Raw genomic sequence first — 46323 nt, 5'->3', positions numbered from 1 at the left:
GGAACCGGCCCGCCCCTCACCGCGACCACGCGCCACCTGGCCGGCCCCACGCCCGACCTCGCCGCCACCACGCCCTACCTCGTCGGGTGTGCGTCCCGTCTCCGCGCCCGGCCCGCCCTCCGTGGCGCCGGGATCGATCTGGGCGGTCACCTCCACCACCTGGGCGTCCGACAGCCGTAGCGCGTTGCTGATCAGCTCGTCCAGGATGCTGCCCAGCCCGCCCGACGGCTCCAGCAGCCGCAGCCCCGGCGGCACATCGACCGTCAGCGTCTGTCCCGCCGTCTCCGTCAGTGCCCGCCACCGCTCCACCCGGGTCGCCAGCACGGCGTCGAGGTCCACCGGCGACGCCGTCCGTATGCTCTCCATCCGCGCGCTGGCCTGCAGCGCGTTCAGCATGCGCTGCATGGCTTTCAGCTCGTCGACGGCGACGTCGTACACCTGCCGCCCGCCGCCGTCCTCGCCGAGGTGCGGTTCCAGGCTCTCGACGGCGAGCCGGAGGCTGGTCAGCGGGTTGCGGAGCTGGTGCGAGGCGTCGGACACGAACGCCCGCTGCCGCTGCACGGCGTTCTCGACGGCGTCCATCATGGTGTTGAACGACTCCGCCAGCCGCCGCAGCTCGACCGGGCCCGCCTCGGCGTCCGCGCGGATGGTGAGGTCACCCTGGGAGATGCGGGAGCTGGCCGCGTCCAGTTCCCGCACCGGGCGCAGCACCCACGCCGACACCGGCCAGGCGACGGCCACCAGCGCGATCAGCGGCAGCAGCCCGAGCCCGGCGAGCCTGGCCCAGCGGGCGAGGATGCGGGAGCGGGTCTTCGACAGGTCGGAGATCGTGACGACGGCGCCGACGACCTCGCTGTCGCGGCCCACGGGTTCGGCGACGACGAGCGCGGAGTCGTCCCACGGCGCCCAATCCCCCGAGGGTTCCGGTCTGGCCCCGGCAAGCGCCGCGGTGACGATGCGGGGCAGCGCCGGCTCGTCGCGGGCCGCCGCCTCGTACGCGCCCGCGGGCCCGAGCAGCACCGTGCCGGACGTGTCGATCACGGCGACGGGGATGCCGTACAGCTCGTGGTAGCGGGCCAGCTCTTGCTGGAGCGCCTCGGTCCTGCCGGTGGACAGGGCGGTCTCGGCCAGCGACGAGAACCGCCCGACGTCGTTGAGCCGGTCGACGTAGGTCTCCTGGATCTCCCGCTCGGCCACGGTGACGCTGAGCGGCACCCCGAGCGCGGTGACGAGCAGCACCGCGAGAGGCACCAGGACGACGAGCAGGCGACGGTGCATGGCGCGTCAGCCGGTCGGCTCCGGCCGGTCGGCCAGGAGCCGGTAGCCGACCCCGTGGATGGTACGGATGATCTCGGCCGGGCCGAGCTTGTGCCGTAACGCCGCGATGTGGGTGTCGAGGGTGCGGCTGGAGGACTCCCAGGTCGCGCCCCAGATCTGGTCGAGGATGACGTCGCGGCTGACCACGTTGGGCGCGCGTCTGGCCAGCAGCAGGAGCAGCTCGAACTCCTTGCGGGTCAGCGTCACGGGTGTGCCGCCGACGGTGACCTCGCGGGTGCCGACGCAGATGCGCAGCGGGCCGAGGACGACGGGTTCGTCCGGGTGGCTGAGCGCGCGGGCCACCCGGGTGCGCCGCAGGACGGCGTCGATCCTGGCGAGGAGTTCGGGGATGCCGAACGGCTTGACGATGTAGTCGTCGGCGCCGGCGCGCAGGCCGCGTACGCGCTCGTGTTCCTCCGAACGCGCCGTCACGGCGATGACGGCGGTCTCGGGGCGGTCGCGCAGCTTGCGGATCACGTCGAGCCCGTCGCCGTCGGGCAGGCCCAGGTCGACGAGGACCACATCGGTCGGGGCGGCGCGCACCGCCTCGGCGGCGGTGGCGATGCGGTGGACCTCGAACCCGGCCTGAGCCAGGACGGTCATCAGACCCCGCGCGACGCGGTCGTCATCCTCGATGATGGTGATCCGCATACCGGATTGTACGGCCCGGCCGAACGCCGGCGTTAGCCCGTTCTTGGGATTTCTCTGACATCCTGCGCATTCCTTGGGATTCCTCTGACACCATCCGCGTCCCTGCCAGCCCAGACTGAGGCCGCGCACTCACCGAAAGAACGCGAATGCGCACGAGGAGGCCGCGACATGAGAACGTCCAGCAAGTACCGGGCCACCGCGCGGATGATCGCCACGATCGGCGTCGTTTCGCTCATCGCCGCATGTTCCGGCAACGGAGGAGGCGGCGACGCCGACGCCGGCGGCGCCACATATCCGGACGACAACATCACGTTCGTCGTGCCGTTCAGCGCGGGCGGACCGACCGACACCGTCACCCGCATGATCGCCGAGCCGATGGCCGCCAAGCTCGGCGGCAAGGTCGTCGTACAGAACGTCGAGGGCGCGGGCGGCACGGTCGGCGCCGGCGAGGTCGCGCGGGCCGAGCCCGACGGCTACACCGTGCTCATGCACCACATCGGCATGTCGACGGCGCCCGCCCTCTACAAGGACCTGGGCTACCAGCCGCTGGAGAGCTTCGAGACCGTCGGGCTCGTCACCGAGGTCCCGATGACGGTCGTCGCCCGCAAAGACTTCGCGCCCGCCACGCTCAAGGACCTCGTGACCCACGTGAAGGCGAACGCCGACAAGGTCACCCTGGCCAACGCCGGCATCGGCGCCGCGTCCCACCTGTGCGGCCTGCTGTTCCAGACGGCCGCCGGGGTCAAGCTCCAGGAGGTCCCGTACGAGGGCACCGGCCCCGCGCTGACCGACCTCGTCGGCGGCCAGGTCGACTTCATGTGCGACCAGACGACCAACACCAGCGGCCAGATCAGCGGGGGCGAGGTGAAGGCGTACGCGGTCACCACGCCCGAGCGGGTGAAGAGCCTGCCCGACCTGCCCACCACGGCCGAGGCCGGGCTGCCCGGCCTGGAGGTCAGCGTGTGGCACGGCCTCTACGTGCCGAAGGGCACCCCGCAGGACGTCGTGCAGAAGCTGTCCGAGGCGCTGAAGGTGGCGCTGGCCGACCAGAAGGTGATCGACCAGATGGCCAAGCTCGGCACCGCGCCGGTCCCCGCGGAGAGCGCGACCCCGCAGGCGCACAGGACCAAGCTGGAGGAGCAGCTCGGCACCTGGGGCAAGGTCATCGCGGACGCCGGCGTCGAGGCCTCCTGAGGTGGAGCGCCGCCGGTCCTTCCCCGACGTCCTCGCCGGGGGAATGTTCGTCCTGCTCGGTGGCGCGTTCGTGGTGGGGTCGCTCGGCTACGAGCTGGGCACCCCGCTGCGGATGGGCCCCGGAGCCTTCCCGCTGCTGGTCGGCGTGCTCGTGGCCGCGCTGGGCCTGGGGATCGTCGTCAAGGGGCTCGTCGCAGGCGAGATGATCGTGTTCGGGCGGATCCCCTGGCGCGCGATCGGCGTCATCACGCTGGCGCTCGTGTTCTTCGGCTTCACCGTACGAGGGCTCGGGTTCGTGCCGGCGTCGGCGGTGACCGCGCTGCTCACCACGCTGGCCGACTCGCGTGTACGGCCCCTCATGGCGGTGGCCGTGGCCGCCGGGCTGACGCTGGCCAGCACGCTCATCTTCGTCGTCGGGCTGCAACTGCGGCTCCCGCTCTGGGGCCCGTGGCTGGGGTTCTGACGCGACATCCGGATTGAGGCATGGAACTTCTCGACAACCTCGCCCTGGGCTTCTCGACGGCCCTCCTGATCCAGAACGTCCTCTACTGCTTCGTGGGAGTGCTGCTCGGTACGGCGGTCGGCGTGCTGCCGGGCATCGGGCCGACGGCGACGGTCGCGATGCTGCTGCCGATCACGTTCACGTTCGAGCCGGTGACGGCGCTGATCATGCTGGCCGGCATCTATTACGGCGCACAGTACGGCGGCTCGACGACCGCCATCCTGATCAACCTGCCCGGCGAGTCGTCGGCGGCGGTCACCGCGCTGGACGGCCACGAGATGGCCAGGCAGGGCAGGGCCGGTCCGGCGCTGGCCTCCGCCGCGATCGGATCGTTCATCGCGGGCACGATCGCCACGGTCGCCCTGGCCGTCGCGGCGCCGCCGCTGGCCCGTGTGGCGTTGCAGTTCGGCCCGGCGGAGTACTTCTCGCTGGTGCTGCTCGGCCTGATCGTCTCGATCGCGCTGGCGCGCGGCACGGCGCTCAAGGCCCTCGCGATGATCTTCCTCGGGGTCCTGCTCGGCACGGTCGGCCAGGACATCTACACCGGCACGCCGCGGTTCGTGTTCGGCCAGCGCGAACTGTACGGCGGCATCGACTTCGTCTCGGTCGCCGTCGGCATGTTCGGCGTCGCCGAGATCCTGCGCAACCTGGAGCACGAGCAGACCCGCACGGCGGTCGTCAGCAAGGTGAAGAACCTCTGGCCGACCCGCGAGGACCGGCGCAGGATCGTCGGCCCGATCCTGCGGGGCACCGGCCTCGGCGCCGCGCTCGGCGTGCTGCCCGGCGGTGGCCACGTGCTGGCCTCGTTCACCTCGTACGCGGTCGAGAAGCGCATCTCGAGACGGCCGCAGGAGTTCGGGCACGGCGCGATCGAGGGCGTCGCCGGGCCCGAGTCGGCCAACAACGCCGCCGCGCAGACGTCGTTCATCCCGCTGCTCACCCTGGGGCTGCCCGCGCACCCGGTCATGGCGTTGATGGTCGGCGCGTTCATCGTGCACGGCATCACCCCGGGCCCGAACGTCATCTCCGACGAGCCGGCGCTGTTCTGGGGCCTGATCGCGTCGATGTGGATCGGCAACGTGCTGCTCGTGCTGCTGAACCTGCCGCTGATCGGCATGTGGGTGCGCATGTTGCGTATTCCGTACCGGGTGCTGTTCCCGATGATCATCCTGTTCGCGTCGATCGGCACGTACTCGCTGGGGTTCAACGCCTTCGACGTGTACGCGATCGTGCTCTTCGGGCTCCTGGGGTACGTACTGATCAAGTGCGGCTGCGAGCCGGCGCCGCTGCTGCTCGGGTTCGTGCTCGGGCCGCTGCTGGAGGAGAACCTGCGGCGGGCGCTGATCATCTCCCGGGGCGACGCGACGGTGTTCCTGACCCGGCCGATCTCCGCGGTGCTCCTGGCCGTGGCGTTCGCGGCGCTCGTCGTCGCCGTCCTGCCCGCGATCCGCAGGCGCCGTGAGGTGGTGTTCACCGAGGAGGACTGAAACCCCCGTCGTCGCCCCCGTCGTCGTCGGAGGACGTCAGGAAGTCCTGAAACTCGCGGTGCCTGAACTGGTACGTGGCGCCGCTGACGCGCAGCAGCCGGGCCTCGCAGGCCCAGTCGAGGAAGGCCCACAGGCGCAGCGGCAGCAGGCCGCGGGTGGCCGCGACGACCAGTCCGATCATCGTGCGGGCCCAGGCGACCGCGCCGAAGGCCAGGCCGAAGGTCACGCCGCCGATGAGCGCGTACACCAGTGACTCGACGACGTCGTGGGTCATGACGAACACCAGGAGGGCGGCCACCCCGCCGGTGAGGCCGAACGCCAGCCCGATCACCGGGTTGCGGTGGAGTGCCTCCCGCGGGTGGGCCAGCTCCGTGTCCTTGCTCCAGCCCCCGGTGGCGATCTTGAAGGCGATCCCGAGCGCGCAGGCGAGGACGAAGGCCCCGGCGACGCCCACAGCCAGCGGCAGCGGGCCTGCGTGGGCCAGCCGCAGCGGCGCCGACCCGGTGAGCGCGCCGCACAGCCCGAACCCCAGCAGGGTGAGAGGTTCGGCCCTGATCGCCTCGGACACGGTCATGCGCTCGGCTCCCCGCCGGCCGGCCGCGGTCAGCCCGATGACCACGCCCAGCGCCAGTCCCCCCGCGCCTCCCGCGGCGACGGCGAAGACGGGGCCGAAGACCCTTCCGCCGGTCAGCACGAGCCCGGCCAGGCCGCCGAACACGCCGGCGGGCAGTCCCGCCAGGGCGCCCAGCGCCGCGCCGATCACGCGCCGCCGGCGAGGAACCTCGCTCCGCCCACCGGCGGCGGACGGCCACGGCGACAACGACAGGCCGATGGCGATGACCACCCAGCCGGCCATGAGCGCCAACGTGAGCGGATCGGCCGGGCCGCCGGAACCGCCGGCTCCCGAACCGGCCCAGAACGCCAGCATCGCGATGACCGCGAACACCGCGCAGCCCAGGCAGTGCAACACCCGGACCAGGCGCCGGCCGCCGATCGGCCACAACAGGTGGGGGACGATGTCGATCGCCGTCAGACCGGGCGGCGGCCGGTCCGGCCCGGCGCCGTACGCGGCCTGCCGACGCAGGTGGCCGGCCAGGTGCACGAGCCACGACCGGACCTGGTCCGGCTGGTACGGGGTCCCGTGGGCGGCACGGGGCGTGAGGACGGTCGCCGCCGGCACGTACGCCTTCAGCAGCCGCCTGGCGATCGTCGCCGCCCCGTCGGCGGGGTCGAGGCCGGGATCCGTGCGCAGCAGTTCGGCCGGGTCGGCCCCGGACTCCACGGCGGTCACGGTCAGCAGCAGCCGCCACGGTGTGGCGACGGCGAGGTGCACGGCCTTGGCCGCCGGGCCGGACAGCGCCGCGTGGACGGCGTCGCGGTGCGGGGCGCAGGGATGCCCGTCCGGCCAGCGGGCGCGCAGGTAAGCGCCGATCTGCCGGCCGGTGAGGTTGTGCAGGTGGATCCTGGCGGCGTTGTCGAGCACGGCGCCGGCCTCGCGGAGCTGGGCGTGGCGGTCGGCGCGGCACGTCACGACGACCGTGCCCGGCCGCCTGCCGGACAGGTCGCTGTAGCGGTTGAGCTCGGCCAGCAGCCCGATCGCCCGGCGCGGCGGGCCGGCCGACGGCTCGGGGTCCAGTTCGTCCAGCCCGTCCACCACCGGCAGCACCCGGCGGTCCCGCACCAGCCGCTGCGCGTCCTCGGCCGCGAGCCCGAAGTCCTGCGCCAGTTGCTCGGCCAGCCAGGCCTCGAAGGGCCTGCCCAGGGTCCAGCGGGCCGCGTTCAGGCGTACCGGCACCTGCTGCCCCTGGCCGGGGCGTCCGCCGGCGGCCAGCACGGGCTCCAGCAGGTGCAGCACCAGCTCGATGGCGAGCACCGTCTTGCCCGCCCCCGACTCGCCCACGACCAGCAGGCGCCGGGAGCGCAGGCCGCCGAAGTACCGGCCGATCGACAGCAGGTCGTGCTCCGCCTCGCCGTCGCCGTCGTACCCGCTGAAGGAGAGCGAGGCGATGGTGTAGCCGCCGAGCAGCCCCTTACGCGCCCTGTCCTCCTCCCTGAGCACGCGCCGCGCCAGCAGCTCGGCCGCGGGGTCCGGGCCGCGGACGCCGGCGGTCCCCAGCGGGTCCGCGGCGACGGGCGGCTGGGGCGGCTCCGGCGGCTCGGGCGGTCCGGCCAGGGCCGTCCTGGCGGCCCGCCAGCGTTCGAGCTGCTCGGGGATCAGCTCGGCCGGGTAGTCGCAGTAGCGCAGGCAGGCGGTGACGAAGGCCCGTACGAAGTCCCAGCGCGGCAGCCGGTCGGACTGCCGCAGGACGTACGAGGTCGTGCTCTTCGGCAGGGCGTCGACCGTGGTCCCGTCGGAGGCCGTCGTCTGGCCGCCGAGGGCGCGCAGCCTGCTCAGGGACGGCTCGCCCGCCCACTGCCTGAGCAGGGCCAGCGTCCGTACGAACTCCGCCGTGCCGCCGGCCTCCGCGGGGTCGGGCGGCCGGAGCCGGTGCGCGGTCATCCTTCCGCCGCCCGCACCAGCGACCAGCCGAAGCTCTCCCTGCCGCGCCGCGGCCACCGGCCGTCCACGCATCGCCCCTCCAGCGTCTGGACGTGGCGCGACTCCATCAGGAAGTTGCGGGCCTGGTCGGCCGCGACCAGGTCGCGGCCGACCGCGATGGGCACGAACCCGTGCCGGGGGATGTAGACCCACCGGCCGCGGTCCCAGTCATAGGGGTCGAACCAGCGGTGCCGGACCGTCCCGGACACGCGCACCTCCGGCCCGTCCCTGGTCAGGACGAACGAGCCCTGCGAGCGCAGCAGGCTCATCCTGCTGACGTAGAACAGCTCCGTGCCGATGAACGCGTTGATCCGCGCGTCCCAGTAGTCGTGCAACCAGCTCGACTCCCCGTCGCCGAGCTGCCTCGCCCGCCGGACGAGCTGCCGTTCGAACCGGTGCTGGTTCTTGCGCTCCGCCTTCTTGATCACCTTGAACGAGCGCAGCCACCGCGACGACATCGTCCTCGACGCGCCTGCGCCGTCCATGAAGTGCTCCAGGAAGTCGGACGCGATCGGGTGGAAATCGCGCCCGCCGTCGATGATCGAACGGAACAACGCGACCAGTTCGGGGACCGGCCGGCCCGTCCGCCGGCGTAGGCCTCGCAGAAACATGCGCGTTCTCTCCATGCTGGGGGTGGGGCCCGCGTGCTGCTCCAGGTCCGGGTTCAGGGGCATGTCCGGCGGTATTCCTCCTCCCCCACGTGGCTCTGCCATTCCTCACGGGTGAGGGCGCGGCCCGCGTTGGCGCATGCCGCGGCCACCAGGTCGGCGGGCCTGCGGACGTTCCAGAGCCGCGCGGTCCCGTCGCCGCCCACGGTCGCGACGGTGGTCCCGTCCGCACTGTAGGCGACGGAGCTCACGCCCCGGGCGTGGCCGTTCATGGCGGTGCCGAGCCGCCGGTTGACCCGCAGGTCCCACAGCAGCACGCCGCCCCTCGTGGAGCCGGTGACGAGGACCCTGCCGTCCGGGCTGAAGGCGAGCGCGCTGGTCGTGCCGTCCTCGGGGATCAGGGCGACGCCGGCCGGGCGGCGGCGCGGCACGTCCCACAGCCGGACGGCGTCGTCGACGGCCGTGTAGGCCAGCGTCCGGCCGTCGGGGCTGAACTCGAGGTCGTTGACGAGCCCGCCGGCGGCCGCGGGCGGTGAACCGGGGATCTCGCGGCGGGCGGCGACGTCGAAGAGCCGTACCCGGTTGTCGAAGCCCGCGCTCGCCAGCGTCGTGCCGTCCGGGCTGATCGCCAGCCCTGTGATGACGTCGGTGTGGCCGGGGACGCGGATGCGCGGCCCGGTCTCCTTGCGGCGCGCGACGTCCCAGAACACGATGTCCTGGCCCTGCTGGACGGCGACGAACCTGCCGTCGGGGCTGAGCACGGCCACACCCTTGAGCGTCGGCTCGTGGGCGATCTCGCGGCGGCCGGCGACGTCCCAGAGCCGCAGGCCGTCCGTGCCGGATGTCACCAGCGTCCGCCCGCCGGGGGTGAAGGCGATCATGGCCACCGAGCCGCCGGCGTCACGGGGCTCGAGCGGCGGACCGGCGGGCCGCTGCGTGGCCACGTCCCACAGCCGGATCGCGGAGCTCTTCCCGCCGGCCGCGCCAGTGGACGGGCCAGTGGACGGGCCGGTGGACGAGCCGGTCGCCAGGGTTCGCCCGTCGGGGCTCAGCGCGCCGGCTCCTGACGCGGGCATGGAGGTCCCGGTCTGCAGGTGGACCTGCGGGTCCGCCAGGCGCACCACGCCGTCGTAGCCGGCCGCGGCGAGCAGCTTCCCGTCAGGGCTGAACGTCACGCGCTCGACGACGCCGACGTTGTCGGCGAGCACGAGCAGGCGCTCCCCGGCGGCCGTGTCCCACAGGATGGTACGGCCGCCGGCGCCCGCGGTGGCGAGCCGGGTGCCGTCCGGGCTGAAGGCGACCGCGTTGAACCCGGCGGTGCGGTCCCTGAGCACTTTCGTCTGCTTGCCCGTGGCGAGGTTCCACAACCGGGCGGTGCGGTCCAGGCCCACGGTCGCGAGGGTGGCGCCGTCCGGGCTGATGGCGACATCGAGCACGGCACCGGTGTGCCCGGCGAACGGGGCGCCGCGCCGGCGAGAGGTGGCGGTGTCCCAGAGCCGGGCGGTTCCGTCCTTGCCGGCGCCGGCCAGCGTCCCGCCGTCCCGGCTGAACGTCAACCCGAAGATCCTTCTCGATCGCTCGGGGCTGTCGTCGGCCCGGCCCATCGCGGCCCCGTGCGGCCGGCGCGTGACCGCGTCCCACTGCTGGATCACGCCCGCGCTGTCGCCGGTCGCGAAGGTCTCGCCGGCGGGGTTGTACGCGAGCGCCGTCACGACAGTGTCGTGCTTCAGCGCAGCGCCCCGCTCGCGGCGGGTGGCCACGTCGTAGAACCGGACGGTGCCGAGACACGACGTGGCCAGCGTACGGCCGTCGGGGCTGAAGGCCAGCAGGACGTCCGAGCACTCGTACTTCGCCCGGGTGATCGGCGCGCCGAGCTGCCGCCGCGACGCCGTGTCCCAGAGCCGCGCGGTGCCGTCGGAGCTCCCCGTCGCGATGGTCGAGCCGTCGGGGCTGAACGCCAGCGCCGTGACGCCTCGCGTGTGCCCGGTGAGCGTGCCACGGCCGGTACGGGTCGCCGCGGTCAGCACCCGGTTGGCGGCTTCGTCCGTGGGCGCGATCCGCCACGCCGCCACGGCCAGCATCGACGACAGCGCGGTGTCCCCGGTGACCTCGCTCTGCGCGGCGAGCTGGCGGGAGATCGCCACCTTGCGCTGGTGATCGGCCTCGCCCGCCGCGTAGACGGCGAAGCCGGCCGCGTGCAGGGCCAGCACCGTCAGCACCGCCAGGCCGGACATGACGAGACGACGGCGGCGGGTCGCCCTCCGTGCCTCTCGCGTGGACGCCGCGACGAAGCCCTCCACGACGGGACCGGGCGGAGGGAAACTGTCGGGGTCACGGGTCCAGTTGGGCCGGCTGTCCTGGACCGCCAGCAGCCGGGGGCCCCGGTAGAGGAAGGCGGGGTCCCGGTGGTTGCCGGCCCACTGCGCGGCGGCGTCCAGGAGCTGGTCGTACACCGCCTGCGCGGCGAGGTCGGGTTCGAGCCACTGCCGCAGCGTGGGCCAGGCCGTCAGGAGCGCGTCATGGGCGATCTCGGCGGTGTCCTCGTGCAGGGTGAGCAGGCGCCGGTCGGCGAACGCGGACAGCAGCGCCGCGGCCCGGTCCCAGCCCTCCTCCGAGCCGGCGGACGCGGCGGCGCGCAGTTCGGTCAGCGTCGCCCGGCGCCGCGCCACCTGACCTCCCGCGGTGATCACCGTCATCCGCCGGAAGAACCTGAGCGCCGCCTTGCGGTCCTCCGCCGCCAGCCCCGTGAGGGCCTCGTCGGCCGTACGCCGCACGGAGTCGCGGACCCGGCCGGAGTCCTCGTAACCCCGGATGGTCAGGGTGCCCTTCTCACGTCTCTCCCAGGTGTTGCGCAGCGCCTGTGAGAGCAGGGGCAGGGCTCCGGCCTCGTAACGGTCGCCGGCGTCCCGGCCGGCGCGCAGCTCGTCCAGGATGATCTCCACCAGGCCCGGTTCGAGCTCCAGGCCCGCCACGGCCGCGGGGCCGGTGATGGCCAGCCTGAGGTCCGGCTCCGCCATCGGCTCGACGATGACCTGGCCGTCCTGGATGGCCTCGGCGAATTGCGGGTAGGCGGCGCAACGATCCCAGTAGTCGGCGCGCACGCCGACGATCACCGCGGCGCCGTCGCGGCCCTCGGCCATGGCGTGCAGGGCTCGTACGAACGCCTGGCGCTCGTGTTCGTCGGTCACCAGCGTGAACAGTTCCTCGAACTGGTCCACCACCAGCACGAAACGCCCGGCCCGCGCGGCCGCCTCCCGGGGGTCGTCCCGTAATCGTGCGGCGTGCGCGTCGGCGGGCCCGCCGAACGCCGTCGCCCATGCCTGCGCGAGCGCGCGGAACGGCTGCCCCGTCGGCGTGAGGATCAGGCGCGGCCAGTGTCGCGATCCGGGGAGCGGCAACCGCCCCTCGGCCAGTGCCGGCATCACCCCCGCGCGCAGCAGCGACGACTTGCCCACGCCCGAGGCGCCCGAGACCAGGAGGATCGAGCCGTGCCGCGCCGACCGCCGTCCGAGGCGGTCCAGGAGGCTGTGGGTCGCCCGCGCACGCCCGAAGAACAGTCCGGCCTCGCCGCCCTCGAACGGCACAAGACCCTGGTAAGGGCAGACATCGCTGGAATGGCCGCCTCCATCGCGCTCCCCCATGGCGCTCATTCTGGCCAATCGCCGCCATCCCCATCAATCACGATTACGCCGGATATCTCACGCCATTCCACCCGTCCAATATCGTCCAATGTCGTCTGATCTGTGGCTTGAACAGCCGAGACGCGGATTCGATGGTCCTGTTCATCCGCACCAGCCAGGGCGACGAAGGAACGGGGGGTGTCGTGGTCGTGGATCCCGGTGCCGGGATGTCATTGGGGTCGCTGCTGCGCATGTGGCGCCGGCGGGCGCTGCTGACACAGGAGCAACTCGCGGAAAGGGCCGGTCTCAACGTCAGGACCGTACGCCGGCTGGAGAACAGGGGGTTGCCGCGTCCGCGTGCCACCTCCGTGCTGCTGCTGGCGAAGGCGCTGGAGCTGGACGGCGCGGAGCTGGAGCTGTTGCACGCCGCCGCTCGCGGCCGGCCCGACGGACCCGACGAACCGGCCGCGAGCGGCGGACCCGCCGGATACGACGTACGGGCCGCGAGCGGCGGACCCGCCGGACCCTGCGTACGGGCCGCGAGCGGCGGACCCGCCGGACCCTGCGAACCGCCGGCGGCCGACCCGCGGCCGTGGACGGTTCCCCGTCAGTTGCCCGCTGACGTCGCCGTACCGGGCGTACGGGAGCGCGAGCTGGCGATCATGATGGAGCACCACAGCGTCGTCTGCGTCGACGGCATGGCCGGCATGGGCAAGACCACGCTGGCCGTGCGCGCGGCCCACCGGCTCGCACCGTTGTTCCCCGACGGCCAGCTCTTCGTGGACCTGCATGCCCACGCCCAGGCCACGGCACCGGTCGATCCGGGCACCGCCCTCGCCCGGGTGCTGCGCGCCCTCGGCGTTCCCGGCGAGCGCATCCCCTGGCATCCCGACGACCGCGCGGCGCTGTACCGGAGCGTGCTGGCCGGGCGGAGGATCCTGGTCGTCCTGGACGACGCGGCCGGCGAACACCAGCTGGATCCGCTGCTGCCGGCCGGCCCGGGCTGCCGGGTTCTCATCACCAGCCGTCGCCGCCTGGCCTGTCCCGGCGACGCCAGGAACCTGTCGCTGGACGACCTGCCGGTGACCGAGGCGGTCGCCCTGTTCACCCGTCTGGCGGGCCGGGAACGGGACGCGGGCACCCCTGTGGACGTCCTGGTCGAGGTCGTAAGGCGCTGCGGGCTGCTCCCCCTCGCCATCCGCATCGCCGCCGCCCGGCTCCGCACGCACCCCTCCTGGGACGTACGGCATCTGCTCGACCGGCTGGCCACCGACCGCCTGGCCGAGCTGGTGGCCGGACGGCACAGCGTCGCCGGCGCGCTCGACCGGTCCTACGAACGGCTGCCCGCCGAGCACCGGCAGGTGTATCGGCTGCTGGGCTCGGTCGTCCGCCCCGTCTTCGGCCTCGACGCGGTCGCCACGCTGCTGGACGTGACCACGACGCAGGCGAGGCGGCTGCTGGACGAGCTGCTGGACGCCCACTTGCTGCAGGAGCCGGCCCCCGGGCGGTACCGGCTGCACGACCTGGTCCGCGGTCACGCCTCGGCGTTGTGGTTGTCGGCAGGGCTCAGCGGCTCGGCGGAGTGCGAGGTGTCGGCGTTCGAGGAGATGGCCGGTGTGCGGCTGGGCGCCGAGTGACCGCCCCGGTCCGTCCCTTGTTTCATGAAATTTCATTACACGGGCGGTTGCGCGGTCGGGGCATCCCCGCTGCTCACGACCGGCACCGGGTGCACCTGCGCGTTCCGTACCCGCCCGCCCTTGTTGACAGCCGGCGAGGCCGCCGGTGAAGGTAACAGTAAACCGCCGCCTCCACGTCGACAGGTAACACGGCGGTTGGGAGCGCTCCCATCATCCCGGACCATTTCGCCGGACAGACGGAGAACGCACGATGCAACCGCACGGACCCGCCGTACCCACCCGCAGGACGCTCCGCGTCCTCACCATCGTGGCCGCCGCCCTGCTCTGCCTGCTGCCGTGGGCCGAGTCCGCCTCGGCCCACGGCTCCATCATCGACCCCGCCTCCCGCAACTACGGCTGCTGGCAGCGCTGGGGCAACGACCACCTCAACCCCGCCATGCAGCAGGAAGACCCGATGTGCTGGCAGGCCTGGCAGGACAACCCGAACGCCATGTGGAACTGGAACGGCCTCTACCGCAACAACGTCGGCGGCAACCACCAGGCGGCCGTACCCGACGGCCAGCTCTGCAGCGGCGGCCGGACCGAGGGCGGCCGCTACAACTCCCTCGACGCCGTGGGCGCCTGGAAGACCACCGACATCGGCACCAACTTCCAGCTCCACCTCTACGACCAGGCCAGCCACGGGGCCGACTACTTCCGCGTCTACGTCACCCGCCAGGGCTTCAACCCCGCCACCCAGCCGCTCACCTGGGGGAGCCTGGAACTGGTGCGCGAGACCGGCCGCTACGCCCCGAGCCAGGACATCACCTTCGACGCCAGCGCGCCCGGCCGCAGCGGACGCCACGTCGTCTTCACGATCTGGCAGGCCTCGCACATGGACCAGGTGTACTACATCTGCAGCGACGTCAACTTCACCTGAGCCGCTGACAGCGAACAACCCGGCCGACGGCCCGGGTGCCGCCGCCGCCCGCCGCCCGCGACACCGCGAGCGGCGGCGGTGACGCACGTCCGTACATAGGGTGGGCTGTCCACGCGAGGACGCGAACCGGCCCGCCGGCCTCACACTTCGGTGACGTGTCTCGTCGAACGGGTAAGGACAGATGCGACCGAGGGAGACCGCGGCCCTATGACCACCCCATCCGAGCCGGCGCCCGCCCGCCTTGATCTGAACGAGATCATGAGCGAGCGGCGTCACCTGATCAACCTCGCCTACCGGCTGCTCGGCTCGCTGGCCGACGCGGAGGACGTCGTGCAGGAGACGTACGCCCGCTGGTACGCGATGTCCCGCCAGCAGCAGGACGCCATCGACGTCCCCGGCGCCTGGCTGACGACGGTGGCCAGCCGCATCTGCCTGGACCTGCTCGGCTCGGCGCGGGCCCGGCGTGAGCGCTATGTGGGCGAATGGATTCCCGAGCCGCTGCCGGAACACGGTGAGTGGGGCGCCGGCCGTACGGACGCCGCCGTGAGCGACCCGGCCGACCGGGTCACCCTGGACGAGTCGGTCAACATGGCCTTCCTGGTCGTGCTCGAATCCATGACCCCGGCCCAGCGGGTGGCGTTCATCCTGCACGACGTCTTCCGCTACTCCTTCGCGGAGGTGGCCGAGATCGTGGGGCGTTCTCCGGCGGCCTGCCGTCAGCTGGCCTCCTCGGCCCGCCGCCGCGTCCGCGCCGCGCAGCCGCCCGCGGCCCCCGTGGAACGGCAGGCCGGCATCGTCAGGGACTTCAAGCAGGCGTGGGAGGCCAAGGACATCGACGCCCTCGTCAGCCTGCTCGACCCCGACGTGACGGGCGTCGCCGACGGCGGCGGGGTCGTCGGCGCCGTGGCCCACCCGATCGAGGGGCGGGAGCGCCTCGCGCGGCGTTTCGTGGAGATCGCCCGCCTGGCGCCCGACGTGGTCATCCTGGAGCGTACGGTCAACGGCCGCCCCGGGCTGGTGGCCCAGCAGGACGGCGCGACCGTCGTGGTGCTGGCGTTCGACGTCGCGGGCGAGCGGATCAAACGCATCTGGGCCGTGCTGAACCCCGACAAGCTCCGGCCGTGGACGACGGGCTGAAAACACACCAGGCCGGTTTATCCGATTTCCTTTTGACGAAAAATTTCCGCGGTTACCAATAGCGTCCCGGGCGGCTAATCGCCGGGGCGGTCATATGCCTCCGGTCATCGTCTTTCGTGGGCGAGCGGCCGGGCGGGGGCGAGGAGCGTGGACAGGGCCCAGCGTCCCGGGCCGAGTACGGCGACGAGCAGGAACCCCCAGCAGAACAGCGCGGCCTTCTCCCCGCCGTTCTGGATCGGGAAGAGGGCCTGCGGCTGGTGGACGAAGAAGTAGGCGTAGGCCATGCTGCCCGAGCAGATGACGGCGGCGGCCCGTGCGCCCAGGCCGAGCAGGACGAGGACGCCGCCGACCAGCTGGATCAACGCCGCCCACCAGTCGGGCCACTGCCCGATGCCGGGCACCGCGCCGTGCGGCCCGCCGAGCACGCCGAAGAGCGTCGCCGCGCCGTGGCAGGCGAACAGCAGCCCTATCACGATCCGGTAGAGAGCCAGGAAGAGCCCCTGATTCTTGAGCAGAGAATCCACGGCGGTGTCCTTTCAAAGGGGGGTACGGACATTCGTGGGAGCGCTCCCAAACAGGTTCTCCGGAAATACCGACACATGTCAATGCCGGGTCAAACGCGAAGCCGCCCGGCCACTGCCGCATATCCGCGCCAAATGGCCGGACACGGACATCGCGAATATGCCGGTCCATGAAACTTTCATCCGCGCCGGGCCCCGCGAGCCGGCGCGCGACGCCCGCACGCCCCCGCCGGCCCGGGCGTTCCGGCTGGGCGGACGCGGGAGTGACGGGGAGGGGCCGCGACCGGCGTGCTCGTCACCGTCGGTCAAGCGGCACCGCCCGCGAAGGAGAAGGCACGGCGGTCACGCTGTGGCGCCCGGCGGCGCAGGTACCGGCCGGCCCAGGCCGACACCGCACCCAACCTGGGTCGTTCTAGTGCAAACGGGACATACGAGAGCACCTTCTCAGCCGCCATGACGAATGATCCACTTTTTCTGTCAATCGCATTGACATCGGCGTTATTCCGGCCGATGCTTCTCTCGCTGCACGCCCGTTTTTTGACCACCGCGCCCATTATCTGGGCATCCGGGAGAAGCCCACGCCGTGTTCGCGATTGATCGCCTGAGACCCGAGGCAGGACGCGCCCCAAGGTGCCCCGAAGAGGGCGGCGTGGGGCAGGCAGCCCGCATCGGTGGCACACCGACCTGCCCTTTCCTGCCGGCGAGAGCGAGCGCGCCGTGAACGTCCTCACCGATCCCACGACCCGGTTGCTCTCCCGCTGGTGCGATCTGCCCTGCTCGCCGATCGCGTCCTCCATCGCCCGCCGCTGGGTGACGGCGATGCTCGCCTCCTGGGAGCTCCCCCTCTCTCCCGCCAACGAGGCGACGATCGCCGAGCTGACCAGCGAGCTGGTCACGAACGCCGTCCAGCACGCGGCCCCGCCGCCGCCCGGATCCTCAGGGATAAGGATCAACGTACGGGCCGGCGCCGCCACGATCTGGCTGGCGGTCTGCGACCACGACCCGACCCTCCCCACCCGTCGGGCCCCCGACTTCTTCGCCGAGAGCGGGCGCGGGCTGTTCCTGGTGGAGGCCCAGGCCGACCGGTGGGGCGCGGTCCAGCACAAGAACGGCAAGTACGTCTGGTTCACCCTGCAGTGCCACGGCGGACGAGCCGCGCACGAGACACAGCCCGCCACCGACCCACCCGGTTGCCACGAACACTAAGGAGACAGCATGGCCCCCGTCGTCCTCCCCCACGACGTCACCGGCTCCGGGCCGCACCACGTGATCGTGTTGCACGGCTGGCTCGGCGACCGCACCTCCTTCCGCAAGGTCCGCCCCTATCTGGACGGCGACGCCTTCAGCTACGCCTTCCCCGACTACCGGGGGTACGGCGAGGCACGCGACCTCACCGGCGACTACTCCCTCGCCGAGATCTCCGGCGACGTGATCGCGCTCGCCGACAAGCTGGGCTGGGAGACCTTCTCCCTGGTCGGTCACTCGATGGGCGGGACGGCGATGCAGCGCGTGATGCTGGACGCGCCCGGACGGGTACGCAGGCTCGTCGGCGTCTCCCCCGTGCCGGCCTCCGGCGTGCCGTTCGACGAGCAGAGCTGGGCGCTGTTCTCCGGGTCCGCCGAGGAGCCCGCCAACCGCCGGGCCATCGTCGACCTCACCACCGGCAACCGGCTTCCCGGCGCGTGGCTCGACGAGATGGTGGCCGGCTCGCTGGCCGGCTCCACGGTGGCGGCCTACCGCGGCTACCTCGACGCCTGGGCCAAGACCGACTTCCACGGCGAGGTGACCGGTTCGGCCACGCCGGTGCTCGTCATCGCCGGCGAGCACGACCCCGCGCTGTCGGCCGGCGTGATGCGGGGCACCTGGCTGCAGTGGTACACCGACGCCGAATTGCTGACCTTCGCCGACGCCGGCCACTACGCGATGGACGAGACGCCGCTCGCGCTCGTGTCGGCCATCGAACGTTTCCTGGCCGCCTGACCGATCCCTTGGAGGGTTGCCCGTGAGTACGACGGTCAACGTTTTCGACCCGCGTATCTACGCACAGGGCATCCCGCACGAGACGTACCGCCTGCTACGTGACCACGACCCCGTGCACTGGCAGGAGGAGCACGAGGTCGGCGACTGGCCGGCCGGGCCCGGGTTCTGGGCGGTGACCCGCCACGCGGACGTCGTGCGCGTCCTGCGCACGCCCGCCGAGTTCAGCTCCTGGCTCGGCGCCACCCAGATCCGTGACCCCGACCCCGAGGACCTGTCGTTCATCCGGCGGATGATGCTCAACCTCGATCCGCCGGACCACGGCCGGCTCCGGCGGATCGTCTCCGGCGTGTTCACGCCGAGGCGCGTCGAACGTTTCACCGCCGGGATCGCGACGCGGGCCCGGCTGCTCATCGACGAGATCGCCGAGCGGGGCGAGTGCGACCTGCCGGTGGACGTGACCGACGACTACCCGATCCACAACCTCGCGGACCTGCTCGGCATCCCCCTGGCCGACCGCGGCCGGATCCTGGAGTGGACCAACCGCGTGATCGGCTACCAGGACCCCGACCACGCGACCGTCGAGCGCGGCCCTGACGGCAGGCCGGTCAACCCGCGCTCCCCGGCGATGCTCAAGGACATGTTCGCGTACGCCCACGAGCTGGCCGAACGCAAACGGCGCGAGCCGGCGGACGATCTCATGACGGCGCTGGCCACGGCCGAGGTGGACGGGCAGCGGCTCACCGATCCCGAGTTGTCGATGTTCTTCTTCCTGCTGGTCATCGCGGGCAACGACACCGTGCGCTCAGCCCTGCCCGGCGGGCTGGCCGCGTTGCTCGGCCATCCCGGTGAGCATCGCCGGCTGCTCGACGACCCCGGGCTGCTCGATTCCGCCATCGAGGAGATGTTGCGCTGGCATCCGCCGGTGCTGAGCTTCCGCCGCACGGCCGTACGCGACGTGGCGCTGGGCGAGCGGCACATCGCCGCGGGGGACAAGGTCGTCGTCTTCCACGGCGCCGCCAACTTCGACGAGCGGCGTTTCCCCGAGCCGATGCGGTTCGACATCACGCGCCGGCCCAACGATCACGTCGCGTTCGGCGACGGGCCGCACGTGTGCCTCGGCGCCCACTTCGCCCGGCTGCAACTGCGCACGTTCTACCGGGAGCTGCTGTGGCGGCTGCCGGACCTGCGGCCGGCCGGGCCTCCCGAACGGCTGGTGTCGAACTTCATCGGCGGCATCAAGCACCTGCCGCTGACCTACACCCCTTCACCTCGCCTGGGGGCCTCATGACCGCCGACCGCCCCGGTGCCGCGGGCTCGAAGACGATCGACACCGGACTGCGGCTGCTGGAGATCCTCAAGGACCACCCTGACGGGCTGACGATCACCGAGCTCGCGCAGCTGGCCGGGATCCACCGCAACGCGGTCTCCCGCCACCTCGTCGCGCTCGGCAAGCACCGGCTGGCCGCCAGGGTCGGCAACCGCTTCACCCTGGGGCTCGGCATCGTCGAGCTCAACGCCGCCGTACGGCACCGGCTGCGCACCGCCGCCTCCGCGGCGTTGCAGGTGCTGGCCGACACGTGCAACGCCACCGCGTTCATCACGGTGCTCGACATCGACGAGAGCCAGGCGGTCGTGCTCACCGTGGCCGAGCCCCGCGCCTCGCGCATCCACGTCACCTACCGCGCGGGCACCCGGCACGCCGCGAACCGGGGCGCTTCGGGTATCGCGATCCTCGCGGGCCGCCCTCCGCGCGACGGCGAGCGCCCCGAGATAGCGCAGGCGCGCGCCGCCGGCTACTCGGTCACCGAGGGCGAGCTGCAGCCGGGAGCGTGGGGTGTCGCCGCCCCGATCTCCATCGCGGGGCGGCCTGCCGACGCGAGCGTGGGCATGGTGACCATCGGGGAGCGGGACGCGGACGAGATCGCCCCCATCGTGCTCGGCGCCGCCCGGGAGATCGCCGGGTTCCTCTAGCGGCGGCCGCGCGCCCTGCCTAGCAGGTGACGACCTTCTGGTATTTCCCCCAGTAGTTGTGCCGGCGCATCTGCCCCTGCTTCAGGCTCCAGCAGGGCGAGTCCTTGCCGAGCCTGATGACGATCTTCACTCGTACGGTCCTGCCGCAGGAACGGTTCTTGACGAACGCGAACCCGCCCAGGTCGGCGTGCGACCGTCCGACGCACGCCGGCGCCGTGCCGCCGGCCTGCGCGGTCTGAGCGGAGGCCGGCCCGGCTCCGGTGAGCGCCAGGCCGGCTCCGAGAGCTGCTACGGATATTGCTTGGAGAATCTTCATGGCAGGAGTATCCGCACGCGCCCGTTGAGGATGTGTTGAGCGCGCGTTGACGTCACCGTTCGGAGGCGGCGGTCCTCAGCTGGACCTGCCGCACCCGCTCCACGTCCAGCTTGGTCGAGCGGTCGAACCGGTAGATGCCGTTCTCCTCCTGGAACACGTCGGTCAGCTGGGTGTAGCAGTAGCCGAACATGTCGGGGTTGTCCAGCAGCACCCCGGTCAACCCGGCGAACCGCTCGTGGAACTCGTCCTCGGTCCGCACCCGCTGCCCGTACCCCCAGGACGTCTGCCGGTCCGCCCTCTGCGCGGTCCCGGCCAGCTCGGGGTTCCACCAGATTCCGCCGTACTCGCTGACGAAGTACGGCTGTCCCCGGTAGGCCACGGAGATGGGCTGCCCGTCGAGGTCGTTGACGAACGGCTCGTCCTTGCTCAGGCCGGACATCAGCCCGGCGAAGGTCGCGGGCTCCTGTTCGTAATTGTGTGAATCGTAGATATCGGTTTCCAGCACGCGGTGGCTGTAGCCGGAGGCGTCGATGACCGGGCGGGTGGGGTCGGCGAGCTTCGTGGCCAGGAACATGCCGCGGGTGACGTCGTCGAGCTGGGCGACGTGGTCGTGGATCGGCTGGCGGGTCTCGTTGAGCGGGCACCAGCCGATGATCGACGGGTGGGAGACGTCCCGTTCCAGGACCTCCAGCCACTGCGTGATGAAGGACGCGGTCGGCTGCTGCTCGCGCCCGTCGTGGGCGCCCCAGTCACCGAACTCCCCCCACACCAGGTAGCCCAGCCGGTCGGCGTGGTAGAGGAAGCGCTCCTCGAACACCTTCTGGTGCAGGCGTGCCCCGTTGAAACCCGCGGCCAGCGCCAGCTCGATGTCCCGCAGCAGCGCCTCGTCGCTGGGCGCGGTCATGAGGCCGTCGGGGTAGTAGCCCTGGTCGAGGACGAGCCGCTGGAAAACGGGGCGGCCGTTGATGAGGACGCGCTTGCCGTCGATCGCGACGGAGCGCAGCCCGGCGTAGCCGTCCACGGTGTCCGTGACGGCGCCGCCCTCGTCGAGCAGCTCGACCTTCACGTCGTAGAGGTGGCCGTCGCCCGGCTCCCACAGGCGCACCCGGTCCTCCGGGAGCTGCAGGCGCACGGAGGGGGCGAGGTCCGCGTCGGCGCGGGTGCTCGCGGTGGCGACGGCGCCGTCCTTGTCGGCGACGGTCACGCGGACCGAGCTGCCGGGACGGTTGCCGGACAGCGGGGTGACGACGGTGAAGGAGGAGGTCGCGACGTCAGGGGTGATGCGGGGGCGGCGCAGGTGCACGTCGGGGACGGGCTCCAGCCACACGGTCTGCCAGATCCCCGTCGTGCGGGTGTAGAGGCACTCGTAGTTCGCGTAGCGGGTCGACTGTTTGCCCCGCGCCTGCGGTCCCTGGCGGGGGTCGCGGGCGCGTACCACGATCGTGGCGTCCTCGCCGGGGCGCACCACGCCGGACAGGTCGGCCGTGAACGGGGAGAAGCCGCCGCGGTGGCGGGCCACCTCGACACCGTTCACCCACACGGTGGCGTCGTGGTCGACGGCGCCGAAGTGCAGCAACGTCCGCTTGCCCGCCCACGCACCGGGGATCGTCACGGTGCGGCGGTACCACACCGCCCGCATGAAGTCGGTGTGCGCGAGGCCGGACAACTCCGACTCGGGCGCGAACGGGACGGTGATCGTCCCGGAGAGCTCGCGTTCGCGCAGGCCACGCTCCAGGCCGGAGTCCCCCGCGTCGATCTCGAACTGCCACGGGCCGTTGAGGTTGAGCCAGTCCTGCCGCACCATCTGCGGACGGGGATATTCCGATCGAGGCACGACGGAACTCGACATCTGTCAACCTTCCAAAATCACAAAAACTGACAAAACAAAACCTTTTGCTACGTAGCAGAGTGTGCCACACTCCCTCCAACCGGAGTCAACATCCGGCCATCCCCCGATGTGAGGGGCCGGCCGGACCCTCTGCGAGGACGCACCTTATGAGCAAGTGGCCCGATTCCCGCCTCTCCCGGCGAAAGGTGCTGCAGGCCGCGGGACTTTCCGCCCTGCTCGCCGGCTGCGGTACGGGACCCGCCGCGCGCAGCACCCGGGAGATCGTCTTCTGGCATCTCATGACCGGTGGCGACGGCGAGCGGATGAACGCGATCGTGAACAAGGCCGACGCCGCCATGCCCAACGCCGAGATCAAGCAGGTCGTGCTGGCGTGGGGCGCCCCCTACTACACCAAGCTCGCGATGTCGGCGGCCGGCGGCCGCGCACCCGACCTCGGCATCGTGCACATGTCCCGCCTGGCCGGGTACGCCCCCGGCGGCCTGCTCGACCCCTGGGACGTCGACCGGCTCGCCCGCTACGGCGTCGACCAGTCGACATTCACGGCACCGACGTGGAAAAGCTCGATCGTCAACGGCAAGCTGTACGCCCTGGCCCTCGACTCGCACACGTTCGTGGCCTTCTTCAACACCGAACTCGCCGACAAGGCCGGGCTGCTCGGCTCCGACGGGAAACTCCCCGAGATCAAGAACCTGGACGACCTGAAACGCCTGGGCCGGGAGTTCAAGAAACTCACCGGCTCCGACTACGGGCTCTCGTACGGATTCCTCGGGGACGGCGCCCAGTTGTGGCGCCTGTTCTGGACCTTCTACACCCAGCACGGCGCCACCTTCGACCTGACGGGCGAGAAGTTCGTCTACGACGCCGACGCGTTCGGCGAGTCGGTCGAGACGATGCGCAGCCTGGTCGACGGCGAGGTCGCCTCCAACAGCGCCGACTACGCCACGGCCAGCTCGTGGTTCCTCAGCGGCAACACCGGCCTGGCCCTGTCGGGCGTCTGGGAGCTCCCGCAGTACCAGGACGCGAAGATGCCCCTCGGCGCCATGCCGATCCCCAACATGTTCGGCACGGACGTCGACTCGACCTGGGGTGACTCGCACACGTTCGTCCTCCCCCACCAGGACGAACCCGACGAACAGCGGCGGGAGCTGGCCTACGAGGCCGTCGCCACCATCCTCAAGAACTCGTTGTCCTGGGGCGAGGCCGGGCACACGCCCGCCTACCAGCCCGTGGTCAACACACCGGAGTTCAAGGCGTTGCGGCCGAACAACGACTACGCGGTCACGGCGACGTACCTCCACTACGACCCGCCGTCCTCCTTCACCGGCTCCGCCTCGAGCTTCATGGACCAGTTCCGCAACAGCGTCCAGAACGCGCTCACCGGCCAGATCTCCGTGAAGGACGCCGTCGCCACCTTCGCCGAACGCGTCAACGTCCTCATGTCCAAGGCGGTGCAGCGATGACGTCAGCCACTCTCGCGAACAAGGGCGCCACCACCCAGGCCGCCACGAGACGCTCGAAAAGCCTCAGGAGCCAGGGCGGGCTCCTCTACGTGCTGCCGTTCTTCGTGGCCTTCGCGCTCTTCCTCCTCTGGCCCCTGGTCTACGGGGCCTGGATGAGCTTCACCGACCGCGACCTCGCGGCCGGGGCCGAGCCCAAGCTGGTCGGGCTCGACAACTACGCCGAGGCCCTCACGGACCCGATGGTGTGGACGACGTTCGGCAACACGGTGCTGTTCACCGTGATGACGACGATCCCGCTGGTCGTGCTGGCCCTGGCGGCGGCGCTGCTGGTCAACATGGGGCTGCCGGGGCAGTGGGTCTGGCGCATGGCGTTCTTCGTGCCGTACCTGCTGGCCTCGACCGTGGTCAGCCTCTTCTGGGAGTGGCTCTACAACCCCGAGCTCGGGCTGATCAACTCCTTCCTCGGCGTCTTCGGCATCGAGGGCGAGAGCTGGCTGCAGGACCCGGACTTCGCCATGGCGGCCGTCGCCGTCGCCACCACGTGGTGGACGCTCGGGTTCAACTTCCTGCTCTATCTCGCCGCGCTGCAGAACATCCCCGGCACGGTCTACGAGGCCGCCTCGATCGACGGCGCCGGCAAGTGGCGGCAGCTGTTCTCGGTCACGCTGCCGCTGCTGCGCAACATCACGATGCTCATCCTCGTCCTCCAGGTGCTGGCCTCGCTCAAGGTGTTCGACCAGATCTTCCAGATGACGGCCGGCGGCCCCGACGACTCCACCCGTTCGATCCTGATGTACGTCTACGACACCGGTTTCACGAACTACCGGCTCGGCTACGCCTCGGCGATCTCGTACATCTTCTTCGCCATCATCCTGATCCTGTCGCTGCTGCAGCTGCGGTTCGCCCGGAGGTCCGACCAGTCATGAGAAGCATCAACCCAGGGCGCATCGTGGCCTTCGTGGTGCTGGCCCTGTTCAGTCTCCTGATGCTGGCGCCGTTCCTGTGGGCGATCAACACCTCGTTCAAGACCGAGACGGACGCCGGCGCCAGCCCCGTGACGATCCTGCCCGCGAGCGGCTACACCTGGGACACCTACACGGACCTCTTCGCCATGGGCAGCATCCCCGTCTGGATGATCAACAGCCTGATCGTGGCGACGGGCGTCACGATCATCACGCTGGTGATCTCCGCGCTGGCGGGCTACGCCTTCTCGCGGCTGGACTTCACCGGGCGCAAGCTGCTGCTGGGCCTCACCGTCGCCTCGATCATGGTCCCAGGGACGATCTTCATCGTGCCGCTCTTCGACGAGATGCTCGCCTTCGACATGGTCGACACGTACTGGGGCATGATCCTGCCCCAGGTGGTCGCGCCGGTGATGGTGTTCATCCTCAAGCGCTTCTTCGACAGCATCCCCCGTGAGCTGGAGGACGCCGCGCGGGTGGACGGAGCGGGATCGTTGCGCATCTTCCTGCAGATCGTGTTGCCGCTGTCGCGGCCGATCATCGCGGCGGTGGCGATCTTCACCTTCGTCGGCGCGTGGAACAACTTCCTGTGGCCGTACATCGTGACCAACGACCCCAACCTCATGACGCTGCCCGTCGGCCTGGAGACCGTCTCCACCGGCTTCGGCATCGTCTTCGCCGAGAACATGGCCAAGTCCGTGCTGGCCGCGCTGCCCCTGATCGTGGTGTTCCTGTTCTTCCAGCGGCAGATCATCAAGGGCATCGCCACCACCGGGCTCGGCGGTCAGTGACCGGCACCGCCACGGCGGGACGCGGGGTCGCGGCGGTCCTCATTGGCTGGACTCGCGCACCTTCAGATGGAAGTCGACCACGATGTGCGACGCTCGCCCGCCGGGCTTGCCGGTGATCTGCTCGTGCAACATCGCGACGGCGTGGGCGGCCATCGACTCGACGTCGGGAGAGACGGAGGTCAGCGACGGCGTCGAGTAGCGGGCCTCCTCGACGTCGTCGAAACCCACCACCGCGACGTCCTTCGGCACCCTGATGCCCCTGGCCTGCAGCGCCCGGAGCGCGCCGAGGGCGATGGAGTCGTTCATCGCGAAGATGGCGTCCGGCATCGGGCGGCCGCTGTCGATGTGCTGCTCGATCGCCCGCCGGCCACCCTCGCGGGTCCAGTCGGCCCTGATCAGCAGGGTCTCGTCGACGGGCAGCCCGGCCTCCGTCACCCCGTCGAGGAAACCCCGCACCCGCGTGCGTGCCGTCAGGCCCCCGTCGGGGTCGTAGCCGAGCAGCATCAGCCGCCGCCTGCCCGTCTCGGCCAGGTGGCGGGCCACCGCCGTGGACGCGTCGCGGTTGGGGATGCCGACGTGGGGCACCTCCCCCTCCAGCACCTCGTCGCCCATCAGCACGATCGGGAAGTCGGCGCGGCGGCTCCGGCCGTCGCCGGGCTTCAACGACAGGGCCATCATGATCGCGCCGTCGGTCAACTGGTTGCGGCCTCCCGTCAGCACCTGCAGTTCGCGTTCCCTGCCGGAGCCCGTCAGCTCGATCAGCACGGTGTAGCCGAGCGCTTCGGCCTCGCGCACGACCGGGTCGGCGAGGTCGGCGAAGATGCGGGCCCTGAAGTCGGGGACGACGAACGCGATGAGCCCGGTGCGGGCGGAGCGCAGGCTGCGCGCGGCCGCGTTGGGCACGTAGCCGAGCATCGCCATGGCGTCGAGCACCCGCTGGCGGGTCTCGGGGCGCACGTAGGCGTAGTTGTTGACGACGTTGGAGACCGTGCGCTGGGACACGCCGGCCACACGAGCCACATCGTGCATGCTCACGGCCATCGCTCAACGCCTTCACAGGGGTTCGGCAGCAAAGAGCCCTTATCGTACTGTTCACGGCCTGGCCGTCTCATCGGGTTTTTCGCCACGCGGGACGGCCGGGACAGGTTGATCGTCGGAGGTGACGTGAGCTCGGCAGAGACCCTCTACGCGTACGACGGGATCAAGGAAGGAGCCGGGGCCATCTGCGACACCGCAGAGGACCTCCGGGTCGCCCGCCGCGCTTGGAAGCAGGAGATCGACACCCCCGAGGCCGAGTTCGAGCTGCACGACCCGGCCGCCGCCCTCGCCGAGGTACGCGAGGCATGGGAGAAGGAGTTCACCGTCTACCGCGAGGTGCTGGAGCGCTGGTGCCTGGCGACGCGCGCGTCGGCCGCGGGGTTCGAGTCGATCGAGGACTTTCTCGAGTCGAGGGCGCCGGCCTCCGGTGACGGTTCATGACGTCGGACGACTACCTGCAGATCTCGACCGCGATCAACCGGCTCAGACAGGCCGCCGTCACTCTCACGTCGCTGGTCAGCCCGAGCACCGTGGTCGTCGAGGTCGTCGGCATCGTCAACACGGTGGTCTCGATCTTCAGGGACGTGCCCGGCGACCCCGACGGCATCGACGACCTCGCCAGGGCCTTTCGCAAGATGGCGACCGTGGTCGACACCGCCTCCGTCGATCTCGACCGTACGAAGGTCTCGGTCCCGTCGGTGTGGAAGGGCGAGGCCGCCACCGAGGCGCTCGACGCGCTCGGAGCGGCGGACGAGCTGATGCAGCAGGCCGCGCCCGCCATGCGCAAGGCCGACACGTTGCTGACGGAGTACGCCGACGAGCTGCGCGGGCTCAAACGCAGGCTCGGCGGCCACCGGCAGGAGCTGGCCGACGCGCTGGGCGAGCTCGACAGCGCCCACGATCTCGTACGCAACGTGTGGAACACCGTGTGGCCGTTCGACGGCGACGGCGGGATCGTCGAGGTCGTCGGCAACGCCGTCAGGGCCATCCACGGTGGCATCGGGGTGTTCGAAGACCTCCAGGCGGCCGAGGACAGGCTGCGGCGCGGGCTGCGTGACGTGCAGGGCAAGGCACGCGCGGGCGCCGCCCGGTCCCCCCACATCGACGCCTTCGACGCGGTGCTGCTGGCGGCCGCCGGCATCGGCGGCCCCGTACAGGACGAGAACGGCATCCTCACCACGGCGCAGCTGGCCAGGGCCGCCGAGAAGATGGACGCGCTGTCGGAGGAGGACCGCGCCCGCATGCAGCGCCTTCTCGACAACGCGGGCTCCGAGACGGAACGCGCGTACCTGATGAAGGCGCTCGCGGCCGGACACCCGGTCGATGAGATCGCCACCTTCGCCTCGGCCATCCGCGGCAGGAGCGAGAGCTGGCTGCGCGAGCACCTCAGCCTGGTCGACCCGGCGAGCGGCGGCACCGTGCGGGTCAACGGCGTCGAGCTGCAACAGCAGGACCAGACGACCTGCGGCTCCACCTCGATCATGGTGGCGCGCGCCATGAACGACCCGCTGTACGCGCTGAGCCTGACCACCGACGACCAGGGCAACCCGCTGTCGACCGCCGAGCTCCGCCAGAGGCTCACCGACGAGCAGCACCGCATCCACGACGCCACCAACACCGCCTGGCCGCAGAGTCTCGGCACCTCCCCCTGGGGACTGACCGACGAGCTGAACGAGCACGCCGACTCCTTCGGCACGCGTTACGACTGGCGGATCGTCGACGACACCGACGCCGGCTCCGTCAACCCGGCCCTCGACGAAGCCGTCGGCGCGGTGGACGCCGGCCACACCGTGCCGGTCCTCATCGGCGACTCCTACCCGGCCCACTACGTGCTGCTCGTCGGGCACGAGGGCGACAACCTGGTCTTCTACAACCCGAGCGGGGACCTGACCCGCGTCAGCGAGGACGAATTCCGCAACGGCGACATCTCGGCCCTGGGCTACGAGCACGTCCAAGGCGTGGTGACCCCCCGATGACCCGGCGGCTCCTGCTGGTGCCGATCTGCTTGCTACTGAGCGGGTGCGTCGCCTCCGAAGCCACGACGAGCGCCGATCACGAGCGGCTCGACGTGCTGTTGTCGCAGCCGTTCGCCGGCGAGGCCGTCGAGGAGCCGGCCCGCAGGCTCGCCTTCCGGAAGTCGGGCGACCTGCCCGCCACCCGCGGCACGGTCACCGTGGTCCTGGCCGACGGGCCCGCGGCGGCTCCGGCCGGCGAGGCGCGGCGGTGGGCGGCGAAGGGCATGCGGAAACTGCGTGAGGGCGGCTGGACGGTCTACGCCACGGTGTGCCTGCCGCCGCGCGAATCCGGCGACCCCGACCCGCCCGAGGAGGGCGCGTGGGACGCGTGGTCCTTCGCCGCGCACGCCTACAAGATCGTGGACGGCGTGTCCTACTTCGCCGTCGCCCAGGGGCTCGGGCGGCTGCCGGACGCCGTCGAGATGAGCATCGAGATGCGCGCGCCGAGCTCGCGCGAGCCGGTCTCCGACCTGTTCCCCGACCGCCCGCCGCCGCTGCCCGCGGGAAGAAGCTGCGTGGAGACCGGAGACCTGCCCGCCGGGAAGGTCACCGACGGCCCTCCCGTGATCATGGGCGAGAGCGCGGGCGACCCGTCGGGCGCCGTTCGGTGACCGGGTGCCGCGCCCGGTCTGGGCTGGGAAAACTAGATCATGTAGGGTGAGCCCGGCATACCCCCCAACGGCATGGAGTCCGCAGTGCCGCACATGTCCCGTCGCCAGGTCCTCTCCCTCCTCCCCGCCGCCGGCCTGCTCGCCATGGCGGCCGGGCCCCTGCGTGCCGCCGCCGCGTCGGCCACCGACCACGCGCGGCTGCTCGCCAACACCGTGGCGATCTTCGCGGGAACGGCCGACGTCAACGCCCGCCCCGAGGTCGCCGCCAAGCTGGCGGCGATGCTCGACACCGCCAGGCAGCGGCTGACCGCCATGGACCAGGCGGGCGACGGTGAGCTGTTCGCCGGCCTGGCGCTCGGCTCCGACGACGCCAAGCTGCGCACGGCGTACCAGTACCTGTACGAGATCGCGCTCGCGACCCGCACGCCCGGCGGCGAACTCGACGGTGACGCCGCCGTGCAGCGCCGGGTCGTCGACGGCCTGCAGTGGCTGCACGACCACCACTTCGGCGACCAGTCGAAGGGCTACTACGGCAACTGGCACAGCTGGGAGATCGGCATCCCCACCCACGTGAGCAGGACGCTGGTCCTGCTGGACGAACGGGTGCGGGAGGTCAGCCCCGGCCTGCCGGCCACGTACATCGCCTCGATGGACGCCTACCTGCGCAACGGCAAGGACGGCGACGTCGACCTCGACTCGCGCTTCCACACCGGGGCCAACCTCGCCGACATCACCGGCAACCGCATCCTCCAGGGCGCGCTCACCGGCGACGACGCCCGCGTCTCCAAGGCCATCTCCGACCAGGCCACCGTCTTCGCCACGATCGACCCCTACGACCTCCAGCACGGCGTCACCGACGGTTACTACCACGACGGCTCGTTCATCCAGCACCACTCGGTCGCCTACACCGGCTCCTACGGGCGGGCCCTGCTGACCCGCGTCGTGCAGACCCTCAAGACGCTCGAAGGCGCCACGAGCGAGGGCGGGTCCGACCTGGCCGGCGTGGTGTACCGCTGGATCTCCGACGGCTTCGCCCCGCTCATCTTCGAGGGGTGGATGATGGAGATCGTCAAGGGGCGGGCGGTCTCGCGTACGGCCAGCGGCTACACCGACGTCCAGGTGATCGTGGAGGCCGCGGCCGACCTGGCCGGCCATGTCGAGGGCGACGGCTCGCAGGCCCTGAAGAAATACGTCAAGTTCCTGCCGGAGGCCGACACCGGCGCGTTCGTCTCCCCCGTCAGCATCGCCCGCTACGCGGCCATCCGCGCCGACTCCGCCATCCCGGCCGCCGACCTCAACCCGCCCGAGCGCTCCGTGGCGTTCAACTCCATGGACAGGACCGTGCACCGCCGCCCGGGCTACGCCTTCGCGCTGGCGCGCAGCTCCGACCGGATCAGCAAGTACGAGTACATGAACGGCGAGAACCTCATGCCCTGGTTTCAGGGCGACGGCGCCTACTATCTCTATCTCTCGGGCGAGGACCAGCGCGAGGTCTTCGGCGTCGACTACTACACGGCCGTCTCGCCGTACCGGCTGGCCGGGATCACCGCGCCGGAGGAGGAGCGGCGCACGGTGCCCGACCTGTACGGGCGGTTCTGGTACGAGAACCCGGACCATCCGCTGGGCTTCACCTCCTCCTCGGAGTCGCAGAACACCTACGTGTACTTCCCGCTGGCCGGCAACGCCTTCTCCGGCGGCGCCACGCTCGGCGCGTACGGCGCGGCCGGCATGGTGCAGTCCGACGACGCCGCCTACACCGCCAAGCAGGAGGGCATCCTGCCCGACGACTTCGTCGTCTACCGCAACGCCCGCGCGACCAAGTCGTGGTTCATGCTGGACGACGAGATCGTGGTGCTGGCCGCGGACGTCTCGGGCCAGGGCCGCCGTGCCGCGGTGACCACCGTGGACAGCCGCATCGCCGCCCCCGGGGACACGGTCGTGCTGACCGGCGAGGGCTGGCGCGGCGGGGCCTGGCGGTCGGGCGACCCGGCGCCGCCCCGCTGGCTGCGCTACGCCAACGACACCCGCGGCACCGCGGTCGGGTACGCCTTCCTCACCCGGCAGCCGGTCGCCGCGGGGCTGGAGACGGTGACCCGCAGCCGCAGGGTCGTACGCGCGAACAACCCCGACACGAGCGTCACCAAGAACGTCTTCACCGCCTCCATCGGCCATCCGGCCGCCGGCGGGGTCTCCGCCGTCGCCTACGCCCTGGTGCCCAACGCGAGCGAGGCCCGGCTGCGTGACTACAAGGACGGCCCGCTGACCGTGCTGGCCAACGACCGGCACGTGCAGGCGATCAAGCACGCGAAGCTCGGGATCGTCGCCGCCAACGTCTTCACCGGCGGTAGGCGGCACGCGGAACGGCTGGTCGTCGACGGCCCCGCCTCGGTCATCGTCCGCAGCGGCGAGCGCACGGTCGTCGCCCTGTCCGACCCCACGATGAAACGCGACCACGTGACGGTCGTGCTGCGCGGCAGGCCACTGCGCCTCGACTCCGCCGACGAAGGGGTGAGGGTGCGCCGCGTGCCGGGCGGCACCGAGGTCCGGGCCACGACCCGCCACGCGCACGGCCGTACCTTCACCGCCACCCTCCGCTGATCACCCGGCCGGGGTGGTGGAGACGACCCGGGCTGCGATGGTCCGGGCGCAGGCCAGCGCCTCGGTGCAGGTGGTGTCCACCTCCACGTCGTAGACCACGCCCTGGTGAACGATCTCCGCCTGCGTGACCGCCATGCCGGTGACCCGGTCGCCGCGGGCCGTCTCTCGGCCCGCCGCGACCGTGCTGTCGCAGCGCACGCCGACCCACAGCACGTCGAGCCCGGAAAGGACCTTGCGCCACCGGTCCTGGGACGACGCACCGCCGAGGAAGACGTCGTCCACGATCATCCGGGCGCCCGCGCGGGCCGTCGCGGCCACGCCCGTCATCCAGGCCGACTGCAACAGATCGAACTCCGGCCCGACCTCTATCTGGCCGTCCGGGGAGAACACGATGCCGCCGTCCGACGCCTGCATGGACGCGGGCATCGACGCGATCAGCGTGTCGACGCCGACGGCGAGCCAGGGGTCCGGCAGAACCGCCTGCAGGCAGCGGGCGATCCCCGACTTGCCGGAGCTGGAGCCGCCGTTCAACACGATCACATGTGTGGGCACCACCCCACCATAGAAAGCGGCGCCCCCGGGTGACCACCCGGGGGCGCCGCAGGGGCGGAACCTACTTCGTGGCCTCGTCGGCGGGCTTGGCGCCCGCGTCCTCGGCGTCGCCGCCGTCGCCGTTGGCTCCGACGACCGCCAGCTCGAAGTCGCCGTCGTAGAGCTCGTGGCCGGTGATGACGGCCGACTCCACGGCCTCCTCGCCGCGCTGGCCGCGCAGGATCAGCGGGTCGTGGCGCAGGTCACGCGTGAGCGCCACGCACATGAGCACCATGACCGCCATGAACGGCACGGCGGCCAGAATGGTGAGATTTTTCAGCCCAGTGAGCGCCGCGTCGCCGCCTCCGCCGAGCAGCAGCATGATGGCCGCGACCGCGCCGGTCAGCACGCCCCAGACGACCACCACGAGCCGGCTGGGCTCCATGGTGCCGCGCTGGGAGAGCGTGCCCATCACGATCGAGGCGGCGTCCGCACCGGAGACGAAGAAGATGCCCACCAGGATCATCACGAGCAGGGTCGTGGCGCCCGCCAGCGGGTATTCGTTCAGCAGCGCGAACAGCTGGCCCTCGGCCGTGGCCTCCTGGGTCAGCCCCGCACCGGTGGCCTCCGCCTGCATCGCCGTGCCGCCGAAGACCGCGAACCAGACCAGGCTGACCACGCTCGGCACCAGGATCACGCCGCCGACGAACTGCCGAATGGTGCGACCGCGGCTGATGCGGGCGATGAACATGCCGACGAAGGGCGTCCAGGAGATCCACCACGCCCAGTAGAACACCGACCAGAACGACAGCCAGGTGGCGACCTCTTCACCGCCGCTGGCCTCGGTGCGGGCCGCCATCTGGGCCAGATCACCGAAGAACGAGCCGAGGGAGGTGGGGAGCAGGTTGAGGATCAGCACGGTCGGGCCGACCACGAACAGGAACACGACCAGTATCAGCGCCAGCACCATGTTGGTGTTGGACAGCCACTGAATGCCCTTCTCCACGCCGGACACGGCCGACAACACGAACGCCGCCGTCAGCACCGCGATGATGACGATGAGCAGGCCCTCGCCGACCTCCGGCATCCAGCCGACCTCCTTGACGCCGCTGCCGATCTGCAGCGCGCCGAGGCCGAGCGAGGCGGCCGAGCCGAACAGGGTGGCGAAGATGGCCAGGATGTCGATGACCTTGCCGACAGCGCCGTTGGCGTGCCGCTCGCCGATCAGCGGGGTGAACACCGCGCTGATCGTCTGCCGCCGGCCGCGGCGGAAGCACCCGTAGGCGATGGCCAGGCCGACCACGGCGTAGATCGACCACGGATGCAGCGTCCAGTGGAAGAGCGTGGTGGCCAGCGAGGTCTCCATGCGCGCGGCCGCGGCCGCGGTGGCCTCGTTGGTGGCGGGCGGGGGCTCGGTGAAGTGCGTGAGCGGCTCGTTCACGCCGTAGAACATCAGGCCGATGCCCATGCCCGCGCTGAACATCATCGCGATCCACGACACTGTCCGGAACTCGGGCTGCTCGCCCTCCTGTCCGAGCGTGATCTTGCCGTATTTGCTGAACGCCAGCCACAGCACGAACACCACGAAGCCCGAGGCCGCGAGCACGAAGGCCCAGCCCAGGTTGTGCATCGTCCAGTCGAGCATCGAGGCCGACACGCCCTCCAGCGTGTCGGTGGCGACCGCACCCCAGATGACGAAGGCAAGGGTCAGGGCGGCGGCCACCCCGAACACCACCCAGTCTGTGCGGGGTGGGAGGGCGGCTTTCAGACCTCCTGACGTATCCATGATTTTGCTGGTGTCCTGTGGTTGCTGTTCCACGAGCTCCTCTTGCCTTCTCTCGTGTTACGCGTCCGTCTGTCGTGTACGTGCCCGTCCCGGGATGTGTACGGGCCGTTTACACAACGTTACCGAACGATCTTCGATCGACCAAAAAAGCTATTACAATCAGCCAAACGTCGTAAACCTTGGGGCACGATCAAGCGTCCTCTGCAACCACCCCGTGACGTTTCAGCCGTCGGAGGCCGCCTCGCGCTCCCAGCGCATCTCGCCGTCGTGCCACCGCCCGGTAGGACGCAGGCCGGCCGCCGTGGCGACGGCGGCCGATGCCGCGTGACCTGGGTGGATGTGCGCGACGACCGTGCCAATCCTCTGCCCCGCCAGCCAACCGGCCAACGCCTTCGCCGCCGCCGAGGCCAGGCCGCGGCCCTGCCACGGCGTGCCGATCACCCAGGCGATCTCTGCGCTGCCGTCTTCAATGGTGGCCTGCACGTAACCGACGAGGCGCTCGTCCTCCCGCGACCACACCACCCAGTTGCGCCAGCCCGGCGGCCCGGCCACCAGCCGCTCGTAGCGGGCGCGCAACTCCTGCGCGGTGAGCGGCGCACCGCCGGTGAAGGCGTGCAGGGCGGGGTCCGACAGCACGGCGGCCATCTCGCCGGCGTGCTCGACGCGCAGCGGCCGCAGGACGACCCGCGGCGTCTCGATCAGGTCCACGCGCCGCTCCTCGTCATCGGATTCAGGCGGCTCACCATACTGGCCGCCGATCATCCATGGGAGTACGACAGGATGACGGCCTCCGCCAGAAGCGTCATCTGGTTCTCGCCATAGCAGTCGGCCTGATGGACGGCGAGTTCAGCGCCGCAGGTATCGCAGACGAGGTTGGGCCCGTTGATCGCGCTGATGCCGCAGCAGCCGGTGAGGCGGGACACGTCCGGGTGCAGTCGCATGCCGACGGCGTCATCGGGATTGATCACCAGCCCTGGCGGCTCCCCCGACAGCTCGTGGGGGTGGTGGTTGGCCGCGTACGCGCCGCGCGGCATGCGCGGCGGTCTGATCCTCTCGTACGGCGTGGTCGCTCCGACCGGCTCGTCCTTGCCGGGAGGCAATGGGATCTTCCGCACGGACAGGGTGATCGGTTTCCGGCACGCGAAGCAGAGGAAACATGCCACACCGCGACGATACGCCCGCCCAACGCGAAGAGGGCGGCATCCAGACAGATGCCGCCCTCGGGCGGAACGCGTGCCGTTCCTACGAGCGCCCGGCCGCGGCAGGGCTGCCCCACTTGAGCCCGTCCGTCGGCCACACCTCCTTCTTGGGCAGCATCCTGAGCGTCGGGTCGCTGCCGCCGACCTCGCAGCGGGCGCCCTTCTTGGGCATCTTCAGCGAGATCAGGTACTCGTCGAAGGGCACCGTGCTGCACCTGTCCTTGCCGTAGATGCGGTGACCCCAGCCCTCGTACGTGAGGAGCACGGCCTTCGGGCCGAACTGACGGGCCACGTTGGCGGACCAGATCCACGGGGTGGAAGGGTCGTGGATCGAGTTGCCCAGCAGGATGGGGGCATCACCCGTGTAACGCAGCCGGTGCTGCGGGTTGTTGGTGGGGTGACCGAGGCAGACGGGCAGGTCCTCGACCGGCATCGGGTTGAGGCGCATGTCGGGGGCTATGCGAGAGGAGACGCTCATCAGCGCGGCGTACTCCTTGTAGTTGCGCACCGGAAGCCGGTAGTCCTCGCACAGGATCGTGGTGTTCAGCTCGACGGTCTCGCCCGACACGGGCTGGCGCCCGGGCAGCGGCGGCACCTCGTCCGGCAGCGGGCCACCGTCCAGGGCGTTGAGCATCTGGCTCAGCAGCTGCCAGGCCGGGCCTTCCGTGCCGAGCACGCCCTGCCACAGGACCTGGATCTCGGTCATCGGACGGTCCGTGACGCCCGGGTAGTACAGCTTGCCGTCACGCGCCTTCTTCAGCAGCCGCTCCCACACCTCGCGGACGTCCTTGCCGTGCAGCGCGCACGCGGTCTCCTGCTCGCACCAGCCGACGAACTGGTCGAACGCGTCCTCGACGGCGGCGGCCTCGGTGGTCAGGAACGCCGCGACGCCGAGGCTGTGGTCCATGTTGCTGTCGAGCGCCATGGTCCGGATGTTGTCCGGGAACAGCTCGGCGTACATCTGGCCGATCAGGGTGCCGTACGAGATGCCGTAGAAGTTGAGCTTGCCCTCGCCGAGGGCGGCGCGGATGGCTTCGACGTCACGGGCGACGCTGACGGAGTCGACGTGGTCGTAGAGGGGGCCGGTGCGCTGCCGGCAGTCCTCGCGCAGTTCCTTGGCGAAAGCCTTCCACCGGTCGAAGTCGGCCTGGCTCTTCATGACGGCGTACGGGAACTTGTTGTAGACCGACGCCGAGCAGGTCACCGGGTGGCTGCGGCCCACGCCCCGGGGGTCGAAGCCGACGATGTCGAAGTGTTTGCGCAGCTCTTCTGTGTAGGAGCCGGGGGCGCCGTAGACGGCCTCCACCCCGGACCCGCCGGGGCCGCCCGGGTTGATCACGAGGGAGCCGACCCTGGCCTCGGGATCGAGGGCCTTGCGGCGGGCGAGGGAGAGCTCGATCTTGGGGCCGTCCGGCTCGGACCAGTCGATCGGTACGGCGAGCTTGCCGCACTCGGCCTCGGGCTCCTCCTCGCAGGGTGCCCAGGTGATGCCGCCCTTGACGGCGGCCCCCGTGGCCCCGTCAGCGGCGGCGGCCGTACCGGCCGCCGATAAGGGGAGCAGCACCGCCAGCATCGTGAACGCGGCGGCGAGCAGGGAAGGTCCTCTTCGCACGTTTCTCCAATCTTGGACGATCAGCCGGCCGCACACGCGGTTTCGGCCAGGCTGCATCATCCCGGGCCAGATACGCACATGTGGCGAAGCTGAGAAAATTGGAGCAAAGCGCTCAGCGAACAGGACCTCTGCGTCAGACACCGCTCCCGGCGAGCTCGGCGAGAACATCACGACCCGGGCGCGCACCGGCGCCCTGGTCTGCTCCTTCGGGCGTCAGGCGTCCCGCGGCACGAGGGCGGCGTCGAAGCGCACCTCGACCTCGTCGCTGAGCTTGAGCGCGCCGAAGAACGCCGAATAGGGCCGGATGCCCCACTGCGACTGCACGATGACCGCCGACCCCCGCACCCGGCCCTCGGCCAGCGAACCGCGTACCTCGGCCGGCCGGGTGACACCGGCGAGGGTGAGTTCGCCCTCGACGCGGAACTCCTCGGGGGTCCCCTCGACCCGGGTCGACCGGAACGTGATCGAGGGATGGCGCCGGGTCTGCAGGACCTTCTCGCCCACGATCTTGGCGATCTCCCGGCGATCCGCCTCCGTGAGCGGCTTGACGCCGCCCGTGCCCTCCCTGACCTCGAGGGAGCCGGCCTCGGCCTCGACCGTCACCGAGCAACCTCCCGGATCGGCGGGATCGACCACGGCCTCGGCGTGCCAGCGGGTCACCTCGATCGTGAGGTCGTGACCGGCCTTGGCGCCGAACCCGGTGCGGGTCGTGTGGACCAGGAGCTGCCCCGACTCGGGCCCCAGCCCGTAGCCACCAGCGGATACGTCCATTCTGCCAGGTTAGTCCCGCCCAGGACGGCCGCCACGGCCCGGGGGCTCACCCTCGGCTGCTGGACAAGGGGCGGCTGACGTGATCTGACAGAGAGGGAGTGCCATCGATCACGGACAGGAGCACCTGGAGATGAGCGATACAAGGCGACTGCACAGCGCCGGCACCACCCTGCTGGAGCGAGCCCGCGAGCTGCGCCCGCTGATCGAGAGCGAGGCGGACGCCGCGGAGGCTCGGGGCCGGCTCACCACCCCCGTCGTGGACGCCCTGCACGAGGCAGGACTTTTCGGCGTATGGGTGCCCGCTCCCCTCGGCGGAGCCGAGTCGTCCCCCCGGGAACTGATCGCCGTCTTCGAGGCGTTGTCGTACGCCGACCCCTCCACGGGGTGGGTCGTCATGGCCACCACCCTCGAGAACGGCACGGCCGGAGCCTACCTCGGCGACGACGCCGTCGAACGCATGTTCGCCGGTCCGCGGATGCCGCTCGTCGCGGGCCAGGGAACCAGGCCGGGCACCGCCGTACGCGAGGACGGAGGGTTCCGGCTCAGCGGTCGGTGGAGCTTCGCCTCCGGCATGCGGCACGCGCAGTACGCCCACAGCCTGGGCGCCGTCGAGGGCTCCGACGAGGTGCGCATCTTCATCACCCCGATGGACGACGTCAAGATGCTCGGCAACTGGGACGTCCTCGGCCTGCGCGCGACCGGCAGCATCGACTACTCGATCGACGGGGCCTTCGTACCGGAGTCGCAGTCGCACGTGTTCACCCAGGACGAGCCGCTGCGCGGCGGCGCGCTCTACCGGCTCGGCCTGGTCGACCAGGCGCTGATCGCCCACTCCGGCTGGGCGCTCGGCGTCGGCCGCCGGCTGCTCGACGAGCTGGTCCGGCACGCGGGGGCGCGGGCCGGGCGGCCCGGGCAGCTCGCGGCCGGGGACACCTTCCACACCGGCTTCGCCCGCACGGAGGCGGCCTTCCGCGCGGCCAGGGCCCTGGTGCACGAGACGTGGGACGACGTGGAGCGCACCCTGGACGCGGGCCGCATGCTCGACGTGCGCCAGGAGACGATGGTGCGGCTGGCGCTCAACCACGTCACCTCGACCGTCGCCGAGGTGGCCCGGTTCGTCTTCGCGTCGGGCGGCACGTCGGCGTTGCGCGACGGGCTGGTGCAGCGGTTGTTCCGGGACGTCCACGCCGGCTCCGCGCACATCACCTCGGGGCCGCAGGTGCTCCAGGAGTGCGGCCGTGAGCTGGCCGGGCTGGCTCCCGGGGAGTCGTGGGAGGTGTTCGGCCTGAAGGCGTAGCCCGCCCGGGATCAGGTTCCGCGCCGACCGATGAGTTCCGCCGCCGCCACGGGTCTACATCACCGAAGTCGAGAAAGGACGTACTCATGGCCCACATCCTCGAGGTGCCCGGCGGCACTCTGCACTACGACGTACGGGAGGGCGAGCCGAGCACCGCGCCGATGTTGCTGATGATCGGTTCTCCGATGGACGCCAGCGGCTTCACCGGGCTGGCCGCCCGTTTCCGTGACCGTACGGTGGTCACCTACGACCCGCGCGGGAGCGGCCGCAGCACCCGCACCGGCGGCGGCGAGTCGACTCCCGAGCAGCACGCCGACGACCTGCACCGGCTGATCGACGCGCTCGGCGGCGGGCCGCTGGACATCTTCGCCAGCAGCGGCGGCGCCGTCAACGGGCTGGCGCTGGTGGCCAGGCATCCCGGCCAGGTGCGTACGCTCGTCGCGCACGAACCGCCGGCCGCCCAGGTCCTCCCGGACCGCGAGCAGGCGCTGGCCGCCGTGGCCGGCATCCGCCGCACCTACGACCGGCAGGGGTTCGGAGCGGCGATGGCGAAGTTCATCGCGGTGACGGGCCTGCGCGGCGAGATCCCGGACGACTTCGACGACCAGCCCCTGCAGGACCCGGCCGAACTCGGGCTGCCGTCGGAGGACGACGGTTCCCGGGACGATGTGATGTTCGCGCAGAACCTCATGACCTGTACGCACCACGAGCACGACTTCGAGGCGCTGCGCGCCGCCTCGACCCGCGTGGTCATCGGCGTCGGGGCGGAGAGCGAGGGCGAGATGTGCCACCGCGCGGGCGTGGCCGTCGCCGCACGCCTCGGCACGGAGCCGGTCGTCTTCCCCAGCCACCACGCCGGGTTCCTCGACGGCGAGTTCGGTATGAAGGGTGATCCGGAGGGCTTCGCCGCCACGCTGCGCCAGGTCCTGGCCGCGTAGGGGCGCGAGGATCGTCGTGCCGGTGCCGCCCGGACCGTGGCACCGGCCGGCCGCTCCTAGAGGATGCGGTACTTGCGGCCGCAGTTGTCGAACTTGCCCGCCCAGCAGGTGAACGTGTACGCCTTCGTGATCCCGCGGCCCTGCCAGGCGCCCGTCACCTTGCCGTCCCACGCCTTGTTGAACTTCTTCCAGTGGCCGTTCTGGTAGACCTCGAACGGTTTTCCGTTCGGCACGGCACTGACTTCAGGAAGGACGCCTGCGATCAACTGTGCACGAATCCACACACCACATGTGAGGGGCGCCACACATCAGTTCGCCCGCGAGATCGTAACGGATGCACAACGGTGTGTGACGAAGTCGTGGCACGCGGATCTTGATCGGGTAGTCCTGCCGACATGTCGGTTTCGCCCTATGAAGGATGGTTGGTGGCCGGGCGATACCGGCTGCTGGCCGAGGTGGGCCGCGGTGGCATGGGCACGGTCTGGCGCGCCCGCGACGAACTGCTGGACCGCCAGGTCGCGGTCAAGGAGATCAGCCTCGCCCACAGGCCAGAACCCGAGCGCGAGACGCTGCTCGGGCGCACCATGCGCGAGGCCCGCCTGTCCGCCCGCCTGAACCATCCGAACATCGCCGTCGTGTACGACGTGGTGGAGGCCGACGCGCGACCGTGGATCGTCCTCCAGTACGTACCCTCCCGCAGCCTGACCGAGGTGATCAGAGAACGGGGACCGCTGCCCGCCGCCACCGTGGCGCGCATCGGGCTGGACCTGCTGGACGCCCTGCGCGCCGCCCACGCGAAGGGCATCGTGCACCGCGACGTCAAGCCCTCGAACGTGCTGCTCGCCGACGACGGTCACGCCGTTCTGACCGACTTCGGGCTGGCCACCACGCTGGACGACCAGGCGCACCTCACGCGGGAGGGCATCGTGCTCGGCACCCCCGCCTACATCTCCCCCGAGCGGGCGCGCGGCGCGCCCTCCACCCCGCAGGCCGACCTGTGGTCGCTGGGCGCCACCCTGTACGAGGCCGTCGAGGGCCACTCCCCCTTCGGCGACAGCGGCGCGCTGGCCACCCTGAGCGCGGTCCTCACCAGCAGCCCCGCCCCGATGCGACAGGCAGGACCGCTCACCCTTCTCCTCACCGGCCTGCTGGACAAGGACCCCGAGCGCCGCATCGGGGCTGCCGAAGCCCAGCAGGAGCTGGCACGGATCGCGGACTCCGAACCGCCGGACCGCCACAACGTCGCGCCGGACCCCACCGACTCCGTCCCGCTCGTCAACGGCGCCCTCCTGCCCGTCCCCGCCAGGGGTGGCCGCTCGGCGGCGGCCGTGCCCGAACGGTGGCGGCAGGTGGCCGCCGTGACCGTTCTCATCGTCGCCGTGCTCGCCACGACCTCCTGGCCCGGCGGCGAGGCCAGCGTCCCGCGCCAGGAGACACCGCGCGCCGACCCCGTCACGTACCCGACGCCAGAGCCCAGCAACGCGCTGCGCGCCTACCGCACGTCAGCCGGCAGGCCGCCCGGGGACACCTCGACCCGGACCGCCCGGCCGCGCAGCACCCCGGCCCGCACCGCCTGGCCGCGCAACGCCCCGACCCGGACCGCGCAACCGAGCAACGGCTCGACCAGGACCACTCAACCGCGCGCCAACTCGACCGGGACCGCGCAGTCGCGCGACGACTCGACCGGGACCGCGCAGTCGCGCTCGAACGGCGCGTGGCGTTCGGGGCGTCTACCGCCGGGGCCGGCCAAGAAGGGCGACAGGGCCGAACAGGCCGGGCCCGGGAACCCCGGCAAAGGCTGGGGACGCGGCGGCCGCCGCTGAGCGGACCACGGGCGGTGGCCCGGGTACCCCGTGGGGCGAAGCCGGGCGGGCGGCAGCGTACGCGGGACGGCGTAGCCAGGTCGCCGCTCGCCGGCGGATTCCCCGGAAGGCGGATCCGGCGACGCTTGGTCGTGTCAGGCAGAGACGACGGAAGAAAGAAGCGAGCAGATGACTGCCACGTACACGAAGATGATCGCCGCGACGACCGCGTGGCTCGCCCGCCACAGCATCGACGCCCTGCGGATCAGCGTCGGCCTGGTCTTCCTGGGCTTCGGGTTCCTGAAGTTCTTCCCGGGGGTCAGCCCCGCGGAAGAACTCGCGGTGGGCACGCTGGAACAGCTGAGCTTCGGCATGGTGTCGGGCGGCGTCGCGCTCGCGCTCGTCGCCGTCACCGAGTGTTTCATCGGGTTGACCCTGGTCACGGGGAAGTTCCTGAAGACCGGTCTGCTCGTGATGGCCGGGGCGCTGGTGGGGTTCATGTCGCCGCTGGTGCTGTTCTTCACCGACCTGTTCCCCGGCGGCCCGCCCACCCTGGAGGCGCAGTACATCCTCAAGGACGTCGTGCTGGTCGCCGCCGCCATGGTGATCGCGGCGCGGGCGCTGGGCGCGCGGCTCGTCCCGGCCCGCGAGCGCACGGCCTCGGACGTCAAGCTGGCCGCCTGAGCGGGACGGCGAAGCCCCGCGGAGCGCAACGCTCCGCGGGGCTTCGCGCTGCCCGACCGGCGGTCAGGCCCGCCCGTAGACGCGGTGCACGAACTCGGCCAGCTTGCTGTCCGGCAGTTCCTTGGCCAGGTCGGCCTCGGTGATCATGCCGATGATCCGGCGCTCGTGGATGACGGGCAGCCGCTTGATCTGGTGCTGCTCCATCTTCTCCAGAGCGTCCTCGACGCTGTTGTGGGCCTCCACCCACACCAGCCCGTGGGCCAGCTCGCCCGCCGTGGTGGTGTCGAGGTCCTTGCCCTCGGCACAACATTTGATCACGATGTCGCGATCGGTGATGATCCCCTTGAGCCGGTCGTCGTCGCCGCAGATGGGCAGCGCTCCGACCGACAGGTCACGCATCATGCGCGCGGCGGTGCGCAGGTTGTCGTGCTCGCCGACGCACTCCGCTCCCTGGTGCATCACGTCCTGCACCGTCTTCGCGGTCCCTGATGTGTCCATCGTCGCCTCCTTCAGCAGGGATTGACGGAATCTCACGCCCCCCTACCCACCAGGTGGCGGCTCACCGGCCCGGCAACGCCGTACGACCATCGGTGTACGGCCGTTTTCGTCAGCCGGGACGATGGCGGCGGGCAGTGCGGCCAGCACGCTGGAAGGCGTGGAAAAACGTATAGACGCGCTCGACGTGATGCGCGGCGTGGCGATCATGGGCACGCTCGGCACCAACATCTGGCTCTTCACCTCCCCTGCCGGCCCGCTGGACGCGCTGCAGATGAGCGGCGGCGGCACGGTCGAGACCTTCGTGCGCTTCCTGACCAACGGCAAGTTCCTCGGGCTGCTGACCCTGCTCTTCGGCATCGGCCTGGAGCTGCAATATCGCAGCGCCGTGCGCAGGGGCCTGGCCTGGCCCGGCCGCTACCTGTGGCGCTCGGCGTTGCTGCTGGCCGAGGGCACCCTGCACTACGTCCTGATCTTCGAGTTCGACGTGCTGATGGGCTACGCCATCACCGCCATGATCGTCGCGTACCTGGTGGGCAGGAGCGAGCGCGCGATCACCGGCTGGATGATCGGCATGGGGACGTTCCACGCCGCCCTGGTCGTGCTGGCCACCGTGGCGCTGCGGGCGCCCGCCGAGCCGGCCACGGGCGGCGGCGCCGGAACCCTCTACACCGAGGGGAGCTGGCTCGACCAGGTCGCCGCCCGCCTGCAGTACGCCGCCCTGTTCCGCATCGAGCTGGTTTTCATCGTCCCCCTGGGCATCGTCCTGTTCCTCCTCGGCGTCCGCCTCCTCCGGGCGGGGTTGTTCGAGGAGCGCGGCGCCCGGCTGCGCAGGAGGCTGACCGTGGCCGGGCTCGGCGCGGGCGTGCCACTGAACCTGGCCACCTCCTTCGCCGGCTCCGGCTGGTTCGTGGTCGACCGCTACCTGCTGGCTCCCCTGGTCGCTCTCGGCCTGCTCGGGCTGATCAGCACCGTCGTCCTCGGCCTGCGCGGCGCCCCCGGCCCGGTCCGGCGGGGGCTGACGAACCTCGGGCGCACGGCGCTGTCCGGCTACGTGCTGCAGAACCTGGTGGCCTGCGTGCTCTGCTACGGCTGGGGCCTCGGACTGGCGAGCGGGCTCGACGCTTACCGTCCCTGGTGGGTGCCGGTCGCGTGGGCGGCCATCTGCCTGCTGATCACCGTACTGGCCACGCTGTGGCTGCGCAGGTTCCGGCGCGGGCCGCTGGAGGCCGTCTGGCAGTGGGCCTACCAGGCGCCGTTCAGGCGCGCGGACGCCGCCCGCGCGCCCGCTGGAGACCGCGTCAGAAGTACTTCGGGGTGAGGTCCGTGGTGGGCCAGGTCTTCACGGTGCCGATCGCCTTGCCGAGGATGGGGTCGATCGCGTCGAAGTCCGGCGTGTCCTCCTCCTCCCTGCGGTTGAAGATCGCGCAGTAGCTGACGCCGTGCTGCACCCGCGCGAAGAAGCTGAACGTGCCGGGCATGCTGCCGTTGTGCCAGGTGTTCAGCCCTCCTGCGTTGTTCTTGCGCACGTGCCAGCCGAGGCCGTACCAGGAACCGCCGGAGTTCACGCCGATCTCCGGCTTGGCGAAGACGCGGGAGATCGACGTGGAGCTCAGCACGGGCCCGGCGCCGTCGAAGACGAAGCCCCACTTGACCAGGTCGACCGCCGAGGCGAGCCAGCCGCCGTTGGCGTCCTGGTTGGGCATGCTGAACCCGCCGTAGGGGTAGGGCACGGTGGCGCCCGACGGGTCCACCACGCTCTTCCTGGTGTACTTCGACTCGTAGACCACCTCTGTGGGGAACGCCTCCTTGCGCAGGCTGCGGCCGAGCCGCATGCGCTCGATGTCGACGGGGGCGAGCAGCTTCTGCCGCACGTACGTCTCGTACGGCAGGCCCGACACCTCCTCGATGAGCCGGCCGGCCAGCATGTAGCCGTAGTTGCTGTAGGCGTACTTCGAGCCGGGGGCGAAGTCGAGTTTCTTCGCGGTCGTGTACCTGGTGATGTCGGCGTGGTCGATCGGCAGCGGCACGTCGAGCGACGCCGCGATCGTCGTGTCGTTCCACAGCGGGTCGGTCGTCACGCCCCGGTCCCAGCCGCCCGTGTGCTGCAGCAGCCGCCAGAGGCTGACCTTCGCCAGCCGAGGGTCGGCCTTGGTCGGCACCTTCAGCACGTCGGCGACCTTGTCACTGAGGCTCAGCTCGCCGTCCTGGGCCAGCCGGACGAGGGCGGCGGCGGTCAGGCTCTTGCTCAGGCTCGCGATCCGGAACAACGACGTCGGCTGCACCTTCGCCGTGGAGCCGTCCGGCCGGGTGTAGGAGCCGTACCCGCGGGCGAGCAGGATCTTGCCGTTCTTGGCGACCGCGAGCTGGGCGCAGGAGATGCCGCGCTCCTTGATGTACGCCTTCAACGCCTTGTCGAACCCGGCCATCGATTTCGGCACGACCCCGGTAACCGGCGGCGCGGCCGACTCCGCCCACGCGGGGGCCGCCCCGAGGGTGATCGCCGGCACGGCACCCGCGCCCGCCTGAAGGAGCCGTCGCCGGCTGAGCATGGTCACGTTTCCCCCAACAGTCAGGACAATTGGAGGAAACTTTACTCATACCGTGTCAGGAGGGCGCCGAGTTTCCGGGCGCCGTTTCGTGACCAGGCCGGCCCGGCGTGCGGCGGCGCTGCTTCAGCTCCGCCTCGTACAGGTGGCGCACCCCTCCGGCCAGCTTCTCCCGGGCCTCCCGTTCCAGCTCCTGGAACTCGCGGTAGTAGCCGTCGTCGTACTCCTCGACGAGCTGGTACGTCCACCGGCCGTCGATGACGTTACGGCCGATCAGCTCGTGCTCGATCCGGTCGGCCCACACGTCATGCCCGCCCTGGCGCAGCAGCTCCACCACCCGGTCCAGCGCGAAGTCGGCGCTGCCGGTGAGCTGGTGCATCGCGTACAGATGACCTCTGGCCCGGTGGATCATCTCCAGGGCCTCGCTGAACCCGCCCAGCGCCTCGACGGTGACGTCGTCCAGGCCCTCGGGCCGGCGGTGGGCGGGGTCGGGCACACGTTCTGTCATGAGAGAACCGCTACCCACCGCCACCGCCTCTATCCGGCGCGAGCGGTCAGCCCCGATCCTGCCAGGTGCACAGGCAGACCCGGTTGCCCTCGGGGTCGGCCAGCACCCAGAAGCTCGGCGCCCCCTCGTCGTCCACGAGCGTGCCTCCCGCGGCGAGCGCGGCCTCGATGCGCGGCCGCACCTGCTCCGGGTCCACCCACACGTCCAGGTGCCAGCGCTGGCGGGGCTCCTCGCCGCCGGACTTCTGGAACCAGACCGCGGGCAGCGCGTCGTACGGGTCGCGCACCTCGTCGTCGACCCCGGCCTCCGACTGGTCCTTCATGGCCAGCACGGCGGCCCAGAACGGCAGCACCTCCTCATGGGACGGGGTGTCGAGCGCGAGCTCCATGCGGGACACGCTCGCGCTCTCCAGTTCCACGCCGGCCTCC

The 46323-nt window shown here is 71.2% G+C and carries 42 protein-coding genes (1 of these 42 running past the window's edge); 22 read left to right on the top strand and 20 right to left on the bottom strand.

Going from position 1 to position 46323, the window contains the following annotated elements; all coding sequences use genetic code 11:
• Together E1295_RS08925 and E1295_RS08920 are read right to left on the bottom strand one after the other, a co-directional pair.
• Positions 1 to 1278, bottom strand: a 1278-nt coding sequence (locus E1295_RS08925) for a sensor histidine kinase (RefSeq protein ID WP_132629440.1), incomplete at its 3' end; no start/stop codon positions are given.
• A 6-nt stretch (positions 1279 to 1284) separates the two neighbouring features.
• On the bottom strand, positions 1285 to 1968 hold the full coding sequence (locus E1295_RS08920; protein WP_132629439.1) for a response regulator transcription factor: 684 nt from the start codon (positions 1966 to 1968) through the stop codon (positions 1285 to 1287).
• Between the two features lie 168 nt (positions 1969 to 2136).
• Here E1295_RS08920 and E1295_RS08915 point away from each other — a divergent pair, with 168 nt between their 5' ends.
• The 3 genes from E1295_RS08915 to E1295_RS08905 are packed head-to-tail and all read left to right on the top strand — an operon-like array spanning position 2137 to position 5151.
• Positions 2137 to 3162, top strand: coding sequence for a tripartite tricarboxylate transporter substrate-binding protein (locus E1295_RS08915; RefSeq protein WP_220448614.1), 1026 nt, complete (start codon positions 2137 to 2139; stop codon positions 3160 to 3162).
• Position 3163: 1 nt separating this feature from the next.
• Positions 3164 to 3625, top strand: coding sequence for a tripartite tricarboxylate transporter TctB family protein (locus E1295_RS08910; protein WP_220448613.1), 462 nt, complete (start codon positions 3164 to 3166; stop codon positions 3623 to 3625).
• A gap of 20 nt (positions 3626 to 3645) precedes the next feature.
• Positions 3646 to 5151: a tripartite tricarboxylate transporter permease gene (locus E1295_RS08905; RefSeq protein ID WP_132629438.1), complete on the top strand. Its 1506-nt coding sequence runs from the start codon at positions 3646 to 3648 to the stop codon at positions 5149 to 5151.
• On the opposite strand, the gene E1295_RS08900 is transcribed toward E1295_RS08905, so the two are convergent.
• Genes E1295_RS08900 through E1295_RS08890 form a run of 3 tightly spaced genes read right to left on the bottom strand, consistent with a single transcriptional unit; the run spans position 5135 to position 11939 of the window.
• On the bottom strand, positions 5135 to 7651 hold the full coding sequence (locus E1295_RS08900; RefSeq protein ID WP_220448612.1) for an NACHT domain-containing protein: 2517 nt from the start codon (positions 7649 to 7651) through the stop codon (positions 5135 to 5137). The genes E1295_RS08905 and E1295_RS08900 overlap by 17 nt on opposite strands.
• Entirely contained in the window at positions 7648 to 8301 is a 654-nt protein-coding gene (locus tag E1295_RS08895) for a hypothetical protein (RefSeq protein ID WP_132629436.1), read from the bottom strand. The genes E1295_RS08900 and E1295_RS08895 overlap by 4 nt, the downstream gene beginning before the upstream one ends.
• A gap of 53 nt (positions 8302 to 8354) precedes the next feature.
• The gene (locus tag E1295_RS08890; RefSeq protein ID WP_132629435.1) at positions 8355 to 11939 is read right to left on the bottom strand and encodes a WD40 repeat domain-containing protein; all 3585 of its coding nucleotides are present in this window, start codon (positions 11937 to 11939) and stop codon (positions 8355 to 8357) included.
• A 131-nt stretch (positions 11940 to 12070) separates the two neighbouring features.
• On the opposite strand from E1295_RS08890, the gene E1295_RS08885 reads away from it, so the two are divergent.
• The 3 genes from E1295_RS08885 to sigJ all read left to right on the top strand — a co-directional run bounded on the left by E1295_RS08885 (position 12071) and on the right by sigJ (position 15611).
• Positions 12071 to 13555, top strand: a complete 1485-nt coding sequence (locus tag E1295_RS08885; protein WP_132629434.1) for an ATP-binding protein — start codon at positions 12071 to 12073, stop codon at positions 13553 to 13555.
• 250 nt (positions 13556 to 13805) lie between these two features.
• Positions 13806 to 14474 (top strand): lytic polysaccharide monooxygenase auxiliary activity family 9 protein, encoded by a 669-nt coding sequence (locus tag E1295_RS08880; RefSeq protein WP_132629433.1) that lies wholly within the window; start codon positions 13806 to 13808, stop codon positions 14472 to 14474.
• A 207-nt stretch (positions 14475 to 14681) separates the two neighbouring features.
• Positions 14682 to 15611, top strand: coding sequence for an RNA polymerase sigma factor SigJ (gene sigJ / locus E1295_RS08875; protein ID WP_132629431.1), 930 nt, complete (start codon positions 14682 to 14684; stop codon positions 15609 to 15611).
• Between the two features lie 104 nt (positions 15612 to 15715).
• Here sigJ and E1295_RS08870 read toward each other — a convergent pair whose 3' ends face one another.
• On the bottom strand, positions 15716 to 16135 hold the full coding sequence (locus E1295_RS08870; protein ID WP_132629430.1) for a DoxX family protein: 420 nt from the start codon (positions 16133 to 16135) through the stop codon (positions 15716 to 15718).
• A 714-nt stretch (positions 16136 to 16849) separates the two neighbouring features.
• Here E1295_RS08870 and E1295_RS08865 point away from each other — a divergent pair.
• The 4 genes from E1295_RS08865 to E1295_RS08850 are packed head-to-tail and all read left to right on the top strand — an operon-like array spanning position 16850 to position 20083.
• The gene (locus E1295_RS08865; protein ID WP_132629428.1) at positions 16850 to 17338 is read left to right on the top strand and encodes an ATP-binding protein; all 489 of its coding nucleotides are present in this window, start codon (positions 16850 to 16852) and stop codon (positions 17336 to 17338) included.
• 9 nt (positions 17339 to 17347) lie between these two features.
• Positions 17348 to 18112, top strand: coding sequence for an alpha/beta fold hydrolase (locus E1295_RS08860; RefSeq protein WP_132629426.1), 765 nt, complete (start codon positions 17348 to 17350; stop codon positions 18110 to 18112).
• Positions 18113 to 18134: 22 nt separating this feature from the next.
• Positions 18135 to 19400, top strand: coding sequence for a cytochrome P450 (locus E1295_RS08855; RefSeq protein WP_246079927.1), 1266 nt, complete (start codon positions 18135 to 18137; stop codon positions 19398 to 19400).
• Positions 19397 to 20083, top strand: coding sequence for an IclR family transcriptional regulator (locus E1295_RS08850; RefSeq protein ID WP_132629422.1), 687 nt, complete (start codon positions 19397 to 19399; stop codon positions 20081 to 20083). The genes E1295_RS08855 and E1295_RS08850 overlap by 4 nt, the downstream gene beginning before the upstream one ends.
• Before the next feature lie 19 nt (positions 20084 to 20102).
• Here E1295_RS08850 and E1295_RS08845 read toward each other — a convergent pair whose 3' ends face one another.
• Together E1295_RS08845 and E1295_RS08840 are read right to left on the bottom strand one after the other, a co-directional pair.
• Positions 20103 to 20399 carry a hypothetical protein gene (locus tag E1295_RS08845; RefSeq protein ID WP_132629420.1) on the bottom strand — a complete coding sequence of 99 codons (297 nt, stop codon included), beginning with the start codon at positions 20397 to 20399 and terminating at the stop codon, positions 20103 to 20105.
• Positions 20400 to 20451: 52 nt separating this feature from the next.
• Positions 20452 to 22248, bottom strand: a complete 1797-nt coding sequence (locus E1295_RS08840) for a glycoside hydrolase family 2 protein (protein WP_132629418.1) — start codon at positions 22246 to 22248, stop codon at positions 20452 to 20454.
• A gap of 146 nt (positions 22249 to 22394) precedes the next feature.
• On the opposite strand from E1295_RS08840, the gene E1295_RS08835 reads away from it, so the two are divergent.
• Genes E1295_RS08835 through E1295_RS08825 form a run of 3 tightly spaced genes read left to right on the top strand, consistent with a single transcriptional unit; the run spans position 22395 to position 25461 of the window.
• On the top strand, positions 22395 to 23708 hold the full coding sequence (locus tag E1295_RS08835) for an extracellular solute-binding protein (protein ID WP_132629416.1): 1314 nt from the start codon (positions 22395 to 22397) through the stop codon (positions 23706 to 23708).
• Positions 23705 to 24634, top strand: a complete 930-nt coding sequence (locus E1295_RS08830) for a carbohydrate ABC transporter permease (RefSeq protein WP_132629414.1) — start codon at positions 23705 to 23707, stop codon at positions 24632 to 24634. The genes E1295_RS08835 and E1295_RS08830 overlap by 4 nt, the downstream gene beginning before the upstream one ends.
• Entirely contained in the window at positions 24631 to 25461 is an 831-nt protein-coding gene (locus E1295_RS08825) for a carbohydrate ABC transporter permease (protein ID WP_132629412.1), read from the top strand. Before E1295_RS08830 ends, E1295_RS08825 begins: the two co-directional genes overlap by 4 nt.
• Before the next feature lie 39 nt (positions 25462 to 25500).
• On the opposite strand, the gene E1295_RS08820 is transcribed toward E1295_RS08825, so the two are convergent.
• Entirely contained in the window at positions 25501 to 26490 is a 990-nt protein-coding gene (locus E1295_RS08820; RefSeq protein ID WP_246079929.1) for a LacI family DNA-binding transcriptional regulator, read from the bottom strand.
• A gap of 135 nt (positions 26491 to 26625) precedes the next feature.
• Between E1295_RS08820 and E1295_RS08815 the strand changes: the two genes are divergently transcribed.
• The 4 genes from E1295_RS08815 (at position 26626) to E1295_RS08800 (ending at position 31723) form a co-directional block, all read left to right on the top strand.
• On the top strand, positions 26626 to 26940 hold the full coding sequence (locus E1295_RS08815) for a hypothetical protein (protein ID WP_132629408.1): 315 nt from the start codon (positions 26626 to 26628) through the stop codon (positions 26938 to 26940).
• A complete protein-coding gene (locus tag E1295_RS08810; RefSeq protein ID WP_132629406.1) occupies positions 26937 to 28475 on the top strand; it encodes a WXG100 family type VII secretion target in 1539 nt (512 codons plus the stop codon). Before E1295_RS08815 ends, E1295_RS08810 begins: the two co-directional genes overlap by 4 nt.
• Complete coding sequence (locus E1295_RS08805) at positions 28472 to 29125, top strand: hypothetical protein (protein WP_132629404.1); 654 nt, start codon at positions 28472 to 28474, stop codon at positions 29123 to 29125. Before E1295_RS08810 ends, E1295_RS08805 begins: the two co-directional genes overlap by 4 nt.
• Before the next feature lie 72 nt (positions 29126 to 29197).
• Positions 29198 to 31723, top strand: coding sequence for a polysaccharide lyase family 8 super-sandwich domain-containing protein (locus tag E1295_RS08800; RefSeq protein WP_220448611.1), 2526 nt, complete (start codon positions 29198 to 29200; stop codon positions 31721 to 31723).
• Here E1295_RS08800 and cpt read toward each other — a convergent pair whose 3' ends face one another.
• From cpt to E1295_RS08770, 6 genes are all read right to left on the bottom strand, one after another.
• A complete protein-coding gene (gene cpt / locus E1295_RS08795; RefSeq protein ID WP_132629402.1) occupies positions 31724 to 32275 on the bottom strand; it encodes a chloramphenicol phosphotransferase CPT in 552 nt (183 codons plus the stop codon).
• 61 nt (positions 32276 to 32336) lie between these two features.
• Positions 32337 to 34040: a BCCT family transporter gene (locus E1295_RS08790; RefSeq protein WP_132629400.1), complete on the bottom strand. Its 1704-nt coding sequence runs from the start codon at positions 34038 to 34040 to the stop codon at positions 32337 to 32339.
• Between the two features lie 222 nt (positions 34041 to 34262).
• The gene (locus tag E1295_RS08785) at positions 34263 to 34748 is read right to left on the bottom strand and encodes a GNAT family N-acetyltransferase (protein WP_246079926.1); all 486 of its coding nucleotides are present in this window, start codon (positions 34746 to 34748) and stop codon (positions 34263 to 34265) included.
• Between the two features lie 50 nt (positions 34749 to 34798).
• Entirely contained in the window at positions 34799 to 35155 is a 357-nt protein-coding gene (locus E1295_RS08780) for a hypothetical protein (RefSeq protein WP_132629396.1), read from the bottom strand.
• A gap of 127 nt (positions 35156 to 35282) precedes the next feature.
• Positions 35283 to 36851: an alpha/beta fold hydrolase gene (locus E1295_RS08775; RefSeq protein ID WP_132629394.1), complete on the bottom strand. Its 1569-nt coding sequence runs from the start codon at positions 36849 to 36851 to the stop codon at positions 35283 to 35285.
• Between the two features lie 213 nt (positions 36852 to 37064).
• Entirely contained in the window at positions 37065 to 37622 is a 558-nt protein-coding gene (locus E1295_RS08770; RefSeq protein ID WP_132629392.1) for a YceI family protein, read from the bottom strand.
• A 130-nt stretch (positions 37623 to 37752) separates the two neighbouring features.
• On the opposite strand from E1295_RS08770, the gene E1295_RS08765 reads away from it, so the two are divergent.
• Both E1295_RS08765 and E1295_RS08760 read left to right on the top strand, forming a co-directional pair.
• Positions 37753 to 38919: an acyl-CoA dehydrogenase family protein gene (locus tag E1295_RS08765; RefSeq protein ID WP_132629390.1), complete on the top strand. Its 1167-nt coding sequence runs from the start codon at positions 37753 to 37755 to the stop codon at positions 38917 to 38919.
• 86 nt (positions 38920 to 39005) lie between these two features.
• Positions 39006 to 39857 (top strand): alpha/beta fold hydrolase, encoded by an 852-nt coding sequence (locus E1295_RS08760; protein WP_132629388.1) that lies wholly within the window; start codon positions 39006 to 39008, stop codon positions 39855 to 39857.
• A gap of 56 nt (positions 39858 to 39913) precedes the next feature.
• Here E1295_RS08760 and E1295_RS48585 read toward each other — a convergent pair whose 3' ends face one another.
• Positions 39914 to 40090 (bottom strand): hypothetical protein, encoded by a 177-nt coding sequence (locus tag E1295_RS48585; protein WP_166427146.1) that lies wholly within the window; start codon positions 40088 to 40090, stop codon positions 39914 to 39916.
• A 192-nt stretch (positions 40091 to 40282) separates the two neighbouring features.
• On the opposite strand from E1295_RS48585, the gene E1295_RS50030 reads away from it, so the two are divergent.
• Together E1295_RS50030 and E1295_RS08750 are read left to right on the top strand one after the other, a co-directional pair.
• The gene (locus tag E1295_RS50030; protein WP_220448610.1) at positions 40283 to 41680 is read left to right on the top strand and encodes a serine/threonine-protein kinase; all 1398 of its coding nucleotides are present in this window, start codon (positions 40283 to 40285) and stop codon (positions 41678 to 41680) included.
• 168 nt (positions 41681 to 41848) lie between these two features.
• Entirely contained in the window at positions 41849 to 42343 is a 495-nt protein-coding gene (locus E1295_RS08750; protein ID WP_132629386.1) for a DoxX family membrane protein, read from the top strand.
• Positions 42344 to 42406: 63 nt separating this feature from the next.
• Here E1295_RS08750 and E1295_RS08745 read toward each other — a convergent pair whose 3' ends face one another.
• Positions 42407 to 42841, bottom strand: coding sequence for a CBS domain-containing protein (locus tag E1295_RS08745; RefSeq protein ID WP_132629384.1), 435 nt, complete (start codon positions 42839 to 42841; stop codon positions 42407 to 42409).
• 157 nt (positions 42842 to 42998) lie between these two features.
• On the opposite strand from E1295_RS08745, the gene E1295_RS08740 reads away from it, so the two are divergent.
• Positions 42999 to 44159: a DUF418 domain-containing protein gene (locus tag E1295_RS08740; protein ID WP_246079925.1), complete on the top strand. Its 1161-nt coding sequence runs from the start codon at positions 42999 to 43001 to the stop codon at positions 44157 to 44159.
• Here E1295_RS08740 and E1295_RS08735 read toward each other — a convergent pair.
• The 3 genes in view from E1295_RS08735 to E1295_RS08725 are tightly spaced (at most 55 nt apart) and all read right to left on the bottom strand, a layout consistent with a single transcriptional unit that may run on beyond the window.
• The gene (locus tag E1295_RS08735; RefSeq protein WP_132629463.1) at positions 44140 to 45390 is read right to left on the bottom strand and encodes a serine hydrolase domain-containing protein; all 1251 of its coding nucleotides are present in this window, start codon (positions 45388 to 45390) and stop codon (positions 44140 to 44142) included. The two genes, E1295_RS08740 and E1295_RS08735, sit on opposite strands and share 20 nt — an antisense overlap.
• A 55-nt stretch (positions 45391 to 45445) precedes the next feature.
• Entirely contained in the window at positions 45446 to 45895 is a 450-nt protein-coding gene (locus E1295_RS08730) for a hypothetical protein (RefSeq protein ID WP_132629382.1), read from the bottom strand.
• A 46-nt stretch (positions 45896 to 45941) separates the two neighbouring features.
• Positions 45942 to 46323, bottom strand: the 3' portion of a protein-coding gene (locus E1295_RS08725) for a 4a-hydroxytetrahydrobiopterin dehydratase (RefSeq protein WP_132629380.1). The gene runs 272 nt beyond the window's last position; only the last 382 of its 654 coding nucleotides appear in the window; its start codon lies beyond the right edge, outside the window; the stop codon is at positions 45942 to 45944.

The organism is Nonomuraea mesophila (assembly GCF_004352805.1).
Classification (GTDB): domain Bacteria; phylum Actinomycetota; class Actinomycetes; order Streptosporangiales; family Streptosporangiaceae; genus Nonomuraea; species Nonomuraea longispora.
The sequence above is the reverse complement of the archived record's forward strand: the minus strand, read 5'-3'. Positions and strand labels throughout refer to the sequence as shown.

Excerpts from the sequence above, each read along its gene's own strand:
- E1295_RS08920 (WP_132629439.1), bottom strand. The coding sequence starts at position 1,968 with ATGCGGATCACCATCATCGAGGATGACGACCGCGTCGCGCGGGGTCTG.
- E1295_RS08915 (WP_220448614.1), top strand. The coding sequence starts at position 2,137 with ATGAGAACGTCCAGCAAGTACCGGGCCACCGCGCGGATGATCGCCACG.
- E1295_RS08905 (WP_132629438.1), top strand. The coding sequence starts at position 3,646 with ATGGAACTTCTCGACAACCTCGCCCTGGGCTTCTCGACGGCCCTCCTG.
- E1295_RS08900 (WP_220448612.1), bottom strand. The coding sequence starts at position 7,651 with ATGACCGCGCACCGGCTCCGGCCGCCCGACCCCGCGGAGGCCGGCGGC.
- E1295_RS08895 (WP_132629436.1), bottom strand. The coding sequence starts at position 8,301 with ATGTTTCTGCGAGGCCTACGCCGGCGGACGGGCCGGCCGGTCCCCGAA.
- E1295_RS08890 (WP_132629435.1), bottom strand. The coding sequence starts at position 11,939 with ATGGGGGAGCGCGATGGAGGCGGCCATTCCAGCGATGTCTGCCCTTAC.
- E1295_RS08885 (WP_132629434.1), top strand. The coding sequence starts at position 12,071 with ATGGTCCTGTTCATCCGCACCAGCCAGGGCGACGAAGGAACGGGGGGT.
- E1295_RS08880 (WP_132629433.1), top strand. The coding sequence starts at position 13,806 with ATGCAACCGCACGGACCCGCCGTACCCACCCGCAGGACGCTCCGCGTC.
- sigJ (WP_132629431.1), top strand. The coding sequence starts at position 14,682 with ATGACCACCCCATCCGAGCCGGCGCCCGCCCGCCTTGATCTGAACGAG.
- E1295_RS08860 (WP_132629426.1), top strand. The coding sequence starts at position 17,348 with ATGGCCCCCGTCGTCCTCCCCCACGACGTCACCGGCTCCGGGCCGCAC.
- E1295_RS08850 (WP_132629422.1), top strand. The coding sequence starts at position 19,397 with ATGACCGCCGACCGCCCCGGTGCCGCGGGCTCGAAGACGATCGACACC.
- E1295_RS08845 (WP_132629420.1), bottom strand. The coding sequence starts at position 20,399 with ATGAAGATTCTCCAAGCAATATCCGTAGCAGCTCTCGGAGCCGGCCTG.
- E1295_RS08840 (WP_132629418.1), bottom strand. The coding sequence starts at position 22,248 with ATGTCGAGTTCCGTCGTGCCTCGATCGGAATATCCCCGTCCGCAGATG.
- E1295_RS08835 (WP_132629416.1), top strand. The coding sequence starts at position 22,395 with ATGAGCAAGTGGCCCGATTCCCGCCTCTCCCGGCGAAAGGTGCTGCAG.
- E1295_RS08830 (WP_132629414.1), top strand. The coding sequence starts at position 23,705 with ATGACGTCAGCCACTCTCGCGAACAAGGGCGCCACCACCCAGGCCGCC.
- E1295_RS08825 (WP_132629412.1), top strand. The coding sequence starts at position 24,631 with ATGAGAAGCATCAACCCAGGGCGCATCGTGGCCTTCGTGGTGCTGGCC.
- E1295_RS08820 (WP_246079929.1), bottom strand. The coding sequence starts at position 26,490 with ATGCACGATGTGGCTCGTGTGGCCGGCGTGTCCCAGCGCACGGTCTCC.
- E1295_RS08810 (WP_132629406.1), top strand. The coding sequence starts at position 26,937 with ATGACGTCGGACGACTACCTGCAGATCTCGACCGCGATCAACCGGCTC.
- E1295_RS08805 (WP_132629404.1), top strand. The coding sequence starts at position 28,472 with ATGACCCGGCGGCTCCTGCTGGTGCCGATCTGCTTGCTACTGAGCGGG.
- E1295_RS08800 (WP_220448611.1), top strand. The coding sequence starts at position 29,198 with ATGGAGTCCGCAGTGCCGCACATGTCCCGTCGCCAGGTCCTCTCCCTC.
- E1295_RS08790 (WP_132629400.1), bottom strand. The coding sequence starts at position 34,040 with ATGGATACGTCAGGAGGTCTGAAAGCCGCCCTCCCACCCCGCACAGAC.
- E1295_RS08770 (WP_132629392.1), bottom strand. The coding sequence starts at position 37,622 with ATGGACGTATCCGCTGGTGGCTACGGGCTGGGGCCCGAGTCGGGGCAG.
- E1295_RS08765 (WP_132629390.1), top strand. The coding sequence starts at position 37,753 with ATGAGCGATACAAGGCGACTGCACAGCGCCGGCACCACCCTGCTGGAG.
- E1295_RS08760 (WP_132629388.1), top strand. The coding sequence starts at position 39,006 with ATGGCCCACATCCTCGAGGTGCCCGGCGGCACTCTGCACTACGACGTA.
- E1295_RS08750 (WP_132629386.1), top strand. The coding sequence starts at position 41,849 with ATGACTGCCACGTACACGAAGATGATCGCCGCGACGACCGCGTGGCTC.
- E1295_RS08745 (WP_132629384.1), bottom strand. The coding sequence starts at position 42,841 with ATGGACACATCAGGGACCGCGAAGACGGTGCAGGACGTGATGCACCAG.
- E1295_RS08735 (WP_132629463.1), bottom strand. The coding sequence starts at position 45,390 with ATGCTCAGCCGGCGACGGCTCCTTCAGGCGGGCGCGGGTGCCGTGCCG.
- E1295_RS08730 (WP_132629382.1), bottom strand. The coding sequence starts at position 45,895 with ATGACAGAACGTGTGCCCGACCCCGCCCACCGCCGGCCCGAGGGCCTG.